Annotated in this window: 58 protein-coding genes, 3 pseudogenes and 5 other annotated features (2 of these 66 running past the window's edge); of the genes and pseudogenes, 16 read left to right on the forward strand and 45 right to left on the reverse strand. The window is 36.3% G+C overall.

What is annotated here, in order from left to right; all coding sequences use genetic code 11:
* From uvrC to BGI23_RS21860, 8 genes are all read right to left on the reverse strand, one after another.
* On the reverse strand, positions 1 to 1215 hold the 5' portion of the coding sequence (gene uvrC / locus BGI23_RS21825; protein ID WP_000544274.1) for an excinuclease ABC subunit C. Its footprint begins 570 nt before the window's first position; only the first 1215 of its 1785 coding nucleotides appear in the window; it begins with the start codon at positions 1213 to 1215; its stop codon lies off the left edge, out of view.
* A gap of 148 nt (positions 1216 to 1363) precedes the next feature.
* Positions 1364 to 1678 (reverse strand): thioredoxin, encoded by a 315-nt coding sequence (trxA, locus tag BGI23_RS21830; protein WP_001018943.1) that lies wholly within the window; start codon positions 1676 to 1678, stop codon positions 1364 to 1366.
* Positions 1679 to 1889: 211 nt separating this feature from the next.
* Positions 1890 to 2867, reverse strand: a complete 978-nt coding sequence (gene etfA / locus BGI23_RS21835; protein WP_000101965.1) for an electron transfer flavoprotein subunit alpha — start codon at positions 2865 to 2867, stop codon at positions 1890 to 1892.
* Positions 2868 to 2903: 36 nt separating this feature from the next.
* On the reverse strand, positions 2904 to 3677 hold the full coding sequence (etfB, locus tag BGI23_RS21840) for an electron transfer flavoprotein subunit beta (protein ID WP_001029030.1): 774 nt from the start codon (positions 3675 to 3677) through the stop codon (positions 2904 to 2906).
* A gap of 78 nt (positions 3678 to 3755) precedes the next feature.
* Positions 3756 to 4532 (reverse strand): enoyl-CoA hydratase, encoded by a 777-nt coding sequence (locus BGI23_RS21845; protein WP_070806909.1) that lies wholly within the window; start codon positions 4530 to 4532, stop codon positions 3756 to 3758.
* Between the two features lie 11 nt (positions 4533 to 4543).
* Positions 4544 to 5131 carry a fatty acid metabolism transcriptional regulator FadR gene (locus BGI23_RS21850; protein WP_000742222.1) on the reverse strand — a complete coding sequence of 196 codons (588 nt, stop codon included), beginning with the start codon at positions 5129 to 5131 and terminating at the stop codon, positions 4544 to 4546.
* Between the two features lie 106 nt (positions 5132 to 5237).
* Positions 5238 to 6923, reverse strand: a complete 1686-nt coding sequence (locus BGI23_RS21855; protein ID WP_070806910.1) for a long-chain-fatty-acid--CoA ligase — start codon at positions 6921 to 6923, stop codon at positions 5238 to 5240.
* 188 nt (positions 6924 to 7111) lie between these two features.
* Positions 7112 to 8536 carry a BclA C-terminal domain-containing protein gene (locus BGI23_RS21860; RefSeq protein ID WP_070806911.1) on the reverse strand — a complete coding sequence of 475 codons (1425 nt, stop codon included), beginning with the start codon at positions 8534 to 8536 and terminating at the stop codon, positions 7112 to 7114.
* A 213-nt stretch (positions 8537 to 8749) separates the two neighbouring features.
* Between BGI23_RS21860 and BGI23_RS28780 the strand changes: the two are divergent.
* Positions 8750 to 8854 (forward strand): annotated as a pseudogene (locus tag BGI23_RS28780) (iron ABC transporter permease); the annotation flags it as partial.
* A 136-nt stretch (positions 8855 to 8990) separates the two neighbouring features.
* On the opposite strand, the pseudogene BGI23_RS29000 reads toward BGI23_RS28780, so the two are convergent.
* Positions 8991 to 9236: pseudogene (locus tag BGI23_RS29000) on the reverse strand (septation ring formation regulator EzrA); the annotation flags it as partial.
* 175 nt (positions 9237 to 9411) lie between these two features.
* Between BGI23_RS29000 and BGI23_RS21870 the strand changes: the two are divergent.
* A complete protein-coding gene (locus BGI23_RS21870) occupies positions 9412 to 9915 on the forward strand; it encodes a DinB family protein (protein ID WP_070806912.1) in 504 nt (167 codons plus the stop codon).
* Between the two features lie 138 nt (positions 9916 to 10053).
* On the forward strand, positions 10054 to 10386 hold the full coding sequence (locus tag BGI23_RS21875; RefSeq protein ID WP_070806913.1) for a YfjL-like protein: 333 nt from the start codon (positions 10054 to 10056) through the stop codon (positions 10384 to 10386).
* A gap of 61 nt (positions 10387 to 10447) precedes the next feature.
* Here the strand turns inward: BGI23_RS21875 and BGI23_RS21880 are convergent, their stop codons facing one another.
* From BGI23_RS21880 to BGI23_RS21910, 7 genes are all read right to left on the reverse strand, one after another.
* Positions 10448 to 11140 (reverse strand): ABC transporter permease, encoded by a 693-nt coding sequence (locus BGI23_RS21880; protein ID WP_070806914.1) that lies wholly within the window; start codon positions 11138 to 11140, stop codon positions 10448 to 10450.
* Between the two features lie 24 nt (positions 11141 to 11164).
* Positions 11165 to 12037: a DUF4097 family beta strand repeat-containing protein gene (locus BGI23_RS21885; protein WP_070806915.1), complete on the reverse strand. Its 873-nt coding sequence runs from the start codon at positions 12035 to 12037 to the stop codon at positions 11165 to 11167.
* A 23-nt stretch (positions 12038 to 12060) separates the two neighbouring features.
* Complete coding sequence (locus BGI23_RS21890) at positions 12061 to 12765, reverse strand: ABC transporter permease (RefSeq protein ID WP_070806916.1); 705 nt, start codon at positions 12763 to 12765, stop codon at positions 12061 to 12063.
* 34 nt (positions 12766 to 12799) lie between these two features.
* A complete protein-coding gene (locus tag BGI23_RS28475; RefSeq protein WP_070806917.1) occupies positions 12800 to 12961 on the reverse strand; it encodes a hypothetical protein in 162 nt (53 codons plus the stop codon).
* Complete coding sequence (locus tag BGI23_RS21900; protein ID WP_070806918.1) at positions 12954 to 13877, reverse strand: ABC transporter ATP-binding protein; 924 nt, start codon at positions 13875 to 13877, stop codon at positions 12954 to 12956. The genes BGI23_RS28475 and BGI23_RS21900 overlap by 8 nt, the downstream gene beginning before the upstream one ends.
* A 126-nt stretch (positions 13878 to 14003) precedes the next feature.
* Positions 14004 to 14939 (reverse strand): HAMP domain-containing histidine kinase, encoded by a 936-nt coding sequence (locus BGI23_RS21905; protein ID WP_070806919.1) that lies wholly within the window; start codon positions 14937 to 14939, stop codon positions 14004 to 14006.
* 1 nt (position 14940) lies between these two features.
* On the reverse strand, positions 14941 to 15633 hold the full coding sequence (locus BGI23_RS21910) for a response regulator transcription factor (RefSeq protein WP_070806920.1): 693 nt from the start codon (positions 15631 to 15633) through the stop codon (positions 14941 to 14943).
* 168 nt (positions 15634 to 15801) lie between these two features.
* Between BGI23_RS21910 and BGI23_RS28480 the strand changes: the two genes are divergently transcribed.
* Together BGI23_RS28480 and BGI23_RS21920 are read left to right on the forward strand one after the other, a co-directional pair.
* Complete coding sequence (locus tag BGI23_RS28480; protein ID WP_070806921.1) at positions 15802 to 15975, forward strand: hypothetical protein; 174 nt, start codon at positions 15802 to 15804, stop codon at positions 15973 to 15975.
* The gene (locus tag BGI23_RS21920; protein ID WP_001014308.1) at positions 15976 to 16170 is read left to right on the forward strand and encodes a YwbE family protein; all 195 of its coding nucleotides are present in this window, start codon (positions 15976 to 15978) and stop codon (positions 16168 to 16170) included. It abuts the gene before it with no gap.
* 40 nt (positions 16171 to 16210) lie between these two features.
* On the opposite strand, the gene BGI23_RS21925 is transcribed toward BGI23_RS21920, so the two are convergent.
* Positions 16211 to 17410, reverse strand: a complete 1200-nt coding sequence (locus tag BGI23_RS21925) for a class I SAM-dependent rRNA methyltransferase (RefSeq protein WP_016118693.1) — start codon at positions 17408 to 17410, stop codon at positions 16211 to 16213.
* Between the two features lie 89 nt (positions 17411 to 17499).
* Positions 17500 to 19290, reverse strand: coding sequence for a cation:proton antiporter (locus tag BGI23_RS21930; protein WP_070806922.1), 1791 nt, complete (start codon positions 19288 to 19290; stop codon positions 17500 to 17502).
* 343 nt (positions 19291 to 19633) lie between these two features.
* On the opposite strand from BGI23_RS21930, the gene isdG reads away from it, so the two are divergent.
* On the forward strand, positions 19634 to 19957 hold the full coding sequence (isdG, locus tag BGI23_RS21935; RefSeq protein WP_000587815.1) for a heme oxygenase: 324 nt from the start codon (positions 19634 to 19636) through the stop codon (positions 19955 to 19957).
* A 66-nt stretch (positions 19958 to 20023) separates the two neighbouring features.
* Here isdG and srtB read toward each other — a convergent pair whose 3' ends face one another.
* From srtB to zapA, 12 genes are all read right to left on the reverse strand, one after another.
* Positions 20024 to 20788, reverse strand: a complete 765-nt coding sequence (srtB, locus tag BGI23_RS21940) for a class B sortase (RefSeq protein ID WP_070806923.1) — start codon at positions 20786 to 20788, stop codon at positions 20024 to 20026.
* Positions 20789 to 20819: 31 nt separating this feature from the next.
* Entirely contained in the window at positions 20820 to 21590 is a 771-nt protein-coding gene (locus tag BGI23_RS21945) for an ABC transporter ATP-binding protein (RefSeq protein WP_070806924.1), read from the reverse strand.
* Entirely contained in the window at positions 21580 to 22563 is a 984-nt protein-coding gene (locus tag BGI23_RS21950) for a FecCD family ABC transporter permease (protein ID WP_001036822.1), read from the reverse strand. The genes BGI23_RS21945 and BGI23_RS21950 overlap by 11 nt, the downstream gene beginning before the upstream one ends.
* Before the next feature lie 27 nt (positions 22564 to 22590).
* On the reverse strand, positions 22591 to 23466 hold the full coding sequence (gene isdE / locus BGI23_RS21955) for a heme ABC transporter substrate-binding protein IsdE (RefSeq protein WP_000717360.1): 876 nt from the start codon (positions 23464 to 23466) through the stop codon (positions 22591 to 22593).
* A gap of 75 nt (positions 23467 to 23541) precedes the next feature.
* On the reverse strand, positions 23542 to 26358 hold the full coding sequence (locus BGI23_RS21960) for an NEAT domain-containing protein (protein ID WP_070806925.1): 2817 nt from the start codon (positions 26356 to 26358) through the stop codon (positions 23542 to 23544).
* 19 nt (positions 26359 to 26377) lie between these two features.
* Entirely contained in the window at positions 26378 to 27085 is a 708-nt protein-coding gene (gene isdC, locus BGI23_RS21965; RefSeq protein ID WP_070806926.1) for a heme uptake protein IsdC, read from the reverse strand.
* Positions 27086 to 27586: 501 nt separating this feature from the next.
* A complete protein-coding gene (gene brnQ6, locus BGI23_RS21970) occupies positions 27587 to 28912 on the reverse strand; it encodes a branched-chain amino acid transport system II carrier protein BrnQ6 (protein WP_070806927.1) in 1326 nt (441 codons plus the stop codon).
* A gap of 113 nt (positions 28913 to 29025) precedes the next feature.
* Positions 29026 to 29276, reverse strand: a binding site (T-box leader).
* A 108-nt stretch (positions 29277 to 29384) separates the two neighbouring features.
* Complete coding sequence (locus tag BGI23_RS21975; RefSeq protein ID WP_070806928.1) at positions 29385 to 30074, reverse strand: 23S rRNA pseudouridine(2604) synthase RluF; 690 nt, start codon at positions 30072 to 30074, stop codon at positions 29385 to 29387.
* A 195-nt stretch (positions 30075 to 30269) separates the two neighbouring features.
* Entirely contained in the window at positions 30270 to 32630 is a 2361-nt protein-coding gene (locus BGI23_RS21985) for an endonuclease MutS2 (RefSeq protein ID WP_070806929.1), read from the reverse strand.
* A gap of 19 nt (positions 32631 to 32649) precedes the next feature.
* Complete coding sequence (polX, locus tag BGI23_RS21990) at positions 32650 to 34368, reverse strand: DNA polymerase/3'-5' exonuclease PolX (protein ID WP_000867555.1); 1719 nt, start codon at positions 34366 to 34368, stop codon at positions 32650 to 32652.
* Between the two features lie 55 nt (positions 34369 to 34423).
* Complete coding sequence (locus BGI23_RS21995; RefSeq protein WP_000565413.1) at positions 34424 to 34963, reverse strand: CvpA family protein; 540 nt, start codon at positions 34961 to 34963, stop codon at positions 34424 to 34426.
* A 1-nt stretch (position 34964) separates the two neighbouring features.
* Positions 34965 to 35234, reverse strand: coding sequence for a cell division protein ZapA (gene zapA / locus BGI23_RS22000; RefSeq protein WP_000082701.1), 270 nt, complete (start codon positions 35232 to 35234; stop codon positions 34965 to 34967).
* Between the two features lie 124 nt (positions 35235 to 35358).
* Between zapA and rnhC the strand changes: the two genes are divergently transcribed.
* The 3 genes from rnhC (at position 35359) to BGI23_RS22015 (ending at position 36928) form a co-directional block, all read left to right on the forward strand.
* Entirely contained in the window at positions 35359 to 36294 is a 936-nt protein-coding gene (gene rnhC, locus BGI23_RS22005; protein ID WP_070806930.1) for a ribonuclease HIII, read from the forward strand.
* A gap of 116 nt (positions 36295 to 36410) precedes the next feature.
* Positions 36411 to 36680, forward strand: coding sequence for a hypothetical protein (locus BGI23_RS22010; RefSeq protein WP_044790618.1), 270 nt, complete (start codon positions 36411 to 36413; stop codon positions 36678 to 36680).
* Positions 36677 to 36928: a hypothetical protein gene (locus BGI23_RS22015; RefSeq protein ID WP_070806931.1), complete on the forward strand. Its 252-nt coding sequence runs from the start codon at positions 36677 to 36679 to the stop codon at positions 36926 to 36928. Before BGI23_RS22010 ends, BGI23_RS22015 begins: the two co-directional genes overlap by 4 nt.
* Positions 36929 to 36969: 41 nt before the next feature.
* Here the strand turns inward: BGI23_RS22015 and BGI23_RS22020 are convergent, their stop codons facing one another.
* The 5 genes from BGI23_RS22020 to BGI23_RS22040 all read right to left on the reverse strand — a co-directional run bounded on the left by BGI23_RS22020 (position 36970) and on the right by BGI23_RS22040 (position 43679).
* Positions 36970 to 37104, reverse strand: coding sequence for a YuzL family protein (locus tag BGI23_RS22020; protein ID WP_000039589.1), 135 nt, complete (start codon positions 37102 to 37104; stop codon positions 36970 to 36972).
* A 93-nt stretch (positions 37105 to 37197) separates the two neighbouring features.
* On the reverse strand, positions 37198 to 38589 hold the full coding sequence (gene asnS, locus BGI23_RS22025; protein WP_000432166.1) for an asparagine--tRNA ligase: 1392 nt from the start codon (positions 38587 to 38589) through the stop codon (positions 37198 to 37200).
* A gap of 52 nt (positions 38590 to 38641) precedes the next feature.
* Positions 38642 to 38893 (reverse strand) — a binding site (T-box leader).
* Positions 38894 to 39087: 194 nt separating this feature from the next.
* A complete protein-coding gene (gene pheT, locus BGI23_RS22030; protein WP_070806932.1) occupies positions 39088 to 41508 on the reverse strand; it encodes a phenylalanine--tRNA ligase subunit beta in 2421 nt (806 codons plus the stop codon).
* Between the two features lie 18 nt (positions 41509 to 41526).
* A complete protein-coding gene (gene pheS, locus BGI23_RS22035; RefSeq protein WP_000388219.1) occupies positions 41527 to 42561 on the reverse strand; it encodes a phenylalanine--tRNA ligase subunit alpha in 1035 nt (344 codons plus the stop codon).
* Between the two features lie 43 nt (positions 42562 to 42604).
* Positions 42605 to 42833, reverse strand: a binding site (T-box leader).
* Positions 42834 to 42881: 48 nt separating this feature from the next.
* The gene (locus BGI23_RS22040; protein ID WP_070806933.1) at positions 42882 to 43679 is read right to left on the reverse strand and encodes a TrmH family RNA methyltransferase; all 798 of its coding nucleotides are present in this window, start codon (positions 43677 to 43679) and stop codon (positions 42882 to 42884) included.
* Positions 43680 to 43761: 82 nt separating this feature from the next.
* Here BGI23_RS22040 and sspI point away from each other — a divergent pair, with 82 nt between their 5' ends.
* From sspI to BGI23_RS22060, 4 genes are all read left to right on the forward strand, one after another.
* Positions 43762 to 43971 carry a small acid-soluble spore protein SspI gene (gene sspI, locus BGI23_RS22045; protein ID WP_000009513.1) on the forward strand — a complete coding sequence of 70 codons (210 nt, stop codon included), beginning with the start codon at positions 43762 to 43764 and terminating at the stop codon, positions 43969 to 43971.
* A 174-nt stretch (positions 43972 to 44145) separates the two neighbouring features.
* Positions 44146 to 44703 carry an HD domain-containing protein gene (locus BGI23_RS22050; RefSeq protein WP_000554791.1) on the forward strand — a complete coding sequence of 186 codons (558 nt, stop codon included), beginning with the start codon at positions 44146 to 44148 and terminating at the stop codon, positions 44701 to 44703.
* A 139-nt stretch (positions 44704 to 44842) separates the two neighbouring features.
* A complete protein-coding gene (locus BGI23_RS22055; protein ID WP_001182105.1) occupies positions 44843 to 45556 on the forward strand; it encodes a CPBP family intramembrane glutamic endopeptidase in 714 nt (237 codons plus the stop codon).
* A 264-nt stretch (positions 45557 to 45820) separates the two neighbouring features.
* Positions 45821 to 46495, forward strand: coding sequence for a CPBP family intramembrane glutamic endopeptidase (locus BGI23_RS22060; RefSeq protein WP_070806934.1), 675 nt, complete (start codon positions 45821 to 45823; stop codon positions 46493 to 46495).
* Positions 46496 to 46546: 51 nt separating this feature from the next.
* Here BGI23_RS22060 and BGI23_RS22065 read toward each other — a convergent pair.
* A pseudogene (locus BGI23_RS22065) lies at positions 46547 to 46975 on the reverse strand (sigma-70 family RNA polymerase sigma factor); the annotation flags it as partial.
* A gap of 143 nt (positions 46976 to 47118) precedes the next feature.
* On the opposite strand from BGI23_RS22065, the gene BGI23_RS22070 reads away from it, so the two are divergent.
* Positions 47119 to 47490: a DNA-binding protein gene (locus BGI23_RS22070; RefSeq protein WP_070806935.1), complete on the forward strand. Its 372-nt coding sequence runs from the start codon at positions 47119 to 47121 to the stop codon at positions 47488 to 47490.
* Between the two features lie 37 nt (positions 47491 to 47527).
* Positions 47528 to 47884, forward strand: a complete 357-nt coding sequence (locus tag BGI23_RS22075) for a hypothetical protein (protein ID WP_041184146.1) — start codon at positions 47528 to 47530, stop codon at positions 47882 to 47884.
* Between the two features lie 23 nt (positions 47885 to 47907).
* Here the strand turns inward: BGI23_RS22075 and BGI23_RS22080 are convergent, their stop codons facing one another.
* Together BGI23_RS22080 and BGI23_RS22085 are read right to left on the reverse strand one after the other, a co-directional pair.
* Positions 47908 to 49707, reverse strand: coding sequence for a DHA2 family efflux MFS transporter permease subunit (locus BGI23_RS22080; protein WP_044790624.1), 1800 nt, complete (start codon positions 49705 to 49707; stop codon positions 47908 to 47910).
* Between the two features lie 12 nt (positions 49708 to 49719).
* A complete protein-coding gene (locus tag BGI23_RS22085; RefSeq protein ID WP_001071403.1) occupies positions 49720 to 50373 on the reverse strand; it encodes an HlyD family secretion protein in 654 nt (217 codons plus the stop codon).
* 297 nt (positions 50374 to 50670) lie between these two features.
* Between BGI23_RS22085 and BGI23_RS22090 the strand changes: the two genes are divergently transcribed.
* Positions 50671 to 51288: a TetR/AcrR family transcriptional regulator gene (locus BGI23_RS22090; RefSeq protein ID WP_000023667.1), complete on the forward strand. Its 618-nt coding sequence runs from the start codon at positions 50671 to 50673 to the stop codon at positions 51286 to 51288.
* A gap of 40 nt (positions 51289 to 51328) precedes the next feature.
* On the opposite strand, the gene BGI23_RS22095 is transcribed toward BGI23_RS22090, so the two are convergent.
* The 7 genes from BGI23_RS22095 to ytxC form a co-directional block, all read right to left on the reverse strand.
* Positions 51329 to 52414: a M42 family metallopeptidase gene (locus BGI23_RS22095; protein ID WP_000163568.1), complete on the reverse strand. Its 1086-nt coding sequence runs from the start codon at positions 52412 to 52414 to the stop codon at positions 51329 to 51331.
* 69 nt (positions 52415 to 52483) lie between these two features.
* Complete coding sequence (locus tag BGI23_RS22100; protein ID WP_000365050.1) at positions 52484 to 52975, reverse strand: dUTP diphosphatase; 492 nt, start codon at positions 52973 to 52975, stop codon at positions 52484 to 52486.
* 470 nt (positions 52976 to 53445) lie between these two features.
* Entirely contained in the window at positions 53446 to 53802 is a 357-nt protein-coding gene (rplT, locus tag BGI23_RS22105) for a 50S ribosomal protein L20 (protein WP_001138362.1), read from the reverse strand.
* A gap of 37 nt (positions 53803 to 53839) precedes the next feature.
* A complete protein-coding gene (gene rpmI, locus BGI23_RS22110; protein WP_001125945.1) occupies positions 53840 to 54040 on the reverse strand; it encodes a 50S ribosomal protein L35 in 201 nt (66 codons plus the stop codon).
* A gap of 21 nt (positions 54041 to 54061) precedes the next feature.
* Positions 54062 to 54565, reverse strand: a complete 504-nt coding sequence (infC, locus tag BGI23_RS22115) for a translation initiation factor IF-3 (protein ID WP_000973214.1) — start codon at positions 54563 to 54565, stop codon at positions 54062 to 54064.
* 62 nt (positions 54566 to 54627) lie between these two features.
* Positions 54628 to 54748 (reverse strand) — a sequence feature (ribosomal protein L20 leader region).
* A gap of 210 nt (positions 54749 to 54958) precedes the next feature.
* A complete protein-coding gene (gene thrS / locus BGI23_RS22120) occupies positions 54959 to 56896 on the reverse strand; it encodes a threonine--tRNA ligase (RefSeq protein ID WP_000786083.1) in 1938 nt (645 codons plus the stop codon).
* Positions 56897 to 56943: 47 nt separating this feature from the next.
* Positions 56944 to 57172 (reverse strand) — a binding site (T-box leader).
* A 31-nt stretch (positions 57173 to 57203) separates the two neighbouring features.
* Positions 57204 to 57671, reverse strand: partial view of a putative sporulation protein YtxC gene (gene ytxC / locus BGI23_RS22125; protein WP_000569618.1) — the 3' portion only. Its footprint extends 414 nt past the window's final position; 468 of the gene's 882 nt are visible here — the last part of the coding sequence; its start codon lies off the right edge, out of view; its stop codon occupies positions 57204 to 57206.

Raw genomic sequence — 57671 nt, forward strand, 5'->3', positions numbered from 1 at the left:
TTTCCCATCAATAAAAGCAATCATTGCCGAAACAGGATTTGTCCCTTGAATATTTGAGTTATCAAACGCTTCAATACGATAAGGCGTTTCAATTCCGAGCTGCTTCCCTAAATTCTCTACAGCTTTAATCGTTCGCTCTTCATCACGTTCAATTAAATAGAATTTCTCTTCCAAGGCAATCTTCGCATTTTTATTTGCCAGTTCTACAAGATCTTTTTTCTTACCGCGTTTCGGCTGTGTCGCTTCCACTTCTAAAAAGCGTTCTACTAATTCTGAGTCTATACTTCCTGGAACGACAATTTCCTTCGGCTTAAAATGACTGCTGTTTTCATAAAATTGACCGATAAACGTTAAGAACCCCTCTTCTGGTTCATCGTAGATTGGAAACATAGAAACATCACGTTCGATTAGCTTTCCTTTTCGAACGAAGAAAACTTGAACACACATCCACCCTTTATCAACTGCATAGCCAAACACATCACGGTCCACTAAATCACTCATAATCATCTTTTGTTTTTCCATAATCGCATCGATATGAGCGATTTGATCACGTAACTCTTTTGCACGTTCAAACTCTAGTTTCTCTGAAGCTTCATACATTTTTGTTTCTAATTCCGAACGAACTTCTTTATGTCCACCATTTAAAAACTTAATAATTTCATCTACAATTTCTTTATTTTGTTCTTCCGTAACTTCTTTCACACAAGGTGCTAAACATTGACCCATATGATAATATAAACAAACTTTATCGGGCATATTTGAGCACTTACGAAGCGGGTACATACGATCTAGCAGTTTTTTCGTTTCATGAGCTGATTGTGCATTCGGATAAGGACCAAAATACTTTCCCTTATCCTTTTTTACATTTCGCGTAATAAGTAATCGCGGTTGTTTCTCAGCTGTAATTTTAATAAAAGGATATGTTTTATCATCTTTTAATTGAATATTATATTTTGGGTCATGTTTTTTTATTAAGTTTAACTCCAAAATGAGCGCCTCTAGATTTGAGGAGGTTACAATATATTCAAAATCTACAATTTCTCCTACTAGCCGAAGTGTTTTTCCATCATGCGAACCAGTAAAGTACGAGCGCACACGATTTTTAAGCACTTTTGCCTTTCCGACATATATAACCGTTCCTTGCTTATCTTTCATTAAATAACAACCAGGTTGATCTGGTAAAATAGCCAACTTCTCTTTTAAATGTTCGTGCACTCGTTACCCTCCATTTCTACATGCTTAGCATTTTTATTTTCACATGAAAACATACTATGCCAAAATACCCAACATACGTTCTTTCATTGTAACGGAAAGGTGTAAAAAAGGAAAATAAAAAAGGCTACCAAATGGTAGCCTTTTTATTTTAGAAGTGTTTAGAAACTAATTCTACTAACGCTTCTTTCGGTTTGTAACCTAACGCTTGATCAACTACTTTACCGTCTTTTAATACGAAAAGAGCTGGAATGCTCATTACTTCGAATTGACGAGCAGTTTCTTGGTTTTCATCCACGTCTACTTTTACTACTTTTACTTTTTCGCCTAGTTCTGCATCAATTTCCTCTAATACAGGAGCGATCATTTTACAAGGTCCACACCAAGGTGCCCAGAAATCTAATAATACAACACCTTCGCTAGTTTCTGCTGCGAAGCTTTGGTCATTTGCGTTTACAATTGCCATTTTATTTCCTCCTTCAAGTATATTCTACCAAGAGTATATCATTAACTTATATACGTGGCGAATAATATGTATCGTTATGTATTGTAACAAAAAAGTGTTCCTTTATACTATATAAAAATACGGATTAAATACTAAAAAGATGAGAGACAGGGGATCTCTCACCTTTTTCTATATATAGGGGTACTTCACTTGGAACTCAAGGGTACTCAAATCATGAATGTACTTTTAACTTTTTAAACTCTTCTGTTAAAAGAGGTACGACTTCAAATAGATCGCCAACAATACCGTAGTCAGCTACTTTGAATATACTTGCTTCTGGGTCTTTATTAATCGCAACGATTATTTTTGAGTTAGACATACCAGCTAAATGCTGAATCGCTCCAGAAATACCGCATGCAATGTATAGGTCTGGCGTAACAACTTTACCAGTTTGACCAATTTGTAATGAGTAATCGCAATACTCAGCGTCACAAGCACCACGAGATGCTCCAACAGCGCCGCCTAATACGTCAGCTAACTCTTTTAATGGTTTGAATCCTTCTTCGCTCTTCACACCGCGTCCGCCAGCGATAATAACTTTTGCTTCAGAAAGATCAACGCCTTCTGCCGTCTTACGGACGACATCTTGAATGATTGTACGTAAGTCTTTCACATCTACTGTAATAGAAGACACGTCACCACTGCGAGACTCATCTTTTTCAAGCGTTGCGATGTTATTTGGACGCACTGTCGCAAATAAGATGCCGTCTGTTACAATCTTCTTCTCAAACGCTTTACCAGAGTAAATTGGACGAGTAAAGATAACATTTCCACCTTCAACTTCTAAAGCAGTTACGTCAGAAACTAGACCAGCCTCAAGCTTCGCTGCTAATTTTGGTGATAAATCTTTCCCAAGTGCTGTATGTCCAAATACAATACCTTCTGGATTTTCTTCAGCATATACAGCTAAAAATGCTTGTGCATAGCCATCAGATGTATATGATTTTAATTTATCATTTTCAACTGTCACAACGCGATCTGCACCGTAATGAATCAATTCATTTGCAAAAGAAGCAACGCTGTCTCCAACTAGAAGACCTACTACTTCACCGCCTTCTGCAATTGTTTTTGCTGCTGCTACCGCTTCAAACGAAACGTTACGTAGCGATCCATCACGAACTTCACCCATTACTAATACTTTACGAGCCATAGATTTTCCCTCCTGCATATATAATTTCGTATTTTATTAGATTACTTTCGCTTCTGTATGGAGCAACGATACAAGTTCTTTTACTTGATCTTGCAGCTCGCCTTGTAACACTTTTCCTGCATCTTTCTTAGGAGGCAAATAGATTTCAATTGTTTTTGTCTTTGCTTCCACATCATCTTCCTCTAAATCTAAATCATCTAATTCTAATTCTTCTAGTGGCTTTTTCTTCGCTTTCATAATACCTGGAAGCGATGGATAACGAGGTTCATTTAAACCTTGCTGTGCTGTTACTAAAACTGGTAATGAAGTTTCAATCACTTCTGTATCACCTTCAACATCGCGCTCAATCTTCACGTTTGTACCGTCAATTTCAAGTTTTGTAATTGTCGTTACGTACGGAATATTTAATGCTTCAGCTACACGCGGACCAACTTGTCCAGATGCACCATCAATTGCAACGTTTCCGCCTAAAATTAAATCTGCATCTTTATCTTTTAAATATTCAGCAAGCACTTTTGCTGTCGTGAACTGGTCACCATTTTCTACATCATCTTCAATATTAATTAATACCGCTTTATCGCAGCCCATCGCTAACGCCGTACGAAGTTCTTTCTCACTATCTTCGCCACCAACTGTTACGACAGTAACTTCTCCACCTTGTGCGTCTCTTACTTGAATTGCTTCTTCAATTGCATATTCATCGTAAGGGTTGATGATGAATTCCGCTTCGCCATCGTAAATTGCACCGTTTTTAATTACGATTTTTTCTTCTGTATCAAATGTTCGTTTCATGAGTACGTAGATGTTCATTCCATTTACCCCCTTGTTTTTCAGAAAGATTCTATCAATTTTAATTTTCTGTTAATTTATATTAAAAAAATAATTGAACTACCTGCCGCTAAATGAAGGCTTACGTTTTTCTAAAAACGCCGCTACACCTTCTCTTCCATCTTCACTCGTAAATACTTCACCAAAGATTTGAGCTTCGCGTTGTACACCTTCATAATAATGAGACGATTTCGTCGTTTGCAATAACTCTAGTACAGCACGAGTCGTCGCTGGGCTTTTTCCAGCAATCTGTTTTGCAACTTTAAGCGTATCATCTAAAAATGTTTCTTCAGCAAAAACTCCGTTAACTAGTCCCCATTTTAATGCTTCTGCACTAGTAATCGGTGTACTTGTTAACATCATTTCACAAGCTTTCGCTTTCCCAACATAACGTGGTAATCGCTGTGTACCTGCAAATCCAGGAATTAATCCAAGTGTTAATTCAGGTAAACCAAGTTTTGCACTTTCAGTTGCAAAGCGCATGTGGCAAGACATAGCAAACTCAAGGCCGCCGCCAAGTGCCGCTCCATGAATTGCCGCGATAACTGGTTTTGAACATTTTTCAACGCGCTCAAACGTAACTTGTCCAAGCTGCGCTAATTCAGTCGCTTGCTTCGCTTCAGTAACAGATGTAAATTCTTTAATATCTGCTCCCGCCGAGAAGAAGCGCCCTTCACCGTGAATAACAACAACACGAATGTTATCATCCTTCTCCACTTGATCAATTAATTCAGTAACGTCATGCATAACTTGTGAAGACATCGCGTTAGCTGGCGCATGATTTAACGTAGCCACCGCGATATGATCTTCAACTCTTACAGATAGGAATTTCAACATGATCCCTCCCATTATTGACGATAACCACAAGCTGCAATAAGTAGCCCATGTACCGTTTTTGAAAGTGCGACCAGATCATACTTATGATCGCTCATTACCCAATTGGTCACAACTTCATCTACTGTTCCAAAGATCATTTGTCTTGCCACGCGAACATTTAAATCCGCTTGGAATTCACCTTGCTTTATACCTGTCTCTAAAATCTCATCAATAACTTGTAAGTAGCCTTTTAATACTTCATTTATTTTCAGGCGTAAGTCTTGATTGGACTGTCTTAGCTCTAATTGCGTAACGATAGCAAGAGGATCATTTTGCGACAACAGCAAGAAGTGCGTTTCTACCAACATGAATAACTTCGATACAGCGCTTTCAATTCCTGCTGTTTTTTGACGAATTGTTTCGACAAATTCTCCCATCTTCTCTTGGAATAAGGATATTAATATATCTTCTTTATTTTTAAAATATAAATAAATCGTGCCATCAGCTACCCCAGCTTGCTTTGCTATTTTAGAAACTTGCGCTTGGTGGTACCCATTCTCCGCAATCACAATGACTGCCGCATCAATAATTTGATTGTATTTCGGTCTATTTTTCTTCACTTTACTGTCCCCTTCAAGAAGATGACTGAATGAATAGTCATTCATATTCTTATAATACTGACTATTTAGAAAAGTGTCAATCCCATTTTTTCAAAAAGAAAGGGCCTTAGCCCGTTTGCTCATCCTCATTCTTTCTTTTCTCTTCCTCAATTAGGACACGGCGCAAAATTTTCCCAACTGTCGTTTTCGGCAGTTCATCTCTAAACTCATATACTTTCGGAACTTTATAGGCCGCTAAATATTTACGAGCAAACTGATTTAATTCTTCCTCAGAACACTCCGTACCTTCTTTTAACACAACAAACGCTTTAACTGTCTCTCCCCTATACGGATCAGGAACTCCAATTGTCACTACTTCTTGCACCTTTTCATGCTCATATAATACCTCTTCTACTTCACGAGGATACACATTAAATCCACTCGCAACAATCATATCTTTCTTACGATCTTTCACATAGAAGAAGCCATCTTCATCCATGTAGCCAACGTCCCCTGTATGGAGCCATCCATCTTGCAGTACAGCTGCTGTTTCTTCTGGCTTATTCCAATATCCTTTCATAATTTGAGGGCCTTTTACTACAATTTCACCGATTTCTCCCGGTGGTAATGCCTCACCAGTTTCAAGCGACATAATCATTGCTTCTGTATCTGGCCACGGAACTCCAATGCTACCTGGCACTCGCTTTTCCCATAAAAAATTACTATGTGTAACTGGAGATGATTCTGTTAAACCATATCCCTCTACTAATTTACCCCCTGTAACTGTTTCGAACTTTTCCTGTACTTCTACTGGCAGTGGTGCTGATCCACTAATACAAGCACGAATAGACGAAATATCGTATTCTTTTAAAAGCGGGCTATTTAAAAGAGCGATATAAATAGTTGGTGCTCCTGGAAACAATGTCACTTTATGCTTCTTAATCGCTTCAAAAACCATTTTCATATCAAATTTTGGAATAAGAACCATTTTGTATCCTTGCATAATACTTAAATTCATGACAGCCGTCATGCCATACACGTGGAAAAATGGAAGAACCCCAAGAACGACTTCTTCTCCTTCTTTGCAATTATATAACCATTGAACTCCCATCAAAGTGTTAGAAACGAGGTTTTTATGCGTTAACATAACGCCTTTCGGAAATCCAGTTGTTCCTCCTGTGTACTGTAAAAGAGCTAGATCATTTTCAGGATCACAAGGCACCTCAACACCTGTATTCACTTCTTTTTCTACTGAGTTCCAAAGGTGAATCGTTTCACTCTCTGATACTTTCACAACTAAATTCGACTGTTTTTTCTGCACAAATGGATACAATAGATTTTTAGGGAAGGGTAAAAAGTCCGCAATACGCGTTACGATAATATGCTCAACTTTTGTAGCAGATTGAACATTCGTTACTCTTGGAAATACTAAATCGAGGCAAAGAATGACTTTTGCTCCCGAATCATGAAGTTGATATTCTAATTCTCTTTCTGTATATAGTGGATTTGTTTGTACTACGATACCTCCTGCAAGTAATGTACCGTAATAACCAATTACAGCTTGCGGACAATTCGGCAACATAATGGCAACTCGATCACCCTTTTCCACACCGAGCTTTTGAAGATAATTTGCAAATCTCTTCACCTTATCATGAAAGTCTGAAAATGTAATATCCTTCCCTAAAAAGTGAAGCGCTTTCTTTTCTGGGTAGCGAGAAGCCATCTGTTCTACATATTTATGAAGCGGCTGAATATCATAAGAAATTGTACTTGGAATTTCCTCTGGATAATTTTTCAACCATGGTTTTTCCACCTTCATTCCCCCTTCAAATACATAAAAATAAATGAATGTTCATTCATGAGGTTGTTTTCATTATATTATAGTCACCATAACGTTACAATCATAATATTCTGACTTTTATATAACTATGCTTTACTTCATTAACTTCTTATTATATGTACAAACTCTCCTAATCTATAAAAAAATAAGAGAGTTATTATTTAGCTTAATCTTATTATCGTTAACACAGCTCCTGGTGTAGTTGTTGATAATGTTGCAACAGCTAACAAACCAAATAGTTGCAAACTAATAGCATCTCCTGCTGCAAGAGTTGTAATAATTGTTGCGCTAAATGATGTAGTTGCTAACGCAGGAGAATTGATCGTTCCAGCAAGTGGTGCTCCATTAATTGTAATACGAGAACTGACTAACAATGAAGCCGTTATATTAATCGTATATGAAATATAATAATTCCCAGCATTTGCAACCGTAAATACTGTATTTCCCCCGGAAACCGTAATACCAGGACCGATATTTTGATTATTCGGAAGCGGGACATTCGTTCCACCGAGAAGTACCGATATCGCTGTTCCCGACGTATTATTTGCAAATGCATACGTCGCCGTGATACTTGTACCTGTTACTCCCGTTGGACCGGTCGCTCCTGTTGGACCCGTTATTCCTGTTGCTCCCGTTATTCCCGTCGCTCCTGTTGGACCTGTTACTCCCGTTGAGCCCGTCGGACCTGTTATTCCTGTCACTCCTGTTGGACCTGTTATTCCCGTCGCTCCCGTTGGACCCGTTGCTCCTGTTACTCCCGTCGCTCCTGTTGGGCCTGTTGCTCCTGTTATTCCTGTTGGACCTGTTATTCCTGTCGCCCCTGTTGGACCTGTTGCTCCTGTTATTCCTGTTGCTCCTGTTATTCCCGTCGCTCCCGTTGGACCCGTTATTCCTGTTGGACCTGTTGCTCCTGTTACTCCCGTCGCTCCCGTTGGACCCGTTGCTCCTGTTACTCCCGTCGCTCCTGTTGGGCCTGTTGCTCCTGTTATTCCTGTTGGACCTGTTATTCCTGTCGCCCCTGTTGGACCTGTTGCTCCTGTTATTCCTGTTGCTCCTGTTATTCCCGTCGCTCCCGTTGGACCCGTTATTCCTGTTGGACCTGTTGCTCCTGTTACTCCCGTCGCTCCCGTTGGACCCGTTGCTCCTGTTACTCCCGTTGCGCCCGTCGGACCTGTTGCTCCTGTTATTCCTGTTACTCCTGTTGCTCCTGTTATTCCCGTTGCTCCTGTTGGTCCTGTTGCTCCTGTTGCTCCTGTTGCTCCTGTTACTCCCGTTGCTCCTGTTGCTCCTGTTATTCCTGTCGCTCCTGTTGGGCCTGTTATTCCCGTCGCTCCTGTTGGGCCTGTTGCTCCTGTTATTCCCGTCGCTCCCGTTGGACCCGTTGCTCCTGTTACTCCCGTTGAGCCCGTCGGACCTGTTGCTCCTGTTATTCCCGTCGCTCCCGTTGGACCTGTTGATCCTGTCGGACCGGTTGGGCCTAGCTTAGGCACTGTCCCATCGCAACTAAAACAACACGAATCAACATGTACACCATTTTGATTATTACAACTACAATATCCATTTATATTATTTCTCCATGAAGACATGTTGATCACTTCCTTTACTTCGATCTTTTAAGTACAATCATCTAGTTAAAAAACACCTATCTAACTAACAAAGAAATAATTTACTTAATAGAATAAACACAGATACATTCCATAGATTCTAGTAATTATTACATGCAATTTGCTCTCCTTTTGCTTGTACTTTCGCCTCATCTCCACAGATTATTAACTATACACATTTCACTTTGTATTGGGACGATTGCATATCCGAAAGAAATCCCTTCCAACCTTGTCGTTGCTGTAATTGGAGCACCTTATTTCTCATGTTTGATGAGGAAGAGTGAAAAAAAGGTTAATTAAAAACCAGCTTCATATATGAAGCTGGTTTTTCTATTATGGCATAGAGTGAAACTCTAATTAGGCTTTTACAGGCAACCTGACTTCCATCTAAATTCTTCAATCCAGCCGAGTTTTGAGGCGGAAGTTTTACTGCCCGTTAATGCGGGATAAAATTAATATAAGCTTTGTACATAAAATATATAACAAGTGAATACATGATTATATTGAACACACTTCGTTTTAAAGTTAACTTTCTCTTTAATTTCTTATCTTGTAATTTTAGTTCTATTCCGTTCGCTACTTTCAATCCACCTATTATTTGAAATAGCTCTCTATAATCATCAGCATTTCCTAACAATACGTATTCCTTATCATTTTTATACTTTATATGCAGAAATTCACTTTCATTTCTCTATTCATTACATATACGAATAAAAAGATCGTTTTTCTGACACTTTTACAAATATTTTCTAATTTTTTACAATGTAGCAATATTTAACGAAAGCTTTTCTATTAAAAGGGAATACATCACTTCTCTCGAATTTAATGTATGAATATAAATAGGGGGGATAACAATAATGTACCAAACTATTGAAGGCTTTTTGCAATCATGGACATACGAGGCTGAGTCTACTCAAAAGATGCTCGATGCATTAACCGATGCATCTTTATCACAAGAAATTGCACCTGAGCATTGGACGTTAGGCAGAGTTGCTTGGCATATCGTGACGGCAATTCCAGTTATACTATCTGGTACGGGACTTAAATTTGAAGGAGAAATGAAAGATTATCCTGTACCAACTTCAGCAAAAACAATTGCAGATGGATATCGTAAAGTGAATACAGCTTTTGTTGAAGCACTTCAAAGCGAATGGACGGATAAAGACTTAACTACTATTAATGACTTCTTTGGACGCCCTATGCCAAATTCTATATTTTTAATGACACTCATTAATCATCAAAATCACCACCGCGGACAAATGACAGTTTTAATGCGCCAGGCTGGCTTAACAGTTCCTGGCGTATATGGTCCTGCAAAAGAAGAATGGGCTGCCACTGGAATGGAAGCACCTAAAATGTAACTACAGAAAAAGACAAGGTGTTTACACATCTTGTCTTTTTCTGTAACTTGTTTCATGTGAAACTATTTTTTGCTAAATGGTTGTTTTATGGAAAAAATACGTTAAAATGAATACATATTATGAGGAGGGGCAACCAAATTGAATACAAAAAATAAAAAAATAGCTATGGGAACTATTTTACTAACTTCTATTATCGGAGTTATCAGTGTGTCTCTTTATTGCACAAGTTATGGTACCCCTTTGGGAAAACAAACAGCAGTTACGGAATCAAAAGAATATATTACAAAATACTTTAATCTAGATGCGGAAGTCAAAAATACTTCTTACGATGCTAAAATGAATAGCTATGCAATCTCCTTTGAAACAAGTAAAGACGGAGAGTTTACTATTGAATATAAAAGTCCTAATAACTTTAATATTTCTCCAGGAGTACAAGCTTATTTAAGCAAACACTCCAAGTTTACAGAGTAGTAACGAAGCATACATATACAAAAAGAGTTGGTGTAACGCCAACTCTTTTTTCTTATTCTTGTCATACAGTTACATCTTCCTTCTCTATATTTTTAATTCCGTAACATGCAATCACAACTCCAATTGCTGCAAGTGCTAGTTGAAGAGGAAGAAAAGTTGCTACAGAAAACGTAGTGCTATTCATTGCAATTGATACAACGATAATTGATGAAACAATTGTAGTTGGCACGGAACGTTTACGCATTCCGAAATATAGTGGGATTAAACTTATTCCCGCAGTTGCAACGGCTAAAGGAACAAGGTTTATCCCTTCTTGCATCAATTGATCTACTGTGAATGAATGAGGAAGAATTGAAAAATAGCTATCTATCCCAAAGAAAACTCCTACTACTAAAATATTAGATAAAATAACTGTTATAAATGTTAATGTTGCTGTAATAACCAACTTACTAACCATCATTTTCTTTCGGTTAATTGGATAAGAAAACATAAGTAGTATTGTTTTGTTTTTATATTCACCAATTATTAACCTTGCGATTAACACACTACCAAAAATAATAAACGTTGCTCTTACTAATGTACTAGCCATTAACAAAACCATCTGTGGATCTCTTATTTCTGGATCGCCTTCTATTTGAGAAACGATGCTCGTAAAGATCAGTAATGCCAGTATAGCGATATTTGCAATAATCGCTCCCCTTACATACCATCCAAGCTTAAACTTCTTCATTTCTAGCTTCATAAGACGTAGCATAATAGTCCTCCTTTCATTTGAAATTTAATCGATATAAATCGCTCCTGTTTTACTTAAAATCTTCATTTCGTTTTTCGCATCACCAATGGTTCCTGCTTTTACATGTTCTGTATTTTTATCTTTCTTAAGTCCTTTTACATTCACCATTACGTCAGACGAATTACTTTTAGCCGTAAGTTTTAAAGAAGTCGGAACACCTTTATACCGTACGCCAATATCTCCTGATTTTGTTTCTACAAATAACGATTTTCCTTCTTTCATATCCTTCAGTAATACTTCTCCCGATGTTGAAGTGATGTTCATATTTGAGTTACTTACATTTGTTATATAGTTATCACCAGTCGTAGACTTTATATTTAATTCTTGTACTGAACTATCTTTTACAGCTAACTCTCCACTTTGCGATATGAATTCACCTTTCTCAGCTGATAGTCCTACAACCATTTCATCTCCAGACTTGCTTTTTGTCACGATACTTTTTACTACTATATCGCTTATTTTCACATCACCCGATTTATTATTTAATACAATTTTATCTATTTCTTTCTTCGGAATAGCTATACATATACTATTTTTCTTCCTAAACGTGAAACCATTAAAAAATCTGGTCGCCTTTTGTTTTTGCTTAACTATAACTTTATTCCCTGCCTGTTCTATTTCGACAGGATCTACCTCTTTATCTAAACGTTTACCTTGAGCCGAAATGACTATTTTGTTAGCGTCTGTACTTCTAAATTCAATATCCCAGTTTTCATTGTCTACTTCTATTTCTTTTATATTATTGATCTCAAAAGACTTTTCTTTCTTAAAATCTTTGCCCTTAAATACCTTAAAACCAAAAACTACACTAGCAATTGTAATGAATAATATTGCAATTACTATTATTCTTTTCACCATTCATACCCCAGTTCGTTATTGTTTTATGCTACATCGATCTTGTCGATTTTACGAAATGATAGATAACTAATGAAAATTCCTAATAAACAGAGCACGATTGGAATAGCTATAAAATCAAACATACTTACTTGACCGTTTCCAGCACCAACGTTACCACTAATCAGCATACCAATGATTACTGCCGAAGTTATCGTTGTCGGTGTCGATTTCTTTCTCATTCCAAAAAATAAAGGAATTAAGCTTATACCTGATATCATAAATGCACTTATAACAGTAGTTGGAACGGTAGCTATTATTTCACCTATCGTAGCAGGTGTTTCAATCAGTCCCATCATTGGACTCACAAAATATACGAGCAAACTAATAATGAAAGTAGCGATAATCGTGCTCACAAAACAAAAACAAAAAACAATTGTTAATTTCGCACTCATTAACATTTTCCTTTGCAGCGGATACATAAATGATAGTTGGATCGTTTTATTCTTATACTCATCAATTACTAAACGTGATAAAATGACCGAACTAAAAATAATGAATGTTATTCTAATAAAAATATTTGCTAACGCCATGTTCTGTGTGAAGTCAGAGAATAGCATGTCTTCCTCGGCTTTCATTCCCCATGCCATAAGGCTCACTACAGCGAAAATTGCTATAATACAAATTGCTACACTTTTAAAGTAACTAGATAATTGATGTTTTCTCCATTCGAGCTTCATTAATTTAAACATATAAACCACGCCTCCATTCTTTATATAACTGTCTCTACACTGCTAACATTCTAATTCCAGCAGTAACTACGCTTAACATTCCTATCATTAGTAGAATTAACAACCATTTCCGCTCTGGTTTCCTATAATATAAAATCCCACTTATGAACATTACAATCAATCCACTTACTAGATTCACTAACAATCCATTAAGCATGAATGCCCTCTCCATCCATTACATTTAAGAAATATTCTTCTAAGGAACTATGTTTCTTATTAATACTTTCAATTTCTACATCGTTCATAATAAGTGCTTTTGAAATAGCTTGCTGCGTCGCCTTCAATTCATACACACGAATCATATTCCCGCTCATTATTTTGTAATTTTTTATACCGAGTTTATCTTCTAAAATATAAGCTGCACGCTTCACATCAGGAACAGTAATTTCAATGTACTCTGTTTGTTTTCCGTTAATACTCTTCATCGAAACTTCTTTTATTAGTTTTCCATTTTGAATTACACCGATTGTATCTGCCATTAGTTCCATCTCGCCTAAAATATGACTAGAGACTAATAACGTAATACCATATTCTTTGCAAAGCATTTTAAATAAGTCTCGTAACTCTTTAATACCAATTGGATCTAAACCGTTAATTGGCTCATCTAAAATGAGTAATTCTGGCTTTGTCATGATCGCCCTTGCAATACCAAGTCGTTGCTTCATCCCTAATGAAAAATCTTTTACTTTTTTATTATCGATCCCTTGCAATTTTACTAAATGTAAAGCATGGTCAATTGCGTTTTTATCGTAATAGCCCATATATTCACAATGTAATTCTAAGTTTTCTTTCGCCGTTAATTTATCATAAAAGATTGGATATTCGATAATTGTCCCCATGCGCTTTAATACTTCATAAGATGTATCCGTTAACTTCTCACCGAAAATTTCAATATCACCGCTCGTCGGCTTTATTAAATTTGTGATCATTTTCATAATCGTTGTTTTACCAGCACCATTCGGTCCTAAGAAACCGTATATCTCTCCTTTTTTCACATGCATGTTAACGCTAGAAATAACTTCTTTTCCCTTAAACACTTTCGTTAACTGATTCGTTTTTAATATATATGTCATGTCGTTTTCTCCTTTCGCACTACTTTATACTTCTATAATAGACAACGGAAATCTCTTTTTTCTTACCCGTTTCTTACAAATTCCTTACGCTGAAAAAAAAGCTTGTAGAATCTACTTCTCTACAAGCTAAAACTGCATCTTTGTTAATACAATTGTAAAAATTGTTTTTTTATACGGTTTACTAAAAAGATGTATTTCTCCGTCCATCGCTTCTACAAGCCTTTTCGTAATCGTTAAACCTAGACCGCTTCCTTGGTACAATCTATTTCTGGAATCTTCAAGTGTGTACATACGCTCAAACACTTTATCAATATGAGATTCATCAATTCCTTTTCCTGTATCCCATACATCTATATACACATTCGTTTCATCATCTCTTAACGTCATACCGAGCGTCTTTCCATCATCTCCATATGTAATTGCATTTGATATTAAATTATTCAATACTCTACCTAATACTTCTACATTTCCAAGTGCATATATATTTTTTTCTGGTATATTAATATGAACATGAAAACCTTTCGTCGTCACTAAATCATAAAAAGATAAAATTTTCTCACGGCAAACTTCATTCATATTTACTTTTGTCATCTCGATTGCCTTGTCACCAGATTCTAGTTTTGCTAAATCAAAAAACTTATGAATCAATTCCATTACTTCTAATGTTTTCACATGCACCTTTTCAAGTAATATTTGTTGTTCTTCTTTATTTATCGTTTTATCCTTATTTAACATTTCTGTATATCCAAGAATAACTGTTAGTGGTGTTTTCAAGTCATGTGAAATATTTGAAAGCATTTTTCTCATCGAAATTTCTACTTTCGCATGATCAGCATTCGTTTTCTGTTTCGCATCTAACAATTGATTAATTGCCACTAACAACTTTTGCAATTCTAGATCACCTGTCATAACGAGTAACTTCTCGCCTGTTTTTTCATTAACAATACTTTCTAATTTTTCATATGTGTATCGCAAATTTTTGCTACTATTTTTCCTCATTTTATATTGTATATAAATGACACATAACAATATAAAAATAATACCTATTAACAAATTGACCATATTACATCACGTCCAGCTTATAACCGATACCCCATAACGTTTTAATGTATTCTGGATTAGATGGATCACTTTCGATTTTCTCACGCAATCTTCTCATATGAACATTAATAACGTTATCGTCACCGTAATACTCTTCGTTCCAAATTAGCGTATATATTTGTGCTTTCGTAAATACACGATTTTGATTCTTTACAAACAGTTTTAAAATCTCAAATTCTTTTAAAGTAAGTTTGAGAGGATTCCCATTTTTTTTCACAGTAAAATTAATTGGATCAATCGTTAAATCACCAATTTGAATCATCTTTTCTGTTGTTTCTGTAGCTGAATATTTCGTAGATCTCCGAATTCCTGCTTTTACACGCGCGGCTAATTCAATCATAGAAAATGGCTTACAAATGTAATCATCTGCTCCAAGCCCTAATCCGACAGCTTTATCAACATCTGTATCTTTTGCCGACATCATTAAAATCGGAACAGCACTTTTTTCTCGAATGATTCGCACAACCTCTAAGCCATCTAACTTTGGCATCATAATGTCTAGGATAATCAAATCAAATGAACCTTTTAAATATGTGTTCACACCCTCTTCTCCATCAGACGCGATTGTAACTTGAAAGCCTTCTTTTATTAAATACTTTTCCACCATCTCTTGAATTGAGAGATCATCTTCAACTAATAAAATATGATGTGACATATGTCTATCCCCTTTTTACAAACGTTAACAATTCAATTGTATCGTAACTACTACAGACTTGAAACAAATATATGAATTTTCAAACCAACTTCCCTTCCTTCCTTAACAATGATATGATGAAATTTACTACGATAGTTCATAATTAACTTTATATAAAGGAGACTTATCATGTCAGAAAACAAAAAAGTAAGCTTAGCTGATTTAATGCGCGAACAACTTGCAAAGAAAAAGAAAGGTAACGGTAATGGTCAAAATGCCAAAAACCAAAGCCAAGAAACAAAAAAATTACAAAACCAACAAACGAAAAAGACAAACAACCAACGTAGACGTACAGGTGTATAAATGAACGGACAAAAACGTTCTAATATCGCACCCGGCCTTGAAGTTGATATTGTATTAAAACAAGATCAACGCACCGGCAAATTAACACGTGGAATTGTAAAAGATATTTTAACGAACTCCCCTTCTCATCCACATGGCATTAAAGTGCGCTTGGAAGACGGGCAAGTCGGTAGAGTACAAAATATCGTTCAATAAGAAAAAGGAGCTCAACTAAACTCGAGCTCCTTTTTCTTTATTACCCTTTAATTTTCTCAATGAAAACTACTTTTAAATAGTCTCCTTCTTTAAATTGATCGATTGTACGGAAATCTTCTGGTAAAGAATGTTCTTCTAATATTTTATATTTGCCATTCATTTCTTTAAATGCTGTATCAATAAAGCCTTTAAACTTTTTCATATCGAATGCGCTACAATTTGTTGAAGCAACGATAATCCCGTTATTTTCTGTAATGGCAATTGTTTCTTTTAATAAGTTTTTATAATCTTTCGCTGCACTAAATGTATATTTTTTTGAACGCGCAAAGCTTGGAGGGTCAAGTACGACCATATCAAATTTCATTTTTTTCTTCGCTGCATATTTGAAGTAAAGAAATACATCTTCTACAATGATATCTTGCGCTTCATAATCAACTTCATTTACACTAAACTGCTCAATCGTTTTACTTAAACTACGATTTGCAAGGTCGACACTCGTCGTTTTGCTCGCTCCACCAAGCGCTGCGAATACAGAGAACGCACCTGTATAAGAGAACATGTTTAACACGGTTCTTCCCTTCGCATACTTATCACGAATTTGTTTTCGAACGTTACGTTGATCTAAAAATACACCAACCATCGCCCCGTCGTTTAAATACACCGCAAAGTTCACACCATTTTCTTTTACGATAAGCGGGAACTCACCGCGCTCTCCTGCTACGAAATCATCACCTTCAATGTATTTCCCTTTCGTATCAAAACGCTTCTTCTCATAAATGCCTTTAAAGTTTGCTACTTTTTGAAGAGCTGCTATAATCTCATCTCTGAAAGTATAAATCCCTTCACTATACCAACTTACTACATAATATCCATCATAATAATCGATGATTAAGCCGCCAAGACCATCACCTTCACCGTTTAGGGCACGGAATGCTGTCGTATCACTTGATTTGTAAAATTGCTTTCGTTTATGTAAGGCAGATTTAATTTTACTTTCAAAGAAAGATTGATTAATTTGTTCACTCTCTTTTCTCGTTAAAATCCAGCCGTACCCTTTATTTTGTTTTCCATAATAGCCTTTTCCGATGAATTGGTTCTTCTCATCTACTACTTTAATGATTGTTCCTTCTTCCTGAACATCATTTAAATTTTGGATTGCATCTTTTAAAATAAGTGGATACCCACTTTTAATTTCTTTTATAAATTTCGGTTTTATTTTTACAGTTACTTCTGATCGCATATAAAAACTTCCTTTCCATTTGCATGCTTTCTCTATAGGAAGCACTTAAAAAACGAGACTGAAAAACAGCCTCGTTTCACTATACCATATTATTGCTTTGCTAGTACAACTAGCTCATCCCCTGGCATAACAGCTATATATTTATACAATGTTGAAAAAGTAAGACTACCATCTCTATGGCGAATAAATAGTATTAAATCCTCTGAATCGATTTCTTCTTTATTAATCTTTTGTTCTTCTGCAACTTGTATCGTTTTAAACGTATAACCATCTTCAATTTTTCTATTTAATTCTTCATAAATTTCATTTTGACCAAACAGTAAATGAGCTTTTTTCGAAAGGGAAATGCGTTCTTGTTCAATCTTTTCCACATCATGGATTGGAAGTAAAAATGTATTATGATGTCCAAACTGCGGTACGTATGTATTTGCGACTAATACATTATAAGAATCCGTATCTGTAACTGCAATTAAGTATTCGTACTGATTCATATCAACTTCAAATTGTAATTGTTCAGAAAGTACTTGGCCATTATATGTATTAAGCCCTTTCACCTTTGCACATTGCAAATGCTCTTCTGATACATCTACAATTAAGCTTGGAATACCCATTTCTTTACAGTGCAATGCAAAAGCAGATGAGAATGTACTCGCACCTGAAATTAAAATTCCTGGTGGCTCCGTATTCGCCAATCCCAATCTTTTCGCTAAAAATCCAATTGAAAATCCATGAGCACAAACGGTCGTAATAACGAGTGCAAATGTAAGTGCCGTTAATATAGAAGCATCTTTATAACCTTCTTGTAATAACTCCGTCGCAAAGTAACTTGAAACCGTTAATGCAACAATACCTCGCGGCGCAATCCAGCCAACTAGCGCCCGTTCTGCTTTTGTTAACTCTGTGCCGATTGTCGATATCCAAATCGATAAAGGGCGTACAACAAATAGCATCATAAGTACGAAGCTTATAATAGGCCAGCTGAAAATCTCCATAATCGTTGTTCTTGGAAGGGATGCTGTTAATATGATAAAAACAGTCGACGTTAGTAGCACAGAAATATTTTCGTTAAAATGACGAATATCACCGATAGAAGAAATATATTTTTTCATCCGCGCAAGCGTAATCCCCATTACTGTCACAGCTAGCATACCTGTTTCATGCATCACTTCATCCGCAATGCCAAAACATAACAGTACCGTAACTAGCAAAATTGGGGCTTTTAAATATTCTGGTACTTTTCCCTTTAAAATCATATAGCTCATAAAAATACTAAATACATAACCGAGTACCATTGCAAATAATGAACCTGCAAAGAAGTACAGCAACGTATGTAATTGTACATTTTCTTTCGTTAAGAAATTTACAATTTGAAAGGCGAATACAGCAAGCAAAGCGCCAAATGGATCAACGATAATCCCTTCCCATTTTAAAATTGCAGCTGTTCTTGGTTTTAATCGCGCTTGGCGTAACAACGGAATAATTACCGTTGGACCTGTCACAATAAAAAGTCCTCCAATAATAAATGCAACCGCCCAATCTAATCCAGCGACGTAATGAGCTGCAAGCGAGCCAGCAATCCACGCGATAAACGCACCAAACGTAACGATACGAAATACTGGTTTTGATAGCCCCCTCAGTTCACGTATATCTAAACTTAAACTACCCTCAAACAATATAATCGCAACAGAGAGTGATACGAGTGGACTAAAAACATCCCCAAGCACCTCTTTGGGATTAATAATACCCAAAACCGGACCAATTAATAATCCAGCAACTGCCATAACAACAATCGCCGGAAGCTGGAAACGCCATGCAGTCCATTGTGAAGCAATACCTAATGTAATAATAATAACGATACTAAGTAAAAGTGATTCAACCATAATGCCCTCCTTGTTCATAGTATTGCGACAGCAAAGTATAAACCATACTTTACTTCTATATATTTTCAATTGATTCTATTTACATAATATATAACCAAGTTAAATATATAGTCAACAGGAGGATATTATACTACATAAAGTGAAACTTTAATCAGCCCGCCCTCCACCTAACTTCTTCGCTTTCGCTAAATTTTGAGGTGAGGGTCTTACTGCCCAGCAAATAGCGGGATTAAAAATATTATCATAATTTAAGATTACCATTGACAATGATAATGATTTTCATTATCATTTAATGTATATGAATTCTCGAAAATAAAGGCTACAACTTATAGGAGGAATAAACATGATTATTGTTACAAATACAGCTAAAATTACAAAGGGAAATGGACATAAATTAATTGATCGTTTTAATAAAGTAGGTCAAGTCGAAACAATGCCAGGATTTTTAGGATTAGAAGTTCTTCTAACGCAAAATACAGTTGATTATGACGAGGTAACAATTAGCACGCGCTGGAATGCAAAAGAAGATTTCCAAGGTTGGACAAAGAGCCCAGCATTTAAAGCTGCTCACTCCCATCAAGGCGGAATGCCAGATTATATTCTTGATAATAAAATCTCTTACTATGATGTAAAAGTTGTACGTATGCCAATGGCTGCAGCACAGTAAAAACTGTTTTTTTAAAGTATAGAATATGAGAAGCGTTACCACTTCTCATATTCTATACTTTTTTATTTACTGTCTTTTTACTAGTTTCGCATGTACGACTAATCTTCCTGCTTCTGGATCGAGTGCATAGTCACACGTCGAAAGTGTTACAATTTGATCACTTGCTGTTACTGTTGTATCCGTTTTATACAACGATTTTTCTTGAATTTTCTCCAAAAATGATGTGTATTCCGTATCACTGCTAAAATCCGTTTCAATGTAATAAAAATCAGTTGTTGTTGTATACACCGAGAACACTTCAAGATCATATCCTTCAAATAATGTATCGTAATATAATTTACGATGCGACATGAAGAAATCTTCATCTAACATTTTCTTTAAACTTCCAAACATAGAACCATCTTTCATACGATGACCATATAAAATAGTATTTCGATTTTGAGATTTCACATCATTGCGATAGTCCATAAAGATGCTTCCTGCTCTCATATCTTCACCTTTATAATTACGAAATAAATAGTAATCATTGTCTTTCGCTTGAACGATTGGATAATTAATTTGTGTATCATCCATCGTAACCCATCCAACTATTTCTTGGTTAATTTGCTGCAGAGCTTTGAACTGTTTACGCACTTCCCCGTCTTGTGATTGCTCTTCCATCGGACTTTTTTCATAAATATTTTGTGCTTCGGCCATTACTTTACGATTTTCATAGTAATCCATGAAAATATCACCTAATTCATATACTGAATAGAAAAAGGTACCTAAAAAAACAACTGTAAGTATTCGTTGAAAAAAAGAATTCTTCTTCCGTTCTTTTTTACTACTCAAATTATCACCTCAAAACGGATTGTTCGTATATTCAAATACCCATTGGGACCATATACAATCCTGTATCTTCATCTTGCTTTACCACGACATCTACACCGTATATCACCTTTATCATACTTTCTGTCACAACGTCATCCGGCTTACCTTTCGTAACAATCTCGCCATCTTTCATAACGATGATGTGATCACTATAGCGAATCGCCTGATTAATATCGTGTAATACCATGACGATCGTCAATCCATGTACTTCATTTAACTCTTTTACTAACTCTAATATTTCAAGTTGATAATAAATATCTAAATAGGTTGTCGGTTCATCTAAAAAGAGCATTGGTGTTTCCTGAGCTAACGTCATGGCAATCCAAACACGTTGTCTTTCTCCACCAGATAAAGCATGAATCTCTTTATCACGTTTACTTAGCAAATTCGTATATGCTAAAGCCCTTTCGATCGCTTCTCTATCTTCATCGGTTTGCGAGGAAAAAATATTTTTATGAGGCATACGACCAAAACTTGTTAATTTCTCTACCGTCATATCTGCTGGTGCTTCATTTTGTTGATGGACAACGGCTAACTTTCTAGCAAACTCTTTCGGTTTATATTGGCTAATTGCTTTCCCATCTAGTATGACCTCTCCGCTACGAGGATCATGATTTCTTGACATCACGCCAAGTAATGTCGATTTCCCGCAACCATTTGGACCAATAATTGTTGTAACTTTACCAATTTCTATTTCACTACTAACCGACTTTAATCGATCCGTTACATTATCATACGAAAAGGTTACATTTTTAATTTCCATGAACTTTATCACTCTTTCTAAGCAAGAATATTAAGAATGGTCCACCAATGACTGCCATAATTGTTGCTGCTGGAATTTCATTAGGTGGCACAATTAACCTTCCAATCGTATCCGCCGTCAAAATTAATAACGCTCCTGCAAGTGCAGAAAATGGAATCAACACTTTATGGTCTGAACCAACTAGTTGTCTCGAAATATGCGGAACAAGTAATCCAACAAAAGCAATGACTCCTGCAATCGCTGTTGATACTGCCGCTAAAAGTACTGCAATAGCAGAAATAATAAGACGAACTCTCGTCACGTGCAAACCTAAGTTTTTCGCAGTCTTATCTTGTAGCGATAATAAATTACACCAAGCTCCTACAAACAGTGCAAGAATAAGACCAATTGTTCCATACGTAACCATTATTTCTACATCGCTCCACGTCTTCATCGTTATATTAGAAGTCGTCGTTTGCTTAATACTCTTAATGAAATATCCACAAATCGTAATGAAAGATTCATTTAATCCAGTAAACATCGCATTAATAGCTATACCAACTAAAATAATACGAAGTGGACTTAACCCTGACTTCCATGAAAAGGCATAAACGAGATAACACGCAAACGCACCACCTAAAAAGGCGAATACTGGTGTCCAGAAAAAGAATTGCGGGAATAACGTAATAATAACAAGTGTCATAAAACTTGCTCCTGAAGATATACCGATCACTCCAGCATCAGCGAGTGGATTTTTCATAACAGCTTGAAAAAGCACACCAGAAACAGCAAGAGCCGCCCCAGTAAACAGTGCAATAATAATACGTGGGAAACGTAAATCTTTAATGACTTCAACATCTTCATTTGCCCCTGTAAATATCCCTTGCACAAGGTCAACAATACCTACTTCTAAACTCCCTTTCATTGCTGACAATGACGTCATAACAATAAGCAATACAGTAACAATGAAGAAACTCCAAGTTTTTTTATTCATTTCACTCTTCCTTTATATGAAAATGCATCACGGATACATCATTTTCTTCAATTCATCTAAAGCTTCGATTGCTGCTAAATTTCCTGTCGTTCCAAATAAACGCTCTTCTAAATCGTAAACACGATTATTTTTAACTGCAGCGAAGTGTTTCCAAATATCATTTGTTTTAAATTCTTTATCAAACATTTTTACAACTTCATCAGGCATACCATGAGCTGCTCGTAAAATAATATCCGGATCAGCTTTCTTTAAATACTCTGTATTAGAAGCTAAATATTCTACTTGTTCACCTTGTACAATGTTTTTACCACCTAATTGTTTCACTAAATCACCAATATAGGAATGCTCAGTTGCTACTAAATAGCTCCCCGGTACACCTAATAAAATAAGCACTGTCGGTTCTTTCTTTCCTTTTACTTCTTTTTGAATGCTAGCAACCTTTTTATCTAACTTCGTTACAACTGCTTCAGCCTGCTTTTCGCGTCCATATTGCTTACCTAAATTACTAATGGAATTTTGCATATTTTTTAAACTAGTTAAGTCCACAAAATTTGCTTTCATACCTACACCGTCAAACACTGGCTTTAATTCATATTCAAGTGTTGTCACGGATAATACTTCTGACGGCTTTAACGACTTTACTTTTTCCATATCAGGACTCATCGGATTCCCGACTTCAGCTAAACCTTTATATCTTTTTGGTAAATCTTTCGTACTCGTTGGCACACCAACTAAATCTACTTCTAACGCATCCATAATTTCAGTAACAGCGACGGTCGTTGCAACAACCCTCTCTTTATCTTCACTCTTTGCCGGCTTCGCTGTTTCTTTTTTTTGTGGGGAGCAACCAGCTATACTCACTAATAAAATGATAGCCATTAGTACACTTGCAATTTTCTTCACTCTTAATCACCACTCCTTTCCAAACAATATGAAACAAGTCTTGATGCGCCCGAAAACGCATCAAGACTCCCAAAATTACAATCTACCAGCTCTATATTTACGAACTAGTAAAGCGAGTGACCCAAGCAGTAGCACCATGTATAAACCAAGCTGTGCTGTATCTGCAGTTTTTGAGTTTTTCTCTTTTTTCGCATCATTATTTGTAGCTTCGTTTTTCTTTTTACCATCTGCATTTCGGTTAAAATCAGGAGTTCCTACTGTTTTTACATTATCTACTTTCGGTGTAGTTACTGGATTTTTCGGATCATTCTTCGGATCTTTTTTGGGATCCTCTTTAATCGTTCCTAACGCACCAATATTATTTGTATCAAATTGGATTTGTACATCGTAGAAATGATGGTAGTTCATTTCGTTAATATCTACTTTTACTTTTGCATTTAATTTTGCAAATAAATCACTTACTTCAAATTGCACTACTCTCGTATTTGCATTTTTATCTTCGCTCACTATTTTCGCATCAGCAAATAGACCATTGTTTTCTGTTTGGAATTTCGTAATCCACGCACTATTTTTCAGTGTCATCTCAATGTACTTTTTACCATCTTTAACGATTAATTTTGCTGGATGCACAGTATAGTCATGCATCTTTGAAAGTTCATTTGTTTTGTCTTTTAACACTTTAAATGGAATATCGTATTGACCATCTACTAAATTTTTCGGATCAACGATTACTTTCGGCTTATTATCTCCTTCTTGGTTATTGTTTCCACCTTGGTTGTCATTTCCACCTTGGCTATCGTTTCCGCCCTGGTTGTCGTTTCCACCTTGGTTGTTGTTTCCATCTTCGTTACCTGAAACTTTAATACTATTTTGATCAAACACAAATTGAACATCGTAGAAATGGTGATAATTCATCGCATCAATATCTACTTTTACTTTTGCATTTAATTTTTTTGATAAATCATCTACTTCTATTTCTACTACCTTTGTGTTTTTTTCTTTGTTCTCACTTAACGCTTTCGCGTCAACGAAAGAACCATTTTTTTCATACTCAAACTTTGTAATCCACGCACTATTCGTTAATGTAAACGATACATACTTCTTACCATCTTTTACTTTTAATAAACCTGGACTCTTTGTATATGTGTTCATGATTGAAATTTCTTCTGTTTTATCTTTTAAAACTTTAAAACCAATGCTATATTCACCATCTTTAAGAGCTTTTGGATCAATGGTTGTGTTATTGCCTTGGTTATTGTTTCCACCTTGGTTTTCGTTTCCGCCTTCGTTGTTGTTTCCACCTTCGTTGTTGTTCCCACCTTGGTTATTGTTTCCGCCTTCGTTGTTGTTTCCACCTTGGTTTTCGTTTCCACCTTCGTTGTTGTTTCCACCTTGGTTTTCGTTTCCACCTTCGTTGTTGTTTCCACCTTGGTTTTCGTTTCCGCCTTCGTTGTTGTTTCCACCTTCGTTATTGTTTCCACCTTGGTTTTCTACTGGCTGAATGCTATCTTTATCAAATGCAAATTGGATATTGTAGAAATGATGGTAATTCATTGAATCGATATCTACTTTCACTTTTGCATTTAACTTTTTAGATAAATCGTTTACTTCTACTTCCACTACGCGTGTATCAGCCTTTTTATCTTCACTTAATACACTTGCATCAATAAACGAACCATTTTTCTCAAATTCAAACTTTGTAATCCATGCACTATTCGTTAATGTGAATGATACATATTTTTTACCGTTTTTTACCTTTAACACGCCTGGACTTTTTGTATACGTATTCATCATTGAAATTTCTTCTGTTTGATCTTTTAAAGCTTTGAAATCGATGCTGTATTCACCATCTTTTATTGTGTCAGCATCTGGTTTCTTGTTTCCATCTGGTTTTTCTACTTCTGGCTTTTTATCTTCATCCGGTTGCTTTTCTTCGTTCTTAATTGGCTCAAGTTTTTCTTGATCAAATGAAAGCTGTACCTCATGCGTTTGTTTATAATTTCTTGATGCCATTTCAATAAAAACTTTTGCATTTAGTTTTTTAGATACATCGTCTACTTCAAATTCTACGACTCTTGTATCTTTTTCTTTATCTTCACTCACTACTTTTGCATCAATAAATGCACCATTTTTTTCCGTTTGGAAATTTTTAATTAATGAGCTACTTTTTAGTGTTACAAATGCTTTTTTCTTACCGTTTTCTACTTTTAATACTCCTGGATTTACCATGTAAGTATTCATCTTAGATTCTTCATCTGTTTGATCTTTTAACACTTTAAATGGAATGCTGTACTCTCCATCTGCAATTGTGTTAGAATTTGGTTGTTGATCTGGGTCAGGCTTTTGGTCGGGCTTCTGACTTGGATCCGGTTTTTCATTTGGATCTGGCTTATTTGCTGGATCCTCTTTTTCATTTGGCTTTTCTACATGAACTGGTGTAATACTGCTTGAATCAAATTTGATGCGAACATCAAAAACATGATGATAATTCATCGCATCGATATCGACTTTGACTTTTCCATTTAAAACGTTTGCTACATCTGCCACATCGAATTCTACTACTCTAGTATTCTTCTCTTTATTCTCTTCAATCACATTTACATCAACAAACTGACCATCTTTTTCTGTTGTAAACTTCGTAATCCATTCACTATTTTTTAAAGTAAATGAGACTTTTTGTTTGCCATCTTTTACTTTTAAAGTAGCTGGACTTATAACATAATCATTCATCTTAGATACTTCATCCGATGTATCTTTAAGAACTTTAAAACCGATTGAATATTCACCGTCAGCTAATTGAGTCGCTGCTTGAACTGCAAGAGGTTGTAATGTTGATACGAATGTAAATATCATTAAGAACATCGCAACAACAATTTTAAAATATCTATTCAATGGAATACCGCTCCTTTATTTAGTTTTGACGTACTTTACGAATGAAGAAAACTCCTGAAATAAGGATTAACGCTGCAAATAATCCGATACGTGCTTCATCGCCTGTTTTTGGGTTATCTGTTTTTTCAGCTTTACCACTTTCATTTGTTCCTTTGTTCGCTTCTTTATTTGCTTCTTTACTCTCTTCTTTTTTCACTTCTTCTTTTAGTTTTGTATCTGTTTTTGTTTGATCGTTATTCTTTGTTACAGCTGTTGCTTTATTTTCTCCACCTACCGCTTTTACATTTGCATCAAATGCAAAGCGAATTGTGTAGTTATGGTCATAATTTACGTTTGGTACAACAACATGAATTTTTGCAGCTGCTGGTTTAGATAAATCATCTATTTTAAACTCTACTGTTCTTTTATCTGCCGATTCATCTTTACTAACAACTTTTGCATCAACAAAATTCCCGTTCTCAGGTGCTTTAAATTCTGTAATCCAAGCACTATGATTCATCGGGATTTGCACTCTCATCTCACCATTTTTCACAACTAGCTTAGCTGGTTTTTCAAAATAATCATTTGCCATTGAAGCTGAATCATTTTCCGCTTTTTGAATGACATAGTTAATATCGTAAGTACCGTCAGCTAGTTGTGCTGCAACTTTCCCATATGGCATGACAAGAAAAGCTAGCATACATACGAACGTTATAATAAAAGCGGGTAATACAGAAATCTTTCTCATTTGACTTACTTCCTCCTTGTTTATCTTTCATCCCTGCTTTTTTTGAAAATGATAATTATTCTCATTGTATTAGAAAAAAATAATAATCTTCTATCCTTATTTAATTGTAATTTGTTTATGTAATACAGCTATTATTGATTATCATTCTCAATTCATGTTAAAAATAATATCCCTCTCTATTCTTTATAAAGAGCGATTCGTATTTTAACATAAGTCTCTATTTATTTTGTTGATTATCATTCTCAATGAATCTCAAAAAAAATAAAACTATCCATCTTCCTACTTGATCACCTCTATCTACAAAAATAATATTGTTATAGAAAACCTTATACCTTTCACTCCTCACTTTCCTTCCAATATTTCCACAACTAAGTCAATCTTAGCCTACTCATAATTTTTTTGTCAACTATATTACGTATAAAACTTTAAATATCTGAATTTCCTTATATGTGGCTTTTTCTACAAAAAAAGAGGCTTTCTTTCATAGAAAGCCTCTTTTCTCTATTTTTCTACAGTAACTTCTTGCTTTTGAAACAATGAAATGACATATCCAATTACAATACCTACTAGAGCAGGAACGAACCAACCAATCCCAACACTATATAATGGAATTTTATTTAAAATTGGTGTTAATGCTGCAATCTCAAGATTTGCATTGTGTAATCCATCAAAGAAGCTAATCATGAATGCTCCTACAATACCACCTACATACATTACTAAAGGAAGACGAATATAGTTTTCAACCAGTGATAATATAATTAGCACGATACCAATTGGGTAAATTGCGATTAAGATTGGTAATGCTAATGCATTTAACTGAGTTAATCCAAGATTCGCTACCATAAATGCTAATACGCAGAAAATGAAAACAACCTTTTGATAAGAAAGTTTTGGTAATAAAGAAGAGAAATATTCTCCGCAAGCTGCAACAATACCTACAGAAGTTGTTAAACATGCTGCTGTAATTGCGATTCCTAATAATAGAGTTCCGTAACTACCGAATAAATGATTTACAACGTTTGTTAAAATAATCCCTCCGTTGGCTCCCATTCCAAGAGAGACACTAGAAGCTCCGAGATAAGCAAGCGCCAAGTAAACTAGTAGTAAACCAAGTGCCGCAATAAATCCTGCAAAAATTGTTACTTTTGCAATGCTATTTTTATTTGTAATACCTTTTTCTTTTAACGCATGAATTACAACATTTCCGAATACAAGTGCTGCAAGTCCATCTAAAGTTAAATATCCGTCAATAAAACCTTTAAATAGCGGAGCACTATATGCTTCTGTTGGTGCACCAAATTCACCCATTGGTGTAATAAGTGCTTTCACTACAATAATTGCAATAACAGCTAATAAAATCGGAGTTAATACTTTACCGATGCGGCCCACTAATTTTGATGGGTTTAAAGCTAAATAGAAAGTGAGAGCAAAGAAAATAAATGTAAAGATAACAAGTGGATACGATTGACCAGCTATTTCACTTGGTAAAAATGGTGCAACACTCATTTCATAAGCAACCGTTCCTGTACGCGGCACACTTACGAATACGCCTAAACATAAATAAATTGCAGTAATAAAAACTAGTGCGAATATAGGGTGTACACGCCCTGCTAGCTCATTAATATCTCCCTTTAAAGCTATAACGATAACGCCTAATAAAGGCAATCCAACGCCTGTTACGACAAAACCAAATAGTGCGATCCATACATCTGTTCCAGCGCCTTGTCCTAATGCTGGTGGAAAAATCATATTACCCGCACCGAAAAATAGTGCAAATAACATTAAACTTATTGCAAACATCTCAGAAAACTTTAAAGATGATTTCATTTCTACTAACCTCCTAATTTAAATTTAACAAAATATTCTGAATTAAAACCCGTCATATATCCTCTTTCAAGCATACTTCCCCGTAAAAGAACGCAAAAAACACCCGTCCCTAACAAAGGGACGAGTGTTGAAATCGTGGTTCCACCCTTATTCTAATAAAATGAATTTATAACGAAATAAGCTCATTTTATAGCTCGTGTAAATTGATAACGGTTTTATCCGCCAAGAATTACAATGCATCATGCAGTTCACTCTTGAAGTTTAGAGGTGGTAAGTTTGTCTGTCCGTATTAGGAAGCTCACAGCCTAGGCTTCCCTCTCTGAGAATCGTAAAAAACAACTCATGTCCTCATCATTACTTTTATAAAATATCTTGTCGAAACTTGTTGTTTTTTATTATATGGGCTATTTTTTAAAAAATCAATAGTTTTATTTTTTCTGACAAAAAAATATAGGGAGAAAATTTTCCCTCCCTATAACTGTCCTATTAATAATTCTAATTCTTCAGCTGTAATGTCTCGCCACTTTCCTACTTCAAGATCATTTAGCTCTATATTCATAATGCGAATTCGCTTTAGCTTTGTTACAGTAAACCCGAAAGCACGGCTCATTCTACGAATTTGCCTGTTCATCCCTTGCGTTAAAACGATGCGAAATGTAGACTGATTCACTCTCATCACTTTACACGGCTTCGTCATCCCATCTTTAATCTTTACACCGCTGGACATCTCATCAATAAACCAATCTGTAAAAGGTTTATCGACTGTGACAACATATTCTTTCTCATGCTCATGATCACCGTGTAAAATTTGATTTGAAATCGCACCGTCATTCGTTAATAAAATAAGACCTTCTGACGCTTTATCTAATCGTCCAACAGGAAAGATACGCTCAGGATAATTAATATAATCAATAATATTATCCTCAATATGATCAGCTGCTGTACAAGTAATACCAACTGGCTTATGAAAGGCGATATACACCTTTTCTTTCTCTTCTTTTGCAATAACCTGCCCATCAATCGTTACAACATCACCATCGCCCACGAGTTCACCGTGCGTACATATTTCACCGTTAATCGCCACGCGTCCAGCTTTAATAAGGCGATCTGTTTCACGTCTTGAGCAAGATTTTGCTTCGCTTATATATTGGTTGATTTTCATAGCTTATTCCTTTTCATATATATTAAAAGCGTCAATCTATGGCAATATCATTATGCCACGATTGACGCTCGTTTACTTCGCAAAAACAACTAAATAAATAACCCCAATCACCAAAAATATTCCGCAACAAGCTAACAATACTTTTGCAAGTTTGTCCATAAACATATAATGGTTTCCCCTTTGTTTCGTTGTTTTCTATTTTAATTCGACAACTGTTACACCTAGGCCTCCCTCGCCCATATCACCGTAACGGAATGTTTTCACACCGCGATGCTTCTTCAAGTAATCTTGTACACCTTGGCGAAGTGCTCCTGTTCCTTTACCGTGAATGATTGATACGCGAGGATAGCTTGCAAGCTGGGCATCGTCTAAATATTTCTCAACGCGCGCCATTGCATTTTCAAATCGTTCACCACGAAGGTCAAGTTCTAAAGAAACGTGATAGTCTCTACCTTTTACTGTTGCAACTGCTTTTTTCTCTGTTTGCTTCGGTGTGTTAATGTATTCCATATCGGACTCTTTTACTTTCATCTTCAGAATACCGATTTGTACGCTCCACTCTGTATCGCTTACTTTTTCAAGTAATTGACCTTTTTGACCGAACGTTAATACTTTTACTTCATCACCTGCGCGTAACTGTTGTTTCGGCGCAGTATTTTTCACGTTTACTTTTTGTTTCTTCACAAGCTCTGGTGCTGCGCCTTCTAGACGGCTCTTCGCTTCAATTAACTCGTGATCTTTCACATTTGCAAGCTGTGCTTTACGCAATTGACGAAGTTCTTGAATAATGCCTTCTGCTTCTTTCTTTGCAGCTTCGACTTTTTCTTCCCCTTCTTTTTGCGCTTTTAATAATCGTTCATCACGCTCTTCGTTAAATTCAATAATTTGACGTTGTAATTCACGATGCAGTTTTTCCGATTGCTTGCGAAGTGCTTCTGCTTCGTTCCAGTCACGCTCTGCATTCTTTTGACTTTCTTCTAACTTCGCAATCATATTTTCAATTTTGTTTGTATCTGTACTAATGTGATTACGAGCTTGCTCAATGACGCGATCAGATAATCCAAGGCGTTTCGAAATTTCAAAGGCATTACTACGTCCTGGTACACCGATTAATAATTTATACGTTGGACTTAATGTATTTACATCAAACTCAACGCTCGCATTAATAACTTGCTCACGATTATATCCGTATGCTTTTAATTCTGGATAATGCGTCGTAGCAACAACGCGAGCACCACGATTACATACTTCATCTAAAATTGAAATGGCTAGTGCAGCCCCTTCTTGCGGGTCTGTTCCAGCACCTAACTCATCGAATAAAACTAAGCTTTCAAAATCAGCTTTTTCTAAAATATCAACAATGTTCACCATATGTGAGGAGAACGTACTTAAGCTTTGTTCAATCGATTGCTCATCACCGATATCAGCAAAGATATTTTTGAATACACAAATCTCTGACTCATCCATTACTGGAATGTGAAGACCAGATTGCGCCATTAAAACACAAATACCAACTGTTTTCAGTGTAACTGTTTTACCACCTGTATTCGGTCCCGTAATAACAATTGTCGTGAAATCTTTACCTAACATAATGTTATTTGGCACAATAACTTCTGGATCAATAAGCGGATGACGTGCCTGTCTTAAATCCATATAACGCTCGTTATTTACGATTGGTTTTGTTGCTTTAATTCGCTTCGCATAGAAAGCTTTCGCAAAGATGAAGTCAAGATTTGCAACTACTTCTACGTTTGATAAAACGATATCCGCTTCCACTGCCACTTCTTCTGTTAACATTAATAAGATGCGTTCGATTTCTTGTTTTTCTTTCACACGTGCTTCTTGAAGCGCGTTATTTAATTCTACAATGACTTGCGGTTCAATAAATAACGTTTGTCCAGAAGCCGATTGATCGTGAACAATACCGCCATATACGCCGCGGTATTCTTGTTTTACTGGGATTACGTAACGTTCGTTACGGATCGTTACAATTGAGTCAGACAGCATCTTTTGCGCGTTTGAAGAACGCGTCATATTTTCTAACTTTTCACGAATGCGGCTTTCCGCAGTACGAATTTGAGTACGAATACCACGCAGTTTATCACTTGCGCTATCGACTACTTCACCGCCATCACCGATGCAATTTGTAATTTTCTTTTCTAAATCATATAAAGATACAATTTGAGCGACATGAGTTTCTAAAATCGGAAGCTCGACACCATTATCAACCATATCTTCAATGAAACGTTTCATATTGCGACTACCATACATCGTATTGGCAATATCAAGTAGTTCATTCGGACTTAACATACTTCCAATCTTTGCACGCTTCACATTGGAGCGAATATCCGTAATGCCACCTAATGGTGCACTGCCTTTTAAACGAATGACTTTCGCTGCTTCATCCGTTGTATCTTGCATCTCTACAATTTCTTCAAAATCAGTGCTCGGCACTAAGTTCTTCACTTTGTCACGACCAAGTGAAGATGCTGTATGTTCAAGTAATTGTTCTTTTACTTTATTATATTCTAATACACGCAACGTTCTTTCTAACATGTTGCAGGTCCCCCTTGTGTTACTTATTACGTTTAATATAGTCTAATAAACGTTCAATATCCCACGTGTTAATTACGTTATCTTTTTGAATCCAACCTTTACGTGCTGCCGCTACGCCTGTTTCCATATCTTCTAACATTTCAAGTGTATGAGCATCCGTATTAATCGCTACTTTTACACCAGCATCTTGTGCTTGTTTTAATAATTTTGCGCTTAAATCTAAACGGTTTGGATTCGCATTTAATTCTAAAACTGTATTTGTTTCTTTTGCGAGTTCGATTAATAAGTCTGTATCTACATCATAACCTTCACGGCGTCCAAGAAGACGTCCTGTCGGATGAGCAATCATTGTGACATGCTTATTCTCTAGCGCAGCACGAAGACGTTTCATAATCGTTTCACGGTCTTGTGAGAAGCTAGAGTGAATTGCTCCAATGACATAATCTAATTCTGCTAATACTTCATCATCAAAATCAAGCGAGGCATCCGGTAAAATGTCCATTTCAATTCCGCGTAAAATTGTAATGTCTGGATACTTTTCGTTCATACGTTCAATTTCTTTCGCTTGTTCACGAAGGCGCTCTTTCGTTAAACCGTTCGCTACTTTCAAGTATTGTGAGTGATCAGTAATCGCCATAAACTTATATCCACGAGCACGGCATGCTTGTACCATCTCTTCAATAGAAAAAGCACCGTCACTCCATGTTGTATGCATATGTAAATCACCTTGTATGTCAGAGAACTGAATTAAGTTTGGATACTCTTTAATTAATTCAATTTCTTTTCCATCTTCACGCACTTCTGGCGGGATAAATGGAAGACCGAAATGAGCAAAGAATTCTTCTTCCGTCTCAAATGTTTTCACTTCACCTGTTTCCAAGTTCTCTACACCGTACTCACTAATTTTCTCGCCTTTATCTTTTGCGATTTGACGCATTTTTACGTTATGGTCTTTTGATCCTGTGAAATGGTGAAGAGTTGTAATAAACTCTTCTGGTTTTACTAAGCGAAAATCAATTGAAATATCATATTCATATTGAAGACGAACAGAAACTTTCGTATCCCCGCTCGCGATTACTTCAATCATATTATCAAATTGTAGTAAATGCTCACGTACTGCAGCTGGTTCTGTCGTTGCAATAATAAAGTCTAAATCTTTTACTGTTTCACGAACGCGGCGCAAACTACCAGCGCGAGAGAAACGAATTACCTCAGCAATATTCGACAATTTCTCTTCTATTTCCCCGGCAATAGGCAATACCATCGCGATTGGTAAACGCTCTGGACGAGATCCTACTTGATCGATTGCTTCTAATATTTTCTCTTCTGTTTTTTTGCCGAAACCAGCTAAAGCTTGTACTTTATTTTCCTCACAAACCGCTTTTAGCGATTCCATATCAACAACACCAAGTTCTTTATATAACTTAGCTACCTTTTTACCACCAAGGCCTGGCAATTTTAATAACGGTAATAAGCTACTTGGCACTTCTTGTTCAAGCTCTTGTAATACTTCAGATGTTCCCGACTCTATATATTCTTGAATAACTGCCGCTGTTCCTTTTCCAATGCCCGGAATCTTCGTGAAATCTTCAATCTCAGAAAGACTACGATCATCACTTTCTAATGCTGCTGCCGCTTTACGAAATGCAGATATTTTAAATGGATTCGCGCCCTTTAGTTCCATAAAAAGCCCGATTGTCTCTAATAATTTGATAACTTGTTTTTTATTTACTTTCATCATTACCCCGCCTTTCTTTCATAGAAAAAAACTTCTCTTTCCGAAAAAAGAGAAGTTATACTCTGCTACCTGTCTGCCATAGTTCCTTCACCTTTTCAGAGAGAATCGGTGTATCGTCTACAATTATTTTGCTAATTGATGATTGTTGTAATGGTGTTTGTAATTGTTCAATCGGAAGAATGTTTCCAATGATAATTAAGACAAACAAAATAATATATACTTCTAAAAATCCGAGGAGTGCCCCCGCAAACGCATTTACTTGCTTTAAAACCGGTATTTCTGCAAACATATTTAACAAATTACCAAGTAATGAAAGTGCAATTTTTGTGATAATAAACAATATGATAAACGCAAGCGCTTGATAAAATACTGTCTCAATATTATTTGCATCAATCCATTCTGGAACAGATACGTTTTTATCAAATGGATACGGAATAAATTTCGCAAGTGCTGGCGCTAAATCTTTACAGTACCAGTATGCAACAAGGTATGCGATAATAAAGCTTGTTAACTTTACAAGTTGCAGAATAAACCCTCTGCGTAAGCCGAGGAAAAATCCCATAACAAGCAGTAAAATGATAATAATATCAATCATGTTATTCCATTCCTTTTTTTGTCATACTTTCTTTCAATTTCTCATGTTCTTCTTTTAATTTTATGTAATCGTGTATGACGTTTACCGCCGTCAATACCGCTAGTCTACTCGTGTCAAGCGAAGGATTCTTGGCATTGAGTTCGCGCATTTTATCATCCACAATCGCTGCTACCATGCGGATATGACTTGTACTTTCATCGCCAACAACTGAATATTGCTGACCATAGATTTCTACATTAATTCGACTTTTCTTTCCCTTTTGTTGTGACAACTCACCGGCCTCCAATCACGTACAGAATCCTAAAGTTTATCATACCATGAACCTTCATAATATGGAAACAGAAAGAACAATCCGATATGATAAAAATAACAATATAAAAAAAGGGGTGACCATTATGTCAAATTCTATCGTAATTCAAACAAATTCTACAGTAATTGAAGACATGAAACAACAATATAAACATTCGCTTAGCCCGAAAACTCCACAAGGCGGAATCTTCATGGCAAAAGTGCCATCTTGCACAATTACAGCGTATAAATCTGGAAAAGTAATGTTCCAAGGTGGACGTGCTGAAGCAGAAGCTGCCCGTTGGCAAACTGTCTCCCAAACTCCAAAAACAGCTGTAAAAAGATCTGTTGATTCACACCGTTATGCACCGCCTGCTTCCATCGGTACAATGTCGATCGTAGGGTCAGATGAAGTGGGTACTGGTGATTTCTTCGGACCGATGACAGTCGTTGCTGTATATGTAGATGCGAAGCAAATTCCACTACTAAAAGAGCTTGGTGTAAAAGACTCTAAAAACTTAAATGACGAACAAATTACTGCCATTGCAAAACAACTTCTACACGTTGTTCCTTACAGCTCTCTCGTTCTTCATAACGAAAAATATAACGAGCTATTTGATAAAGGAAACAACCAAGGTAAACTAAAAGCTTTGCTACATAATAAAGCTATTACAAACTTGTTAGCTAAAATGGCACCTACAAAACCTGAAGGCGTCTTAATCGACCAATTCACACAGCCTGATACATACTACAAATATTTAGCAAAACAAAAGCAAGTACAGCGTGAAAATGTTTATTTCGCGACAAAAGGAGAAAGCGTCCATTTAGCTGTTGCCGCCGCCTCCATTTTAGCCCGTTACTCATTCGTAAAACAATTTAACGAACTAAGCAAAAAAGCTGGTATGCCCCTTCCAAAAGGTGCAGGTAAACAAGTTGATATCGCCGCCGCTAAATTAATTCAAAAGCTTGGTAAAGAACGATTACCTGAGTTTGTGAAACTGCATTTTGCTAATACGGAAAAGGCGTTTCGCTTACTAAAATAGTATCGACAAAAACAGGAGCCTACAAACTCCTGTTTTTTGTTTTATCCTACTATTGTCCTTATAGTTTTGTTATAATTACAATATACAGATTATTCTAACATAGGAGGAGATTCCCATTGCTACTTCTACAAATGATTCTAAATATTTTACTAGGTGATCCACACGAAAGGCAGTTTGAAATTAGAGAAAACATTCAGCTGCTAAGTGAACAACGAGAGTTCAACGATTTAATAGAGCGTTATGGCCGATCTTTCTTATTAAACTTGCGGATTCGCAGATTTATCGGAAAACACGATGCCCGCTTGTTAATACATAATCCAACAAAACTACAACACTTCTGTGAGGAACTTGAATGTATGATTAGAAAAAGGAGGTTTTTCATATGAACGCTGTAAAAGTAAAAAAAGTATTATATGCTTTCGTACACCTCGTAGGTCCTCTTTCTTACCTCACTATTTCTACCATTTGGGGAGCCTTTTTCACTACTAAATCTACATTTGAAAATATATCTGATAATCTTGGCGTGATGGCCATCTATTACGTGTTCATGAGTTTACTGTGTTTTTTCTATTTCGATCGATTAGACAAAGATGTAGATAACATTACAAAAGAAATTAACGATAAGAAGATGTAATACATAAAAAAAGGAGAGTCGCCAAGACTCTCCTTTTTATGTTAGCTTTGTTTTTGCTTCTTATTAGATGAAGATACTTTATGAGAACCTGTTTCATGTGTTGTCGTTCCTTGTCCTTCTACTTCTGGAGAACCTAGGCCCGATCTTGAATGATCTTTTTTCACTTTTTTACTCATTTATATTCACCCCTTCGCGTTACTTTTTGCTACAGGAGAATAAACTATACAAAATAAAAAAGCGAGAGGAAATCCTCTCGCTTTTTTCATATTTTAGAATTCAGAAGAACCTGGAGTTCTTGGGAATGGAATTACGTCACGGATGTTAGCCATGCCAGTGATGTACATTAGGAAGCGCTCGAAACCTAGACCGAATCCAGCGTGTTTTGTACCGCCGTATTTTCTAAGTTCTAAGTACCACCAGTAGTCCTCTTCTTTCATGCCTAATTCTTTAATTCTATCTACTAAAACGTCCATTCTTTCTTCACGTTGACTTCCGCCGATTAATTCGCCGATGCCAGGAACTAGAAGGTCAGTAGCAGCTACTGTTTTACCGTCATCATTTAAGCGCATGTAGAATGCTTTAATGTCTTTCGGATAGTCAGTTACGAATACAGGGCGTTTGAAGATTTCTTCTGATAAGTATCTTTCATGCTCTGTTTGTAAATCAATACCCCATTCTACTGGGTATTTGAAGTCAGCACCTGATTCTTGAAGTACTTTAATTGCTTCTGTATAAGTGATGCGACCGAAGTCAGAGTTAATTACGTTGTTCATACGCTCTAGAACTGTTTTATCAACGAAGCTGTTGAAGAATTCCATTTCTTCTGGTGCATGCTCTAATACGTATTTCATTGCATATTTCAGCATATCTTCTGTAAGGTTCATTACGTCACCTAGTTCAGCAAATGCAATCTCAGGCTCAACCATCCAGAACTCAGCTGCGTGGCGAGTTGTGTTTGAGTTTTCTGCACGGAATGTAGGTCCGAATGTGTATACATCACGGAATGCTAATGCATAAGCTTCAGCGTTCAGCTGTCCACTTACTGTTAAGTTTGTTTCTTTGCCGAAGAAGTCTTTTGATTCATCAACTTGTCCGTCTTCACCTTTTGGTACGTTGTTTAAATCTTGCGTTGTTACGCGGAACATTTCGCCCGCACCTTCTGTATCACTACCAGTAATGATTGGTGTGTGAACATGTACGAATCCACGCTCTTGGAAGAATTGGTGAATCGCAAATGCTGCGATAGAACGTACGCGGAACGTTGCAGAGAATGCATTTGTTCTTGGACGTAAGTGAGCGATTGTACGTAAGTATTCAAACGTATGACGCTTCTTTTGAAGTGGGTAATCAGAATCTGATAAGCCCTCAATATCAATTTTTTCTGCTTTAATTTCAAATGGTTGTTTCGCTCCAGGCGTTACAATTACTTTACCTTCTACTTTAACTGAAGAGCTAAGTGGAAGTTTTGCAATTTCTTTGAAGTTATCTAATTCTGTATCGAAAACGATTTGAACGCTTTTGAAGAAGCTACCGTCGTTTAATTCGATGAAGCCAAATGCTTTTGAATCACGTAAATTACGAATCCACCCTGATACTTGTACTGTTTGACCTGCGTATTTATCTGTATCTCTATACAGACTTTTTACTAATGTGTTTTCCATAGTGAAATTCTCCTTTGCTGATATATTTAAATACAAAAAAACCTTTCATCCATAAAGGGACGAAAGGTTAAACTTCGCGGTACCACCCAATTTGTCATAAAGACCAACTTTAACTCGTATGTAATACATACTTCCCGGTTTGTAACAGGCCGGATTCCCGTCTAAGTCTACTCTTGAATACAAGATTCAATTTCGGTTAGCAACTCCAAGGTGTTCTTCACATATACCGCCTCATCAGGCTCTCACCGTCCCTGACTCGCTTTGGATTATAGTATATACTACTTTTCCTTATCATCGTCTTTCATTTTGTTAAACTAAAATTAATGTACTACATTCGAGAGAAAGATGCAAGATGTCGGAAAATATATCAGCGATTTTTGCAATATATCGATCGTAACTCCAAATATATCGGCGATTTTTGTAATATATCGACTTACCGACATTTTCCGACAACCAATCCACTAAAAAAATTGCCGGAATAGATCCGGCAATTTCTTATTACTTACGTAACTCCGCACCAAATTTCTCTTCTACCGCTGTTAATACACGGTTATGTGCTTCTGTTACTTCTTCGTCTGTTAACGTACGCTCTGGATCGAAGTAGTTCATAGAGAATGCAAGTGATTTCTTGCCTTCTTCCATTTTTTCACCTTCGTATAAGTCAAATAGCGTTACGTCTTTCAGCAGTTCTCCACCAGCTTCAGCAATAACTTGCTTCATTTCGCCAGCTTTTGTTTCTTTCGTTACGACAACAGCCATGTCACGTGTCATAGATGGGAAACGTGGAATTGCTGAGTAGTAAGTTTCTTCTGCGTCTGCACCGAATACTTTTACAAGAGATAGTTCGAATACGAATGTATTTTTCACATCTAATTGTTTTTCTGCTTCTGGGTGCAATTGACCGATGAAACCAATTACTTCGCCTTCTAATACGATGTCAGCTGTACGACCTGGGTGCATACCTTCACGTTTTGCTGGTGCATAAGTGATTTGGTTTGAAACGCCAAGTACGTCGAATAATCCTTCTAGTACACCTTTCACAACGAAGAAGTCTACTACTTTCTTCTCACCTTGCCATGCATGGTGAAGAGCAAGACCTGTCATAACACCTGCAAGATGTTGTTCTTCTTTCGGAAGTTCTCCATCTTCTGTCGGTAAGAAGATAGAACCTACTTCGTATAAAGCAACGCTATCGTTTTTACGAGCAACATTGTACGAAACTGCTTCTAACAATTGTGGCACTAGGCTTAAACGAAGTTGGCTACGCTCTTCACTCATTGGAAGTGCAAGACCTACAGGCGCCTTTTCGTTAGGCTCAACCATATATTGTTTCGCTTTGTCAGCGCTTGTTAATGAATATGTGATTGCTTCATATAAACCAGCGCCTTCTAAGAAGCGACGTACTTTACGACGTTTCGTTTGTGCTGCTGTTAATTTACCACGAGTCATTGTTCCAGAAGGTAATGTAACTGGAATGTGGTCATAACCGTATAGGCGACCCACTTCTTCTACTAAGTCTTCTGAAATTGTAATGTCAGGACGACGTGCTGGTACATTCACATGGAATGTTCCTTCTACTTCTGTGAATGGGAATTTTAAGTTTGTGAACATTGTACCCATTTCACTTGCAGAAATATTTGTACCTAATACACGGTTTACTTTTTCTGCAGTAACAGATACTGTACGCTCTTGTACTTGTAAGTTATCAGCTTCTACTACACCTTCAAGCGCTTCTCCGCCAGCGTATTTCGCCATTAAAGCAGCTGCGTGTTGAATTGCTTCAAACGTACGTGTTGGGTCGATTCCTTTTTCGAAACGTGCACTTGATTCACTGCGAAGACCTAAGTCTTTTGATGTACGGCGCACTGTTTGACCCGCAAAGTATGCAGACTCAATTAGAACGTTTACTGTCTCATTTGTAACTTCTGAATCCGCTCCGCCCATTACACCAGCAACAGCTAACGCTTTTGTGCCGTTTGTAATAACAAGGTGGTGGCTTTGTAACGTACGTTCTTGATCATCTAACGTTTCAATTTTTTCGCCTTCTTTTGCAAGACGAACAACGATTTCTTTTGAACCTAATTTATCGTAATCGAATGCATGTAACGGTTGACCGTATTCCATTAGAATGTAGTTTGTAATATCAACTACGTTGCTAATTGGACGGATGCCAGCTGCCATAAGGCGAGTTTGCATCCACATTGGTGATGGACCAATTTTTACGTTCTTCACCATTTTTGCAATGTATAATGGATTTTCTTCTTTCGCTTCTACACTTACAGAAATGTAATCGGCAGTTTTTTCTGCTGTTTCTTGTAAGTCGATAGCTGGAAGTTTTACTTCACGGCCGTAAATAGCAGCTACTTCATATGCAACACCTAACATGTTTAAGCAATCTGCACGGTTTGGTGTTAAACCAAGCTCAAGTACTTCATCATGTAAGTTTAAAATTTCAAGTGCATCTGCACCAACTTCAGCGTCACTTGGGAAGATGAAGATACCATCTGCATATTCTTTTGAAACTAACTTTCCATCAATGCCAAGCTCTTGAAGAGCACAAACCATACCGTGAGAAGCTTCACCACGTAGTTTTGCTTTTTTAATTTTGAAATTACCAGGAAGTACAGCGCCAACTTTTGCAACTGGTACTTTTAAACCTTTTGCAATGTTAGCAGCACCACAAATAATTTGAACTGGTTCTTCTTCACCAATATCGATTAAGCATTTGCTTAACTTATCAGCTTCTGGGTGTTTTTCACATTCTAATACGTGACCAACTACAACACCTTTTACACCTTTATTTAATACTTCAACACCTTCTACTTCAATACCACTTTTCGTGATTTTGTCTGCTAGTTCTTGTGCCGTTACATCTTTAATATCTACATACTCTTGTAACCAACGATATGATACGAACATACTTATCCTCTCCTTCCCTTACGCTCGTTTGAATTGTTGTAAGAAACGTACATCATTTGTATAGAAATGACGAATGTCATCTACGCCGTATTTCAACATTGCGATACGCTCTGCGCCCATACCGAATGCGAAACCTTGATATTCTTTTGAATCATAACCAGCCATTTCAAGTACGTTCGGGTGAACCATACCTGCGCCTAAAATTTCAATCCAACCAGTTCCTTTACAAGTGCCGCAACCTTTGCCATGACACATCATACAAGAAATGTCCATCTCTACAGATGGCTCTGTGAATGGGAAGAAACTTGGACGAAGACGGATTTCACGATCTTCACCGAACATCTTTTTCACGAATACTTGCAGTGTACCTTTTAAGTCACTCATGCGAATGTTTTTATCAATTACAAGACCTTCAATTTGCATGAACTGGTGTGAATGCGTCGCATCATCGTCATCACGGCGATACACTTTACCAGGACAAATAATTTTAATTGGGCCTTTTTCTTTATTATTTTCCATCGTACGTGCTTGCACAGAAGATGTATGTGTACGTAGTAACGTTTCTTCTGTAATGTAGAATGTATCTTGCATATCACGCGCTGGGTGATCTTTCGGTAAGTTTAATGCTTCGAAGTTGTAGTAGTCTTTTTCTACTTCTGTTCCTTCCGCTACTTCATAACCCATACCGATGAATACATCTTCAATTTGTTCAACAACAGCTGTTAACGGATGGTGACAACCTGTTTCAACAGGACGACCTGGCAATGTAACATCAATTGTTTCAGTTGCTAATTTCGCTTCAATTACTGCTTTTTCTAAGTTGCTGATTTTGTCGTCTAGACGCGTTTGAATCGCTTCACGTACTTCATTTACTAATGCTCCCATACGTGGACGCTCTTCTGCTGATAATTTTCCCATGCCGCGTAATACTTCTGTAATTGGACCTTTTTTTCCTAAATACGCTACGCGTACGTCGTTTAAGCCTTTTAGCTCTTTCGCTTCTTCAATAAGCTCTAACGCTTTTTGCTTTAGCTCTTTTAAACGTGCTTCCATTTGGAACCCTCCTAATTTTAAAAATAAAAAAACCTCGCTCCCAAAAAGGGACGAGGTAAATTCGCGGTACCACCCTAAATTGACAGAACATGTCTGCCCACTCATTAGTTATAACGATCAATTCTGACCGGAACGCCTTTACATATACATGGTCCTGGCGTCAACTCCAGAGGTGAATTCACTTCCGTCTACCATAAGAATGCTTTCAGTCTACGGCATTCTCTCCCTATATGGCGATTTTGTAAGCTACTCTTCTCTATCAACGTTTTTCGTTATTTAACTTTTAATATAATGCACTTCAACTTATTATAAGAAGTTTTTTATTTGTTCGCAACCGGGCTTTGCAAATAATACGTTAAAATCCCAGCTGCAACTGCAACATTTAATGATTCTGCCCCGCCGTAAATCGGAATATACAAGTTTTGATCCGTTTTTGCAAGAATTTCTTGGCGTACGCCGTTTCCTTCATTTCCTACAATTAATGCAAAGCTACCAGCTGTTGTTACTTCCCCGTACGGAACTCCATTTTCAAGAGCTGTTCCATATACAGGAACGTTATTTTCTTTTAGCTTGTCTACCCATTCTTCTAAGTTCCCTTTTACAATTGGTAAGTGAAAAATAGAACCTTGTGTAGAACGGAGTACTTTACTATTATAAACATCAACACAACCTTCTCCAAGCACAACGGCATGAATACCAGCTGCATCAGCTGTACGAATAATTGTCCCTAAGTTACCTGGGTCTTGCAGGCTATCTAATAAAAGAAACTTCCCATCAGCAAGAGCTACTTCCTTCTCATGCTTTTCACAAACAGCAAATACACCTTGTGTCGTTTCTGTTTCACGAAGTACTTTTACGATTGCTTCCGGTACGATATACATTTCCACATCATTAACTGTCCAATCTTTCGGAAGGTCTGTCTGATCTGAAACGATAAGTTCTGTTACAACTCCTGCTTTTAAAGCTTCCTCTACTAAATGGAATCCTTCTACAAAAAATAAACCTTTTTTATCGCGCTCTTTTTTCGTTTGCAGCTTTTTCCACTGCTTCACACGCGGATTTTGTACTGAATCAATGTTTTTCATAATATGTATTTCCCTCTCTTCTTGTCTTATCATTATAGCCTATTTTTCATACATATTTACATAAAAAAGAACAAAAACTAATGTCAGTTTCAATTCTGAAGAAGAGGTGAAAACAATGAGTTTTAATTTACGCGGTGCTGTATTAGCAAATGTATCTGGTAATACACAAGATCAATTACAAGAAACAATTGTCGATGCAATTCAAAGTGGTGAAGAAAAGATGCTTCCAGGTCTGGGTGTTTTATTTGAAGTCATTTGGAAAAATGCTGATGAAAATGAAAAGCACGAAATGTTAGAAACACTAGAGCAAGGATTAAAAAAATAAGCAATTTGAAAATCACCTTTGCATAAGCTAAGGTGATTTTTTTGCAGAAAATTTTTTCTTCTCCTAAACATTTCTACTTTACTAACGAACTATAATGGAGTACAATGTTCAAAATACATTTAAACCGATCGATTTTCTTTATAGACACCATTAGATAAAAGGAGTGAATGTTTTATGCACCGTATTACGCTTGAACAAATTTTTAAACACCATATTACACAAAAATACGTAAATCGTTCTGGGATGGTCCACGCGATCGCTGTCGCTTACCATGCGTTTCACTTAGCTAAAAAGCATCACGCCTCAGTCGATGCTGCGACAAAAGCCGGTTTCCTTCATGATATCGGACATCATACGTGGTACACAGGCGGCGAATGGGACTATGATTTATACAAAAAGAATGATATACACGCAATTAAAGGAGCAGAACGAGCTCATAAATTGCTTATTAGATTAGGAGAACATCCGAAACTAGCAAAAGAAATTTCTATCGCAATTCTTCTTCATACAGATTCTTTCTTAGTACAACAAGAAATTGAAAGAACATCTCTTCAAAACATTATTAAATGGGCAGACGAAGCAGATGAAGAACCGGGCGGAGCGCACCATTATAGAACAATTTCTTATGAAAAAGCATTAAAAGCTATTCAGCAGTTAGATCGATTAGTAGAGCGTGAATTGCAAATAGAGCAATCAAAATCAAATAACAAGGCAGAACATAGTTATCAATGAGAAAGAGGCATCACTATAGGGTGATACCTCTTTTATTATTTTATGGAAAATACACCTTTATATGTAATATTTTAATATTACACTCGAAAATAAAATGCTTTATAATCAAATATACAAATATAAAGAGGTGATTTTACATATGCAACCCGCTACACAACTTCCTTATGAAAAAAAATACTCTATGTCATGGTTACAATTTCTTGGAGTTTTATTCATTCTCTTTCCATGTCTCTCATTAATAAATATAATTCTTACATTTTTACCTATTGAGTTATATGGATACATTAACCCAAATACAAATAAATTTTTGCTTAATTCCATAGAAAATGTAAGTTATGAATTAGTTGCCTTACTTTTACTAATTGCATTTATCACGAAATATAAACCACTGAAAGAACTAGTATTACCTATATTCGATTTTCGAGTTTTAAAATCTTTTCGGATGTACATCTATGTTCTCATTTATTATGTAATCACCTTGTTTGTAGATATGTTTGTGCTAGATAAATTATTCCCTTCATCCATACAAGAACAGTCTAATGCATTACAACTTTCAACACTAGAGCACTATCCACTTCTCTTACTTCTAGCTGGTGGAATTTTTGCGCCTATTTTTGAAGAACTTATATGCAGAGGTATTTTTCTTCGTTTTTTTGAAGAAAAGTTTACTTTTTGGCCAGCTGCAATTCTCTCCAGTTTACTTTTCGGTATTGCCCATACGTATTCTGTAGGAATTATGGTTAGTGCATTTGTGACTGGAATTTTCGCTTGTTTATTGTACAAACAAACTAAATCTATTATTCCAGCTATAATATTACATATTTTGACCAACATAATTGCTTTTTTACCTTAAGAGAGGTATCACAATACCTCTCTTTACTCTTTTATCACAATTATAAACTCTTCCGTTAACACTTTTAGACAAACCATTTGTACAGAACATCAATATAAAATTATTACTGTCTGTAAATAGTAGCTTCACCATATCTTTTTTACTACAATGATGACTTTTCTGTATGAATATCCTATAATCTTTATATATGACTATTAAAAAATAAAGGATAGGTGATTCACTATTATACAAGCCACGCAACTAACTTACCCACAAAAACATCCTATGTCACTCTCACAATTTCTATTTTCACTCGTTTTTGCGATTTGGGGAACAGGATTTCTAGCCGACCTCTTTATAGGTCTTCCTACCGTTATTTATACAGAAGGTTTAACCGATCCAAAACAAATTGCTTTAACAAAATCACTTACTACTTTTGGGAAGAATTTATTTGTATTGTGCATTTTATTAATTTTAATTTATGCATATAAGCCATTAAAAAATTTAATTGTCCCAACACTAAACTTTACAGCATTAAAAAAAGTAAGCACATACATCTATATAATCCTTTTTTACGGACTACATATCATTAATGATATATTTATCATTAATAATATTTTTCCTGATGCGGTAAAAGAACAGTCATCCGCTTTAGACCTAGAAATGTTAAAACAATACAAACTGTTATTGCTAATAGGTGGCGCTATACTTGTACCTATTTTTGAAGAACTTATAGTTCGCGGCATTATTCTTCACTTCCTACAACAGCGCTTCCCCTTTTGGATTGCAGCACTTGGGTCTAGCTTTCTCTTCGGAATAGGTCATATATACTCAACTGGTGTGATGTTTAGTATGTTCATCATGGGTTTATTTATGGCGATTTTATGTAAAAAAACAAAATCCATTATTCCAGCTATATTACTTCATATTATGAATAATATGTTAGCCTTTTTAGGATAAAGAGAGGTATCATCACGATACCTCTCTTTACTCTTTTATAACAACTTCAAACTCTTCTTCCACATAATGCTTCATAAAGATTTCTTTATCTTTCTTCTTTAAATGATTTAATATATGTTCCATATCATTACTAATTTCTCTTTTAGTAGTATCGGTATGTACCGCTATTTCATCTATTTGATCTATTCCTTTTTCATTTACTGTCTTCGTATATTTTCTCGCATAATCGATAGATCTATATTTTGTAATAGCTGCAATCCAATTTTTTAGCGTATTTTTCTCTTCATCATACTTTTCAATATGATTCCAAATTGCCAATAACACATCATCCATACATTCCTCTTGCACATCTCCAAACGAAGCTACATGCTTCTGAATAATACTTTTTATTAGTCCGCTGTACTGCTCGATAATAAAATATAATGCTTTTTTGTCCCTTTTCCTTAGCTGATTCACAACATTTTCTTCTGTAATTTTCATACATCTCCTCCTCTCTCATGCTCTACATCTATTAATTCGTATCGGTACTACTCATTTCTATCAATTTATACATATTTATTAATAATATCCAAAATAAACCTCATGTAGTAAAATATAACTGATTACACAGAAGGAGATTATATATGTTGAGCTTACTTTGGATTGTTTATATGCCACTTCTTGTTTTATGCGGATTTTTCGGTGGTATTTTTTTAATTGTTATTAGCGTGAAACACCGTAAATTATTTGTCGGTTTAATGGGACTACTTAGCTTTTCCTTTGTCACACTACCTTTTGTTTTTTGGGGCATGGGAGTGGAGAGCAATACAATCATCCCTATTTCCACTACTTTATATTGGATACTGTTTTCTTTAACTGGATTATTAGCAGGGTTAAGTGGATTACAAGCCAAAATTAAAAGTATACGTAATATGGGATTCATTATTTTTACCGCTGGAATATTAGGGGTTATTTTCTGGGTGCTCATGTCTGTAGGTGATTCATTCTATATATAACATTTTTTGAAACCCAAAAATCGGAGGTAATACAGAAGTGTTCGGAATATTAACTTGGATGATTTTAGCTCTTACTTTCATGTTATGCGAATTCATCGTCGGCATTTTTTTAATTATTGCTGGCATGAAACATCGGAAATCACTTACCACTATAGCTGGTTTCATTAGCATATTACTTATCGTTGTTCCTATCTTTTGTATAGGTTCTGGAATAGATTTAGAAGGGATGGTTCCAATTTCGGGAACTTTATATTGGTGCTTCTTCTCTTTAGCTGGACTATTAGCTATTATAAGCGGCAGACACATATCGAGTATTCGTTCTATGGGGACGATTTTGTTTATAGCAGGGCTTTGCTCCGTAGCTGGTTATCAGCTTTTATATGTAACTGCATAAAGAACACAAAAAAAGCAGGGAATTTAATTCCCTGCTTTTCTATTTGGTTTATTGCCTGATGGTAAGAAGAACGATAATACCCAAGCAATACCTGCAAGTATCGTTGCAATTAAGAAGGCATCGTTAATACCGTTAATTGCAGATAGCTTTGAAATTTGTCCATATAATAATTGCGTGCTCATCGCATCTCCTGCTTGCGCTGATCCAGCTAAGGCCGCTAAGCTTTGCCCCATGCCGTGTACTTTATCAACTAAAATTGGATTTGAAGTTGTTAACATGTTGCCGTAATCTGCTACGTGAGCAGTCGTTTGTTGCGTCATAAGTGTAATTAAAATCGCTGTTCCGATTGAACCCGCTACTTGTCTTGACGTATTTTGCGTTGCTGTACCGTGAGAAATTAATTTCATCGGCAGCGCGTTCATACCAGCCGTCATAATTGGCATCATAATGAATGACATACCAATTGAACGTATAATATAATCCGTCATAATAACGCTATACGGTGTATCCATCGATAATTTTGTAAATTCATATGTCGCATACGTCGTAATTGCCAATCCAATTATCGCTAATGGACGAATGCCATATTTATCGAATAATTTACCCGCTACTGGTCCCATGATCCCCATAATTAATGATCCTGGAAGAAGTAGTAAACCAGATTCAATTGGCGTGAAGCCACGAATGTTTTGCAGATATACCGGAAGTAATAACATACCTCCGAATAATGCCATTGTAACAATTGCGTTAATTACTAAAGTGAAAGTAAATACTGGATATTTAAATACTTGTAAATCAAGCATTTTATTGTCCGTTGTTAACTCTCTCCAAATAAATAACGCTAAACCAATTACACCGATAATAAGTGAAATAACAACTTCTGCACTAGTCCAACTATTATTTCCAGCTTCACTAAATCCGTACAATAAGCTTCCTAGTCCAATACTTGAACTAACCACACCGAATATATCTAATTTCGTTTTAGACACTGGCTGAGCTAGTGTAAAGAATTTTAAAGATAGGAACGTAATAATTAAACCGATAATAAACATCGCATAGAACATTAAGTTCCAGCTGTAATTTTCAATTACCCAACCTGTTACAGTTGGTCCGATAGCTGGTGCTAAAATCATTGCTACGCCTAGTAATCCCATCGCTGCTCCGCGCTTATGAGGCGGGAATAGTGTCATGAAGATATTCATACCAACCGGCATTAAAATACCCGCACCAACCGCTTGAATAACACGGCCCGTCATCATCATCGTAAAGTTTCCTGAAGTAGCACAAATGATAGATCCTACCGTAAAGAATAACATTGCTGCTACGAATAATTTACGATACGTAAATCGTGAAACTAAAAAGGCACTAATCGGTACTAAAATACCATTTACAAGCATGAAACCTGTAATTAACCATTGTGCTGTTGAAGTTGATACGTTAAATTCATTCATTAACGGAGGTAATGCAACGTTAATGATTGTTTGGTTTAAAATAGAAACGAACATGCCGAGAATTAATACAGCTACAACTGCTTTTACGTTCACATTCTCTACAGGCGTAGACATTTGTTTTTTCGGCACTTCTTTTTCTTCTTTTACTTCTTCTTGCTTTCCTGTTTCTAACTCAACTACATTAGAAATTTCCGGTTCTTGCTTTCGTTCAATTTCTTTCTCTTCTGTTTCAACTTTACTTACTTCTATTTTACTTACGGCTGGGACTTGTTCTTCTCCCATTTTCGTTTTTTTCTTTCGTAAAAGACGATTTACAAGGAAGAAGACGATTATACAAAATAGTGCATATCCTGCAATTACAATTGAGGACATCTCATCTCCCCCTTACTTATGAATACGAACTGTCACATTCATGCCAGGAACAATATTTACTGATTTGCTATGATCTAAAGAAATTTTAACTGGTACTACTTGTGTTACTTTCGTATAGTTCGCTGTTGCGTTGCTTGATGGTAACATAGAGAATGTGTTCGCTGTTGTTAATCCAACTTGCTCTACTTTTCCTGATAACGTTGTATCTGGGTATGCATCTACATACACATCTACGTCTTGACCTTTTTGTACATCGTCAACATCTGTTTCTTCAATGTTTGCCGTTACCCATAAATTGTTCATATCAAATGCATAAGCGATCGGGCTACCTGCTCCAACGAAAGCATTTGTCGTCGCGTTTGATTGTACAACCGTTGCATTTTGTGGAATTGTTACATCTACTGTTTGTTCTCCATTTGCTGCCGCTACAGTAACAGCACCTAATTTATCGTTCTCATTGTAGTTCTTACCTACTTCAGCTTTCCAGTCAGTTAATTTACCTGCTACTGGTGATGCAATCGGAATTACCTTTCCATCAATTTTTGCATTGTCTGTTTTCAAGTAATTTTCCGCTTGATTGTAATAGTAATAACCGCCAATACCGCCGCCAACTAGTACAATTAATGTGATAATGTTGATAATCACCATTCTTCGAAACTGATTCATTGCATTCCTCTCCTTATATCGCATATAATTTTTTTCTAAACTATTTACGTCCTTATTGTTTAGACTATTTAATTGTTAATTATATTAACTTTTAAACAAAAAAATCACACCATCTGCGGTGTAAATCGAAATTTATCTACCTGCGAGCGGTGCTGATTTCTGAAGGACTATCGTTTATAATTATAAATAATTATTTTAAATCTACAACCGACAATTTACGTATGAAATGTCGCTTAAACAACAATATAATACCAATATGTTGCTTAAGTATAGAAAATTAAACGAGGGGAAATAAAAATGTCTATTAAAAATACAAATGATCCACGTGTAAAACGGACGAGACAACTCATACAGGATGCTTTTGTCGCTTTAGTAGGCGAAAAAGGGTTTGAAAATGTAACTGTTCAACATATTGCAGAACGTGCTCCTGTAAATCGTGCTACGTTTTATAGCCATTACCACGATAAATATGACTTATTGGACAAAAGCATTGAAGAAATGTTAGAGAAGCTAACAGAAGTCATTAAACCGAAAAATAGAAATAAAGAAGATTTTCAACTTGCATTTGATTCACCACATCCAAGTTTTTTGGCCTTGTTCGAACATATTGCAGAAAATGCGAACTTCTATAACGTCATGCTTGGTGATAAAGCTGCCGGAAACTATACGTATAAGATGATGAAAGCAATTCAAACACATTTAACATTAAGCCTCTCTATTTCACAACCTAACGATGAAAAACTAATGGTTCCGCGTGATATTCTCATTAGTTATGTTACTGGTGCCCACCTCGGGATGATTATGTCATGGCTAAAAAGAGGGATGATATATACCCCGCATTTTATGGCCATGCAATTAACTCGCTTAATCATTTTAGGTGCTCATACTGCAGCGGGATTAGAACGACCTTTTTAAAATATAAAAAAGCGAAGGAGAGGCTCCTTCGCTTTTTCTATTAATTAAATGTAATGTTATGTACAGCCTCTTTATCAAGACGTTTAATAACTTCTACAATTAACTTCACTGCATTTTCATAGTCATCACGGTGTAACATTGCCGCATGAGAATGAATGTAGCGCGTCGCAATCGTAATTGCCATAGACGGAATACCATTTACAGCAATATGAATTGCACCTGCATCCGTTCCACCGCCCGCTACTGAATCATATTGGTATGGAATTTGTAATTCATCAGCAACATCAACTACAAAGTCACGTAAACCTGTATGACCAATAACAGAAGCATCATATAAAATGATCTGTGGTCCATCACCCATTTTACTTTGTGCTTCTTTTGACGTTACCCCCGGTGTGTCACCAGCAATACCAACATCTACTGCGAATGCGATATCTGGTTTAATATAGTTTGCAGATGTTTTCGCACCACGAAGACCGACTTCTTCTTGTACAGTCCCTACGCCATATACAACGTTTGGATGCTTTTCATCTTTTAATTGTTTTAATACGTCAATTGCAATTGCACAACCAATTCGGTTATCCCATGCTTTTGCAAGTAACATTTTTTCATTCTTCATCACTTGGAATTCAAAGTAAGGTACAACTTGATCTCCTGGTCGTACGCCCCACTCCATTGCTTCTTCTTGGCTAGAAGCACCAATATCAATGAACATGTCTTTAATTTCAACTGGCTTTTTACGCGCTTCTGGAGGTAAGATATGCGGTGGTTTTGAACCGATAACACCTGTTACATCTCCTTTACGCGTTACAATTGTTACGCGCTGTGCAAGCATAACTTGTGACCACCAGCCACCAACCGTTTGGAAACGAAGGAAACCTTTGTCATCGATTTGTGTAATCATAAATCCAACTTCATCTAAATGACCTGCAACCATAATTTTCGGGCCGTTTTCTTCCCCTACTTTTTTCGCAACTAAACTTCCTAAATTATCAGTAGAAAGTTCGTCCGCAAACGGCTCAATATATTTCTTCATTACTTCGCGTGGTTCACGCTCGTTACCCGCAATACCACGTGCATCTGTTAATTCTTTTAGCATTGTCAATGTCTCGTCTAATTTTGTCATTGCCAACACCCTCCTTTTTCTTCAGTCACTTCATTATACAAAAGGAAATTGAAATATTCAAAAATTAACTTAGTATCCTTGTGTTTGACGCTGATGATTTACTTCGTTTTTATCTAAATATGCCTTTTCAATCTCTTCTTGTTCAAACTCAAGTGCTTGTCCAAGTCGAAGGTAGCTTGTAAATAATTCAATATAGTTCGTAATAGATGGTTGATCTGTAAAACGAATCACCTTCGCATATGTGTCTAAGAAAATTTCTACTTGTGTTTTATTCGTCTGTGCACACTTATAGAATAAGAAGTTTTTATCAATACCTAAATCAATTCCGATTGATAAAATAAAATGTAAACCATCTACGTATTCTTCTAGTATGACTTCACGTTCTGATGCTGGTTTGTTGCTCCAATATTTAAAACAACGTGTTTCATTTGCAAGTTCTCCAATTTCTACAAGAAGAGCTAACATTTTCTCTTTTAACAATTTTTTCGGTTGTAAGTCATGTTCTTTCGCAATACGGTCATCTAATTCTTTTTGTAATTTAAATAGTTGTAGTAAGTCCACTCTATTGTCCTCCTCCAACATCGCATTTTACGCAACAATGTTGTTTCATCTCAAAGTTCATTATTATTTTTCGTTTCTTATTAATAAGTCAGCCATTTACCTCTTTACAAAATAGCTTGTCCTTAATTTACAAATACGTTTCAATCATCACGATTAGATTGCTTACTCCAATTGGTGATAGTTAATAATTATCCAGGAATTGCCCACTAATAAAAATATTATTTTATCTGATGAAAGTTCCATATCATCTTTCCATTATAGCAGTGTCGTTTCAGGTAGGAAAGATACTCTTCTTTCCAGAGGATGATAATTAAAAGAAGCCAGGAGGATTCTCCTGACTTCATATGCATATTCTTCTATATTGCTATAACTTTTATATTGATTTTGTCATATCGATAACGACACACTTCTCTTTGCATACAAATAAAAAAACCTTAGAAGAAAAATCTTCTAAGGTTTCAACTAATTAATTAGTTAATGTTGTTTTTTGCAACTGTTGCTAATTCAGCGAAAGCTTTTTCGTCATGAACAGCTAAGTCAGCAAGCATCTTGCGGTTAACTTCGATGCCAGCATTTTTAAGACCGTGCATTAAGCGGCTGTAAGAAAGACCATTCATACGAGCTGCTGCATTGATACGTGTAATCCATAATTTACGGAAGTCACGTTTCTTTTGACGGCGGTCACGGAATGCATACATTAGAGATTTCATAACCTGTTGGTTAGCAACCTTGAATAATGTATTTTTTGAACCGTAGTAACCTTTTGCTAATTTAATTACTTTTTTACGACGTTGACGAGTAACTGTACCACCTTTTACTCTTGGCATAATATTACCTCCTAATTGTTCTATATATCAGCCGAACTTATTTTAAGTTGTCAAGCATTTGACGAATGCGTTTGAAGTCACCAGCGCTTACTACACCAGCTTTACGTAGTTTACGTTTAGCTTTTGTAGATTTGTTAGCGAATAAATGGCTTGTGTAAGCGTGAGAACGTTTCAGTTTACCTGATCCAGTCTTTTTGAAACGCTTTGCAGCGCCGCGATGAGTTTTTTGTTTAGGCATAGGTATTTCCTCCTCTATCTATTACTTATCGTTTTTCGGTGCTAAAACTAAGAACATACTGCGTCCTTCCATTTTAGGCTTAGATTCGATTGTACTAACTTCAGCACAAGCTTCTGAGAAGCGATCTAAAACACGTTGACCGATTTCTTTATGAGTAATGGCACGTCCTTTAAAGCGAATTGACGCTTTAACCTTGTCGCCTTTCTCTAAAAACTTGATAGCATTACGAAGTTTTGTGTTAAAGTCGTGTTCATCAATTGTTGGACTTAAACGAACTTCTTTCATGCTAATTACTTTTTGATTTTTGCGCTGTTCTTTTTCTTTCTTCTGTTGCTCAAAGCGGAATTTACCGTAGTCCATAATGCGGCATACTGGCGGTTTCGCATTTGGAGCAACTAATACTAAATCAAGATTAAGATTTGCAGCTAAGTCTAAAGCGTCATTACGAGACTTGATTCCAAGTTGATCGCCATTTGCACCAACTAAACGTACTTCACGTGCACGAATTTGCTCGTTAATCATCATATCCTTGCTAATAGTAAGCCACCTCCAAGGTTTTCTCAGAACATAGTTTGTAGTCATAGAACCCGACAAAAAAAGTGCGGGCATACGACACCCACACTTGTAAAATCTTAAGTAAGAAATACATTTACCTGTAAACTGCGAATGCGTCCATCAGGTGAGAAGCGGGTGCTTCTACTTGTTCCACAAAACAATATTCTATTATCCTTGATGAGTTTATCATAGGACATGACGTCTGTCAAGAAGACGCGATGTGTTTTACTAACAACAAGAAATATTGTAACAAACAACTAACATACTTGCAATACTTTTTTACGATAAGTGTTACATGGTTTTTTTTTCTAATTTCCCTTACTCATATTACATAGAAAAGCCGCGGTATACCGCGGCTTTTTCTTATCGTTTTCCTTCTACTTTAATCATATCAACAAAAGCATCTAATGCAATTGTTTCTGATTTTTGTTCACCGTATTTACGTACGTTTACGCCGTTTTCAGTTACTTCATTGTCACCTACTACAAGCATGTACGGAATTTTTTGCATTTGTGCTTCACGGATTTTGTAACCAATTTTCTCTTCACGAGTATCTAATTCAACACGGATACCAGCACGGCGTAATTCGTCTTGTACTTTCTTCGCATAGTCTAAATGTACTTGCGGAGAAACTGGAATTACTTGTACTTGAACTGGAGCTAACCAAGTTGGGAATGCACCTTTGTATTCTTCAATTAAGAAGGCTACGAAACGTTCCATAGTAGATACAACACCACGGTGAATTACAACTGGACGATGTTGTTTACCGTCTTCACCGACGTAAGATAGTTCAAAGCGTTCTGGAAGTAAGAAGTCTAATTGTACAGTTGAAAGTGTTTCGTCTTTTCCAAGAGCAGTACGAACTTGAACGTCAAGTTTTGGACCGTAGAATGCCGCTTCACCTTCAGCTTCATAGTAATCAAGACCCATTTCATCCATAGCTTCTTTTAACATACCTTGTGCTTTTTCCCACATCTCATCATCAGCATAGTACTTTTTAGTATCTGCTGGGTCGCGATAAGATAGACGGAATGAGTAGTTCTCTAAACCGAAATCTTTGTACACTTCTAGAGTTAAGTTTACAACACGTTTTAATTCTTCTTTAATTTGATCTGGGCGTACGAAAATGTGCGCATCGTTTAAAGTCATTCCGCGTACACGTTGTAATCCAGATAACGCACCTGACATTTCATAGCGGTGCATTGTTCCAAGTTCCGCAATACGGATTGGTAATTCACGGTAGCTGTGAATATCGTTTTTATAAACCATCATGTGGTGAGGGCAGTTCATCGGACGAAGAACTAACTCTTCATTATCCATTTCCATTGATGGGAACATACCATCACGGTAGTGGTTCCAGTGACCAGAAGTTTCATAAAGCTCTCTGCTTCCTAGTACTGGAGTGTATACGTGATCATAGCCTAAGCTTGCTTCTTTATCAACGATGTAACGCTCGATAATGCGGCGGATTGTTGCACCCTTTGGTAACCAAAGTGGTAAACCTTGTCCTACTTTTTGGCTATTAGTAAATAGTTTTAATTCTTTACCTAATTTACGGTGATCGCGCTCTTTCGCTTCTTCAAGCATGCGTAAGTGCTCATCTAATTCTGCTTTCTTAACGAATGCAGTACCGTAAATACGTTGTAGCATTTTATTATTGCTATCACCGCGCCAGTAAGCACCCGCAACGCTTAATAATTTAAATACTTTAATTTTCCCTGTAGATGGAAGGTGAACACCACGGCAAAGGTCGAAGAATTCGCCTTGCTCATAGATTGAAATAACTGCATCTTCTGGAAGATCGTTAATTAAATCTAATTTTAACTCATCGCCGATTTCTTCAAAACGGCGAATTGCTTCTGCACGTGGTACTTCATGACGAACGATTTCTAAGTTCTCGTTCACAATTTTTTGCATTTCTTTTTCGATTTTCTTGAAGTCTTCAACTGTAATTGCTTCTTCCATATCAATATCGTAGTAGAAGCCATTTTCAATTACTGGACCAATACCAAGCTCAACCTTAACATCTTTATATAAACGTTTTAACGCTTGTGCTAAAAGGTGAGCTGTTGAGTGGCGTAAAATATATAAGCCATCTTCAGAATCTAATGTAATGATAGAAACTGCACCATCTTCTTCGATTGGTGTAACAAGATCAATCATCTCATCATTTAATTTTCCAGCCACAGCTTTTTTCTTTAAGCCTGGGCTAATAGAAGCTGCAATTTCTTCAGTTGTTACGCCTTTTGGAAACTCCTTCACAGCTCCATCAGGGAAAGTAATTTTAACTACATCTGCCATCACTGGTCACTCCTCTTTTTCTCAAAATAAAAAACACTCATCCCGTAAAAAGGGACGAGTGTTGAATTCGTGGTTCCACCCTTGTTCCAATTAACATAATTGTTAATTGCTCAAGTTCAACATAACGGTGTTGTCCGTTAGCAATTACTAGAAAAACCGTTCACTGCTAAAGTTTAGAGGTGGTAAGTAATAATCCCGTACTAGGAAGCTCACACCCTAAGGCTTCCCTCTCTGAAAATCGTAGAAAACTACTCATGTCCTCATCATGACATTTCAATATATTTCATTTATGTAGGTAATTATATGCTCAAAAACTTAGAAAATCAAGGGCGTTACCTTTATTTTTTAAATTTTTCACATTGCGCTCAAACTCATGTAATCCATGTAATTGTACCCGTTCTTGAAATACATTTCGCAAAGTAATAATCATATTATGGTCTTGTTCTTTCGTATATAAATAAATTTTTTTCGGCGAAATAGAAAGAAGTGGTGCAATTACTTTCGTATCAATATATACATCCTTTTGTTTTAATAAGTCTTCATCTATATATTGAACCAATTTCTCTTGTTTTAAACGTCTACCTTTATCATCATAGAAAATAAAACTTTCATCAAAAATAAGATGTACACATGACAAACGTGATTTCCGGCTACGAACTTGCTGCCGAAGCGTTTCAATAAACATTTGATATTCTTGTTCCAACTTATACTCATCAATCGCCACTTCAGCAAGCTTAGCTACCATTTCCCTATATGTACGAAGACGAAAACGAAC

The organism is Bacillus sp. ABP14, assembly GCF_001831375.1.
GTDB classification, from domain to species: Bacteria; Bacillota; Bacilli; order Bacillales; family Bacillaceae_G; genus Bacillus_A; species Bacillus_A paranthracis.

Coding starts and splice junctions, on each gene's coding strand:
- asnS (WP_000432166.1), bottom strand. CDS start 38,589: ATGGAAAACACATTAGTAAAAAGTCTGTATAGAGATACAGATAAATAC.
- etfB (WP_001029030.1), bottom strand. CDS start 3,677: ATGAACATCTACGTACTCATGAAACGAACATTTGATACAGAAGAAAAA.
- polX (WP_000867555.1), bottom strand. CDS start 34,368: ATGAAAGTAAATAAAAAACAAGTTATCAAATTATTAGAGACAATCGGG.
- BGI23_RS22015 (WP_070806931.1), top strand. CDS start 36,677: ATGAACGCTGTAAAAGTAAAAAAAGTATTATATGCTTTCGTACACCTC.
- pheS (WP_000388219.1), bottom strand. CDS start 42,561: ATGGAAGCACGTTTAAAAGAGCTAAAGCAAAAAGCGTTAGAGCTTATT.
- rplT (WP_001138362.1), bottom strand. CDS start 53,802: ATGCCAAGAGTAAAAGGTGGTACAGTTACTCGTCAACGTCGTAAAAAA.
- BGI23_RS21930 (WP_070806922.1), bottom strand. CDS start 19,290: ATGGTTGAATCACTTTTACTTAGTATCGTTATTATTATTACATTAGGT.
- BGI23_RS21910 (WP_070806920.1), bottom strand. CDS start 15,633: ATGTCACATCATATTTTATTAGTTGAAGATGATCTCTCAATTCAAGAG.
- BGI23_RS22070 (WP_070806935.1), top strand. CDS start 47,119: ATGTTGAGCTTACTTTGGATTGTTTATATGCCACTTCTTGTTTTATGC.
- pheT (WP_070806932.1), bottom strand. CDS start 41,508: ATGTTCGTATCATATCGTTGGTTACAAGAGTATGTAGATATTAAAGAT.
- BGI23_RS21950 (WP_001036822.1), bottom strand. CDS start 22,563: ATGAATAAAAAAACTTGGAGTTTCTTCATTGTTACTGTATTGCTTATT.
- BGI23_RS21945 (WP_070806924.1), bottom strand. CDS start 21,590: ATGGAAATTAAAAATGTAACCTTTTCGTATGATAATGTAACGGATCGA.
- BGI23_RS21920 (WP_001014308.1), top strand. CDS start 15,976: ATGAACGGACAAAAACGTTCTAATATCGCACCCGGCCTTGAAGTTGAT.
- BGI23_RS21985 (WP_070806929.1), bottom strand. CDS start 32,630: ATGTTAGAAAGAACGTTGCGTGTATTAGAATATAATAAAGTAAAAGAA.
- BGI23_RS22050 (WP_000554791.1), top strand. CDS start 44,146: ATGCACCGTATTACGCTTGAACAAATTTTTAAACACCATATTACACAA.
- BGI23_RS21905 (WP_070806919.1), bottom strand. CDS start 14,939: ATGGTCAATTTGTTAATAGGTATTATTTTTATATTGTTATGTGTCATT.
- BGI23_RS21900 (WP_070806918.1), bottom strand. CDS start 13,877: ATGACATATATATTAAAAACGAATCAGTTAACGAAAGTGTTTAAGGGA.
- BGI23_RS22095 (WP_000163568.1), bottom strand. CDS start 52,414: ATGACAAAATTAGACGAGACATTGACAATGCTAAAAGAATTAACAGAT.
- BGI23_RS28480 (WP_070806921.1), top strand. CDS start 15,802: ATGTCAGAAAACAAAAAAGTAAGCTTAGCTGATTTAATGCGCGAACAA.
- BGI23_RS21995 (WP_000565413.1), bottom strand. CDS start 34,963: ATGATTGATATTATTATCATTTTACTGCTTGTTATGGGATTTTTCCTC.
- BGI23_RS21885 (WP_070806915.1), bottom strand. CDS start 12,037: ATGGTGAAAAGAATAATAGTAATTGCAATATTATTCATTACAATTGCT.
- BGI23_RS21890 (WP_070806916.1), bottom strand. CDS start 12,765: ATGTTTAAATTAATGAAGCTCGAATGGAGAAAACATCAATTATCTAGT.
- etfA (WP_000101965.1), bottom strand. CDS start 2,867: ATGGCTCGTAAAGTATTAGTAATGGGTGAAGTTCGTGATGGATCGCTA.
- BGI23_RS22055 (WP_001182105.1), top strand. CDS start 44,843: ATGCAACCCGCTACACAACTTCCTTATGAAAAAAAATACTCTATGTCA.
- BGI23_RS21845 (WP_070806909.1), bottom strand. CDS start 4,532: ATGTTGAAATTCCTATCTGTAAGAGTTGAAGATCATATCGCGGTGGCT.
- BGI23_RS21925 (WP_016118693.1), bottom strand. CDS start 17,410: ATGCGATCAGAAGTAACTGTAAAAATAAAACCGAAATTTATAAAAGAA.
- BGI23_RS22090 (WP_000023667.1), top strand. CDS start 50,671: ATGTCTATTAAAAATACAAATGATCCACGTGTAAAACGGACGAGACAA.
- sspI (WP_000009513.1), top strand. CDS start 43,762: ATGAGTTTTAATTTACGCGGTGCTGTATTAGCAAATGTATCTGGTAAT.
- trxA (WP_001018943.1), bottom strand. CDS start 1,678: ATGGCAATTGTAAACGCAAATGACCAAAGCTTCGCAGCAGAAACTAGC.
- BGI23_RS28475 (WP_070806917.1), bottom strand. CDS start 12,961: ATGCTTAATGGATTGTTAGTGAATCTAGTAAGTGGATTGATTGTAATG.
- isdG (WP_000587815.1), top strand. CDS start 19,634: ATGATTATTGTTACAAATACAGCTAAAATTACAAAGGGAAATGGACAT.
- isdC (WP_070806926.1), bottom strand. CDS start 27,085: ATGAGAAAGATTTCTGTATTACCCGCTTTTATTATAACGTTCGTATGT.
- BGI23_RS21975 (WP_070806928.1), bottom strand. CDS start 30,074: ATGAAAATCAACCAATATATAAGCGAAGCAAAATCTTGCTCAAGACGT.
- BGI23_RS22060 (WP_070806934.1), top strand. CDS start 45,821: ATGTCACTCTCACAATTTCTATTTTCACTCGTTTTTGCGATTTGGGGA.
- BGI23_RS22080 (WP_044790624.1), bottom strand. CDS start 49,707: ATGTCCTCAATTGTAATTGCAGGATATGCACTATTTTGTATAATCGTC.
- rpmI (WP_001125945.1), bottom strand. CDS start 54,040: ATGCCTAAACAAAAAACTCATCGCGGCGCTGCAAAGCGTTTCAAAAAG.
- BGI23_RS21880 (WP_070806914.1), bottom strand. CDS start 11,140: ATGCTACGTCTTATGAAGCTAGAAATGAAGAAGTTTAAGCTTGGATGG.
- infC (WP_000973214.1), bottom strand. CDS start 54,565: ATGATGATTAACGAGCAAATTCGTGCACGTGAAGTACGTTTAGTTGGT.
- BGI23_RS22020 (WP_000039589.1), bottom strand. CDS start 37,104: ATGAGTAAAAAAGTGAAAAAAGATCATTCAAGATCGGGCCTAGGTTCT.
- rnhC (WP_070806930.1), top strand. CDS start 35,359: ATGTCAAATTCTATCGTAATTCAAACAAATTCTACAGTAATTGAAGAC.
- BGI23_RS22040 (WP_070806933.1), bottom strand. CDS start 43,679: ATGATAAGACAAGAAGAGAGGGAAATACATATTATGAAAAACATTGAT.
- BGI23_RS22085 (WP_001071403.1), bottom strand. CDS start 50,373: ATGAATCAGTTTCGAAGAATGGTGATTATCAACATTATCACATTAATT.
- thrS (WP_000786083.1), bottom strand. CDS start 56,896: ATGGCAGATGTAGTTAAAATTACTTTCCCTGATGGAGCTGTGAAGGAG.
- BGI23_RS21870 (WP_070806912.1), top strand. CDS start 9,412: ATGTACCAAACTATTGAAGGCTTTTTGCAATCATGGACATACGAGGCT.
- brnQ6 (WP_070806927.1), bottom strand. CDS start 28,912: ATGAAATCATCTTTAAAGTTTTCTGAGATGTTTGCAATAAGTTTAATG.
- BGI23_RS21860 (WP_070806911.1), bottom strand. CDS start 8,536: ATGTCTTCATGGAGAAATAATATAAATGGATATTGTAGTTGTAATAAT.